Source organism: Spirosoma fluviale (assembly GCF_900230225.1).
In the GTDB taxonomy this organism is placed as follows: Bacteria; Bacteroidota; Bacteroidia; order Cytophagales; family Spirosomataceae; genus Spirosoma; species Spirosoma fluviale.
On record NZ_OCNH01000007.1, the window covers coordinates 288,358 to 346,028 of the forward strand.

A 57,671-nucleotide genomic window follows, 5' to 3' on the forward strand; every position below is an offset into this window, starting at 1 on the left:
CAACATCATGCCGCTCAACTCAACATGATTTTACGTCAAAAGCTGGATCAGTCTCCGGGCTGGGTGTTTCGGGCTGACAAAAGCTGATCGACCTTCAAAAATCGTATGTTACGTATCGTAGTTGTAATATATTGAAACAAACAGTATACTTATACGCCCTGTTTAAGACGACTTTACGGGAACATATCCTCGTCTCGGAAAGGAGCGTTTTGTAGAACGATTAGCGTCAATAACTATCACCCTAGTTTGTCGTATATCAACAAGCACTAACCGTAGCTAGTGCCTAAGTAAAAGTCTCTTTCTCTTTTTAGCCAGTAGCTGGTGCAAGGCCGGTTCGACCGCTAACGCATGACCACACCCGAAACTGACCATGACTCGATCATGCTCGTCTAAGGCCTGATCCAATTTAATCAATAAAAGACTATCCCTGATCATTTTTGACCGCCGACCAACCTCACAGAAATGACAGTCCCCACCATTGATATAGTCAAACTTCTCGATGTCATGGGTTAGGGCCAGCACAAATGGCCGGTTCATGTACTGCTGATAAAGCGCTTTGAAGTAAGCCAAGGACTGCTCACCAGCCGATAAGGGAAAATGATGGCTGACAAACGAGCGAACCACATCATTAAAATAAGGCTCGAAGGGTTGCTCTTGATTAGCTACCGTTAAGTAAGGCACAACAATGCGCTCCATGACGTAGTAGAGATACAGTTCCTGCCTGGGATAGTACTTTAGGGCTACGGCAAATTCTAAGCTGTCGGGCGTATCCCCATTGAGTAGTGGAATGTTGGTCTGATCCGATAAATACTTCATGCAGCCGGTTTCGCCGGCTTCAAAGGCTGCTTTCATTAAGCTGGGGTAATGGAGACTTGGCTTAACTTGTCCGCCTTCATTAAAGGCAATTTGTGGTTTTAGCTGAGCAAACAGCTTTTGAAGGATCCTAACTTGGCGATCAGTCGAATCCCGAGTGTGATTGCACCCCACAAAAACCAGGTGTTTGGCTTGGTTGGCTAGCTCGATCACATAAGGCGTCCGGACGTGTGGCAACCTCTGGCCAACGTCTACATAGTCCAGGGTGCGAAACTGACGGATTTTGCTCTTGGTGGCCTGTTTGGATCGGCACCCACTAGCCAATAGGCCAATCAAGATAAGTGGTAGCAGTACTTTAAGGATCATTTTCAAGGCTGTTACATGAGTGCCCTTTTGTAAAGTAATGCAAATTGTCAGACAAAAATAGCCTTATGTTTTCCCGCCGTCTGACAACTTAGGGGCTTAGGAAGCCGAAAATTCTTCAAGCAAACCAGAGAAGCGGTAGTTCAAATAACACCCGTTTACGAAGCAGATATATGATAACTATCTGTCTCGTGCGGGAGGGCTTTGTGAGAGTTGAATGGTTACCTTTTGTTGACCGGCTAGTTAAGGCATTGAGATTCTTCAACCTTATATCCTTAATTTTGGCATTGTCTAAAGCCGTATTTAATCTGGTGTTTCCTAGTTTGATTATTCCATACGCCCTCATACAACACGCTGACGTTTAAAAGAACAAAAATTCATAACAGCCGTTCCGCGCACGGCCAATTTCAAAACAACCAAATGCGATTCCTCTCATTAGCCATAACACTGGCTTTCTCTTTGACTTCAGCTTACGGACAGACTAACCCAGATAGACTTAAAATTGAACACTTGATTGGCGATTTTTATGTCTATACGACCTATAACACCTACGAGGGGGACAAAACACCAGCGCATGGTATGTACCTAGTCTCTAATGACGGAGTTGCTTTGTTTGATACCCCTTGGGATACGACCCAGTTTCAGCCCTTGCTAGACAGTATCAAAACCAGGCACCATAAAAACGTGGTTATGTGCATTGCCACCCATTGGCATGGCGACCGAACCGAAGGACTTGAATACTATAAGCAACAAGGCATCAAGACATATACCACTTCTCGAACGGATGAGTTAAGTAAAAAGAACAACAAAAAGCGGGCTGAATTCTTACTGAATAAAGACACCACGTTTACGTTGGGGCAATACTCCTTTGAAACCTTTTATCCGGGCGAAGGCCATACGCTTGACAATATAGTAGTATGGTTTAGTCAGGAAAAAATTCTTTACGGTGGTTGTTTGATAAAAGGGGCCGATGCGGAGAATTTGGGATACTTAGGTGACGCCAATGAAGCCGAATATGAGACAACGCTAAAGCGAGTCAGCGAAAAGTGTCCCCATCCCAAGTTTATCCTAGTTTCCCATCATGACTGGAGGAATCTGAATTCGTTAAAAAACTCAATAAAATTGGCTAAGCGACTGCGAGCAAAAAAAACACGAGCCATGGGCTTCTCCATGTTTAATGGCCGAAGTAAATCGCTTTAGTAAAATCAGCGCATCCCAGAAGTTCGACCCCGGTAAGTGTGCTGAGTGAACGCTGTCAATAGTATTCTCTTTGAGTGTATGAGCCTTTAGCGACAGGCTGCGAACACAGTATTCCTTGCACAGCTCTGGGACCCGTCTCGTTAAACGCCCGACTTATAGATACTCCCTCGTCTCAGTCGGAAGCGAATTGTGAGACAATGATATTTACTATCTGTCAAGCGCCGTCAGTCCCATTCGATTAGTAATTCATTCGGCTTGCTCGTAGGTAAGAAATAGAGGTACTTAGTTGGAACAATAGCTTCTATAGGGACTATTAGCGGATGCGTTGTTACTTTAGCCAATAGGTATTCTATTATTTGTTAAGCAATCACGCAGAATTAATCTTGATTATGTTCCGATTGGCTACTTCCGAGAAGTCAATCTTGTATTCCTGACCAAATCCACGAATGATAGCAAAGATAGCTTTCTTCAGGTAGGCCCACGATTTGTAGTCCGCCTTCTTCAGCCAACGATACTTGAGCGACTTCCAGACCAATTCAATCAGATTTAAATGGGGACTGTAAGCTGGCAGGAAAAATAAGTAAACGTCCTTTTCTTCCCAGCCAGATTGCTGTCCGTATACAGCCTGACAGCGATGAATCGGCCCGTTGTCCAACACAATCACGACCGGTTTAGCATGAGCTTTGGTAACAAAATCGGCTAAGCAGTCCACTACGAACGCGCCCGTCAAGGCCTTTTCGCTGTGGTATACAGTAAGCTGATTATCCAAACTCAGTAGCCCCAGCAGATTAATGCGTTTGGTCGCAATGCGAGCCGGTAAGCCAAGGCGGTGGCCTTTCTTCTGCCAGCCGTAGGGCACATAGGTCGGACCGCCGATGCGGTTGCATCGTCAGTCCTGTTTCATCGGCGAAATAGAGTTCGATCAGTCCACATACCCACAGCGTGAGCAGGATTTGCCACCGCTGGAAGCCGTCAGCGTAAGCTAAGGGATCCTGAAAAGGCTTGGTGGTCCGCCGAAGTCGGTGCCAAGCGTAATCGTTTTTTTTAGAAACCGCTTGACTGTATCTCGACTCATGGATTGGCCCAACGCTTTTTCCAACTCAGTCTTGATGCGTCCAGCATCTTGATAATTAGCGGCTACCGCTTGTGTCAAGGCTTGTTGATGAGCGGTATTGGTTAAGCTCAAGATTGCTCTACGCCCTTGCCCTTTCTGACGCATCAAGCCTACTAAACCTTGCTGTTGCCAGTTAGTGAGCCAACGGCTGACGCTTATCTGGCAGACCTCCAACTCAGCGGCAATGGTTTTGACAGACCAACCTCTATGGCTCCAAAGCAGCGCCTGGCAAGATCGGCGGAACTCATGTTTAGGATGGTACTTGATGCCCTCTCGTAGCGTGAGTTGTTCAGCATCAGTTAGTTCGATACAGCGTTTACGGCCCATACCGAAAGATAATGACTAAACTTAAATTTGCGTGATTGCTTACAATCAATTACTTACATTATATGGTTCCCTTAAACTTAGCCGGCGAATACCCAAAATAGTCTTGAAATACCTTTGCGAAATACGATTGGGAATTGTAGCCCACCTTGTAAGCTACCTGCGCTACGTTCAACTCACCCTCTTTCAGCAACTCAGCGGCTCGTTCCAAGCGAACCCGATGTATGAAGCGATTAGGGCTGAGATTCGTTAAGGCAGTTAATTTGCGATGAAGCTGAGTGCGGCTCATACCTGCCTGACTTGCCAGCCACTCTACATCCAGTGTTTCCAGCTCGATATTGTCTAGAATTGCCTGATGCACGCGACTCAGAAAACGCGCTTCGCGGTCCGATTCTGGTGTAGGGGCCGACACAGTCAGAACAGGCTGGGCCATAAATTGCTTCTGCAAGTTTTGGCGTGTACGCAGCCCGTTGTTGATCCTCAGCTCCAACTCAATTAAACTAAAGGGTTTGCCGAGATAATCATCTGCCCCAGCCTGTAAACCTTTCAGTCGGCTTTCGGGGGAGGAACGAGCCGTTAGCAGAATTACCGGTATGTGGCTGGTTCGCTCGTTTGACTTTAACCGTTCGACTAGTTCGTAACCGTCCATTTCGGGCATCATCACGTCACTTACAATCAAATCGGGCACTTCGGCCAAGGCTTGCTCAAGGCCCTGACAACCGTTTGGGGCCGAAAGCAGCCAATACTGAACCGACAGAAAATCTATCAACTGCGTCCGCAGGTCTTTATTGTCTTCTACTACTAGCACGAGCGGTTTATCAACGGAAAAGTTTCGCTGAATCGAAGACGGACTAACCGCAATGGACCGAATGGGCATTTTCATTATAGGGTGTCGTTGTGGCAGTGCTGGTTTAGACGGCCACGGCTCAATTGTGCTTTGAGGTATCAAAGGCAATTCTATGGTGAGAACGCTACCCCCGCCAACCTCGCTTTCGACCGCCACACTGCCGCCAAGCCAGTCGGTCAGTTCCCGGACTAAGGCCAACCCGATACCCGTGCCGGAATAAGCTCGTGTCGAACCTTCGTCTACCTGATAAAAACGCTCGAAGATTCGGGCCAATTGGTCCTTGGGGATGCCGATACCCGTGTCGGCCACCCGTATTGTGAAACGGTCAGTTCTGCTAATAAAACCCGTTACACACACGCTGCCCCCGGCGGGCGTAAACTTCAGAGCGTTGGCTAGCAGATTGTACGTAATTTTCTCCCATTTGTCACCGTCAAAACTGTACAATATGTCGCCCGATTGACCGGACGCTGAAGTTACCATCTGCTCATCCGAGTTAAAGGTCAAATCAATTTTGCTTTGCCTGGCTAATCCCCCAAACTGCGCTACAACCTCACGAATGAACGCCACTGGATCACCTAGTTGAGTGGAAGACTCAAGCTTACCTGCGTCCAAACGCGTAATGTCGAGTGCTTCAGTAATGAGCCGGAGAAGCTGATGCGCATGGCGTTGAATGATATCAGTCTGTTGTTGTTGTAGTTCAGTCAATGTGGTCTTAGCTAACTGCTCGTGAGCGTTCAGGATGATCGTTAAGGGCGTTCGAAAATCATGGGTGACATTGGCAAAATACTGGCTCTTTACGGTGTCAATATCATGCAAGCTAGCCGCTTCTAATACCTTACGAGCCAGTTCCTTCCGAAGCCTACACTGCCGATTCAAGCTCATTACTGTCCAGAGGCATATACTGAACAAAGCACATAGAGCCAATATTAGATACCAAGTTGTTTTCCAGAATTTTGGATCTACCTGAATCAATATATTAATCATCTGCGACTCCCAGCTGTCCTGCCGTTTCGGGGACGGAAGTATGGATTGTTGGGCCTGGATAGAGCCTATATAACATTCACCAAGCAGGCAAGTGAATAGAAGCAACCGTATTACCAGATTCATAAGGCCATTAGGAGCGAGGACTCGAAAGTACTTAACTGTAAAACTCTACTAAAATGGTATAATTCTAACCAAGATGGTCTAATTGTGATAGACTTTATAGGGCCTAATGATGGATTTTTGATACGTAAATGGACAAGCTTTTCTAGTGCATTATCTACTATCCAATCATAACCTCCCTCCTCTTATGCTCATCGTTCGTTCGTTCAGTACCCTCTTTTGGGTACTGTTTTCACTGGCTGCATTGGCCAATCCTTTTCTAAACCGGCTCGAAAAAGCGACGCCCGCTAACCGGATCATTATCGTACTGAATCAATTTGACACCTGCTCGGTCCTAACCCAAAACCGGGCCAACGCATTTAATATGCTGACTCTGGTAGTTTCAATGGGACGAAAGACTGGCGATGACCGGTTGGTTCGTTACTGCCGTTTTGTGAAAGATACCTATGACAAGCACGGTACTCTCAGTAATATTGAAAAAGCCGCCATGTTTTTAACCGTTGGTCGGCGGGCCGAAGAGGCAAATGATGAGCAGATTGCCGCCGTTTGCCGCCATTTTGCTGGTGAGTACTACTTTTTAAATAATGATTATGGCAGGGCATTTGAGCATCTGCTGGCGGCTAACAAGACATTACGCAGTATGGGCATCGGGCAAGTCCCCGAACTGAGTCGGTATCTCTTCGAGCTGGCGTACAACTACTACCATGTAGGCGACTACGAAACGGCAATCCAACTGCTTCACGAGTCGGCCCGATATCCGGCCTACAATCCTAATCTGGCCATCCAGACCCAAAACACACTCGGTATGGCCTATACCCAACTTAGCAAGGTTAAGGGCCTTAAATACACCGAAAAGGCAGAATACTTTTATCGCAAAGCCCGGCAAACAGCCGCTATGTACGGCGATTCACTTTGGATTGGCCTGGCCTCCGGTAATCTGGCCCACCTGTATATGCAGCAACGAAACTGGAAAGCTGCCCTGGCGGCTCTTCAACTGGACTATACGCTGGGTATGAAGTTTGGCGATAAGCGAATTCTGCCCAATCAAACGGCCGTGAACATGGCCGCCGTATATGCCAGCCGTCATCAGTGGGATAGCTGCGTCTATTTCCTGGGGCAGTCCATGAAGCTTTACCGGCGTAACCTGACCAGCACCGACTTCACCTCGTTTGGTCATACACTGCGCGATGAATATTACCTCAAAGCATACTATGATGTGGCGCGTCAGTATTACAGAGCCAGGGGTAATTTACCTAGGGCGTATGCGTATTTTGACAGCCTGACCATTCTCACAGACCGGATTAGTAAACGCCAAAATTCCCGGCAGGTCTGGTTAGCCGAGCAGACATCACTAATTCAGAAACACCAGTCGGAAGTAAGGGTCATCGAAGCGGAGAAAAATACGCAGCAACTACTGTTCTGGAGCATTGGGGTTGGCCTGGTGCTGGTATCCGGTCTGTTTTTTCTGCTATACAGGTCCAGCAAACTCCGCCACCGGCAGGAAACGATTATAAATATTGAACAGGAACGTTCGCTGCGGTTGCAGAAACGAATTGTTGAGGACGAACTACAGCAGGCGAAAGCAGATCTGGAGGTATTTGTTCTTAATCTGCACGAGAAAAACGCCCTTATTGACACCATAACAGCCGAACTGGAAAGCCTCTCCCAGCTTCAGCGGAGAAGCCATGAACAGCAGCAGATTGCAGAAGCCCAGCAGAACCTGCTCGATTCCAGCCTGCTCACCAACGACGACTGGGACGAGTTCAGACGGCGATTTGAGCGGGTGCATCCTCATTTTCTGCGGCAGTTGAAAATCCAGTTTGCCGACATCAGTCCTGCCGAAGAGCGCCTGCTGGTCTTGTTGAAGCTCGGCATCAACACCCGCCAGATGAGCCGGATGCTCGGCATCTCGCCTGACTCGATCCGTAAAACCAAATACCGGATGCGCAAAAAACTGGGTGCTGATAGTTCGTCCTATCTAATTGACTTGTTAGCCGAAAATTTTCCTGAGCCATCTCACTCATAATCAAGATATTATATTTTGTCTATGCGTTTGTCCATGGCTTGTCCATGCGTTTGTCCATGCCCAAAATTAGCTAAACCACAGGCCATCAGGCTTCCTTTGTCTCGTCCAAACGGCATTCCTGTTCACGTCAGCATACGCCCAAAAACAACTCGTACGGGTTGCTTACGCTGGGATTGATATAAGCAGGAACCGGATGAACAGCTACATAAAACTTACTCTAACCATTAAACAGCCATGGTAAAAAGAAAAACTAAAGACAAAACAAAAAGAGCTGGTTTCCCGGATTTCTCTTACGGTGAAGCCTCATTCGGCACAAATCGAGGCATATCGATGGGTGGGGGTGGCTTTGGTAAAAAGACGTATACGTTCGAGCCCGATCCGCATGATGACCCTTGGTATAACAATGGGAATCAGGGCGAATTTTATTGGCAGGCTGCCCAGGCCATTATAGACGGGGCGCTCGGGAGTGGGGAGTGGCCAAAAAAAGGACAGGTAGTCGTCAATAAAACTACCTACACGCTTGGCTCCCGGTAAATCATCGCCACTAACGAAGGCCAATTTGTTCTTTCTCCTCACTTAAACCTATACATCTTATGAAAGCATATGCAATGGTTGGTAAGTATATAGAAAATTTTAACACGCTGGTGGTGGCCAATCAACTCCGGGCCGCTACGGATAATTTCGCTCAGTTACCTTGGGACCACTCCGTTATTGAAATCCCGTCTGGAAATGCGTTGTTCTTATACGGTGGGCGGACCGCTTTGTTGAATGCGTTAGCACCTTTAGGAGATGGCCCAATACTTAGAGTGAATAGAAGAGCCGCCAATTGGGCATCGATAAAGATGGCTCTATTTCGGGCGGAGCGGAAAGTAGCAGGGGGGACGAAAATTAAACAACTACTTATGTTGGCTCCAGTGCCAAATGGTGTCCCGCAGGGATTACAACAAAAACTGGTACCAATCGGCGGAAGTAACACGATTGATTACATTCATTTAGTTGACCTCAAGTCTGTCATCGCGAATTTATAGCCCCAATCGGGCCTAATTACAGCTATTGCTGATTTGTTAAAAACTATACCGATGGAATTGGTTCGATCAGAATCCAGCCAGTGATATACCGGCAAGCAACTCAGCACCAGCAGAATGGGCCCGTGAAGACTATACTCCAAAGTTTAGTTGATCCTAACATATTAATCTTCTTGACCCCAACCTTACCCTCATGACAGTTTCATCAAAATACACATCCGAAACAAATCCCTTAGGCACTCAGAAGCTTCAACGAACCTATCTGATAGCTGCCGATAACATCGTAATCGAGCAGTTATACGCCAATATCATTCTGCAGCAACCCAGCCTTGACGTGTCAAAACTGAGTTCGGGGCTGGCTACGTCGATTAGTACGTTTCAGGACAGGATGAAGAGAAATGCAAATTTTGTCCTCACGAAGGTCGTTCCTGACTTCATTACAGTCCTGGGCGATGTTTCCAACTTCAGTAAACTGACCGACGCGAGCCTGTCAACTGGTCTTGACTATATCCAGAATGCCTATCAGGATACTGATTCGGCAAACGCAGGCACAAGCATTGCATCGAATCTAGCGAACAAGGCTGGTGAGATAGGTATCCACGTAAACACCCTGAATGATGATTATGCGGTTGCTAATCAGACTATCAACCAGTATGTCGACGGCTATAAAACCAGCATTTCGGAAGCGATAGCCCTGCTTGGTGATTCAGCGAAACAGGCATCAACGGAAATAGACGAGCTTCAGGCGGCAATCACAAAGAACATAAAAGACATTGTGGAAGGCGGAGACGAAGTGGGGGGAGCGATCACAAACCTGACTACCGGCATTCTGACCCAATTTACTGGTGCGGGCAATGACCCCAAACCAAAATCTGCTACAGACGGTGCTGATAAGGAAGAGGATGACGAGGACGAAGATGAGGAAGAAGACGAGGACGAAGATGACGAAGATGCAGATGAGAAGGGTAAGGATAAAGTAGACGATAAACTGGCTAAGGTGCCGGCAACGACCAAGCCCGGTACGGCCCCCGACGTAGACTTTGCGGTACAGGCTATAAAGGCCAGTAAGGAGGGAATGGCCAAAGCCAGTGAAGCGGCACATTTGCTTACGATCAATAACCAGAATTTGGAGGCTGCTTACCAGAAAATGGCCAAAGAAAACGCACTGATGGCCATTGCCAAAGTCATGCAGGTTCAAAATCAATTGTTTCTGGATGGTTTGGCAAACCTGTCGGCAGACGCCACCGCCCTCAAGACCGAATGGGCCGCCGTCGAGTCAGCTTATGCCGATTTCGGCCAGCAGATTGGCAGCGTAAAAGAACAATCGGAAGCTGCTGACCTACGCAGTGGAGCAGTAGCTGCCAGGGCGTTGTGGAATGCGTTGCGCGATCAGTTAAGCTACGTAAACAACTCTTTGTCCGGCCTGGCCTAATCATTTTCTCCAATAAGCCAAGTTTAGTACTGTTCAATACTAATCGATCTATCACAACTTAAATTGTTCAATCATCATGGAAAATGTAGCAACTACCGGAGCCGTACAAGGCTTGGACAATGCATCAAAAGGTTATTCATCACAAGGGTTAATTGTGCAGGGTTATTGCAATAGTGTACTGCAACAGGCTTCGGTTAATCTGCATAGTACACCAAAACTGAAAACATTAGAAACGGGAATAAATGATGGGCTTGTTATTGCAAAAGGGCATGCAGATGATTATCTGGCGAACATTCAGCCCCTTATCCTTGATAGTGTAGCCGATATGAGTAACTACTTTAAGGTTTACAATTCGATTGCTACGGTACTCGCTAAAAATACGAACGAAGATGCCTGGATACGGTCGTTGAACCAGATGAAAGACCAGTCTACTCAATATGAAACCAACGCTAAGTCGATTGTCAATAAACTGATCGTACTGAATTCAAATCTGGGTGTTGACTCGTCTGCTTTTGCCCGAATGGTTAGCGACCTGAACGTGGCCGCAGATGGAGATGATGGCATATTAAAGTCCATAGACGGCCAGTTAGGTACACTGCAGGGGCAAATAGATGGTTGCATAGCCGGAATGGCACTAAGCGGACTGGCTGTCATAGGCGGTGCTATTATGATCGGGATCGGTGCCATTAGCGAAATTTTTACGGGTGGTGCAGCTACTGCCCTGATTCTTGGGGGTGTAGCCGTTGTTGCAGCAGGCGTAGGGGGTGAAGCGGGGTCGGCTATTACGTTCCAGACACTGAATAACCAGAAAAACGACCTGTTGGTGCAACAGTCTTCCCTAAGTAATGAAGTGAAGCTGGCTTTGGGCCTGAGTATCGGTTATAATGGAATTAATTCGCAAGCCAGAGCGGCCATGTCCGCAGCTACCCAGATGAGCAATGCATGGGGCTTACTAAAGGGTGAACTCGGCAACTTGGTTTCTAACCTGGAAGACGGCATAACGAGTACGGATATTATGCGGGAAATTTTTCTGACGGCGGCCAATTTAACCATTCCAGACGTGAAACGTGGCATCGACAATATTAACTCCCAAATGTCGGGGACCCAAGTTCTTATAGCTCCTCAGGGCCAACGCATTGGCGACTTCGCCGTGAGTCTGGCCAACGGATACAAGCTGGCAGCTTAACGATTCCCGGTTGTGTTCCACCGATTCAGGGGAGTTTAATAACTCTGAATCGGTGGAACACAACCGGTCAATAACTTATCGATTATGACCTCAGCATTACTCTCTACTACTCTTTCGCCATGTCCCTACCTTATACTTACTCAGCGGAGTTAGGCTATCAGGCTCCCGATATTGAACCCATTCCCACCCCGCCGTTTATCCCGGTTCCTATGTTCGGGACCGGATTGCTCAGCCGGGCTATTCAGAATCTGCAGGGATCGATTCAGGAGTTACTCAAGCTGACGGGACTGCCTGTTGAGGCTCACAATAAACGGAGTTCTATGCTTCCTGTATTAGCGAATGAACTCCTGAAAATTACCGCGATTCAACCCGTTGTCAGCCAATTTGTGGTCGATGCCATGCCCGGTCTTCAGCAGGCCCAGGCAAATCTGGAGGCAAACACGAATCTGGACCAGGTAGTAGCCGCAATTTCCCGAGTTGGTACATTGGCAGGTGCGTTGAAGCAAGGCGTAGATGACTTAAGTTCCGATATTAATGCTACCCATACTCAGATCATTGATCTAATAACCAGCCTGGCACCCCTGAAAAAGCAGATTCAAAATCAACAAATCCATCTTCAGGGAGAATTGGAAGCTGAAGAAAATAAACTCAAAAATCCATGGATCGTTCCAAGCTATTGGCTAGTGGAAGAAATAAGAAACCAAATCCGCTTTATGGAAGCCTATTCTGTTTCTCTAAAAGAAAGTGAGCGCTCCCTGACCTCAATGGTTGCTGATTTTTCAGGCGTGATTAATCAAATAAGCTATGTGAGCAACGCCGTTCACATTGTTGCCAGCGAGGATGCGCACGTAATTGATGATCTGAAAAATACCCAAGGCGATCAATTGATCGCGAGAATATACCTGATGACGACCATCAGCCAACTGCAAACACTGGAAACCGACGCTTCCTGAAACTACCAGAACGGACTTGACCGTAATCCTGTAGAACAATTCACATCGCCAGAACAGCTTAACGCAAAATCAATAAATTTTATATCCTTTAAGCACTAAAAACATGGCAGATCTCCCAAAAAAGAACCAGGAAGACGTATTAGAAGCAGCCAGATCTGGCTCTAAGGTTAGTTACCCAGCCTATCAGCACTATATGGACAATTTGAACGCAACGTATTGCACCAAGACAAAAGTCAAAAGTCATGCTGTTGGCGCTGCCTGGGTTAAGTCCTGTTTAGCGGCTCATCCGGGAACAAGCTGCAATGGCAAACCATGGCTCAGCAACAAACAGGATGGTACTATATGGTAAAAATGAAATAAATCAGCCCAACACTCATAGCCGCCTGAAAACCCTACCAACCCGTTGTCTACCATGCCTTTAGAACATAGTCAATCAACATCAAACGCCGAGCGCCCGGCTACAAGCAGGCGCTCGGCGCTGCTGATTGGTAGTCTACCTTTTGCCAGTGAAGAGGAGTGCATGAAACTTGCCCTCAATGCGCTGGGACCATCGCTGTTTAGCCTTCCCGATGGCGAGATCGGCGAGAAAACGCCCGCCTTCCCGAAAGGCAACCGCATTGCCTGGGTGGTATACGCCATCGAAAAACTGACGCAGGATACCGAGAGCTGGCAGGTTGTGAAACAACCCCAACGGAGCAAAGTCGACGGTATGGCCATTAACTATGACAGTTTTCAGAAACTGAAACCCCGCCATTCGCCTGCTGATATGCCAAAGCACGTGCGGCTTGGCTATGACGATTTTTTCCGGCGTAGTTACCCCATCTTTCAGCGCATGCGTAGTGAGCATGGGCTGCCCGGGCTGAAATTTCAGATGGGCGTTCCAACTGGTTTTGCGATGGGCTTTGCTTTTTCCAGCCCCATTACATGGCTGCGCTACACCTACGCTTTCAATACGGTGATTGCCCGCGAAGTAAACGCAGCATTAGCTGAAGCAGGAGATGATTTGATCATACAAATCGAGGTGCCGCCCGAACTCTACGCTGCCTACAAACTTCCCGCCCCGCTTATGGGTCTGGCTCTGCTCCCAATTCTGAACCTGTTGAACAAGATTGTGCCCGGTGCGCAGATCGGGATGCACCTGTGCCTGGGTGATTTTCACAACGAAGCACTCGTACACCCCAAAACACTGGGTAAGATGGTAGCCTTCTCGAACGCTCTGGCCCAGGCGTGGCCTCAGCAACACAAGTTGGCTTACGTTCATTATCCATTTGCGGAAGGCTGTATTGCCCCACCAAGCGACAGCCGATATTACGCTCCCTTAGCAGCCATTCAGTTACCGCGTGCAACCCGCTTTGTGGCTGGCTTTGTTCATGAAAAGCGTACGCTGGCTGAAAACCGGCACATTCTGGACAGCATCGAAACCGCTCATGGGCAGGCTGTGGACATCGCCTGCTCGTGCGGACTTGGTCGTCGGTCGCCAGAAACGGCTATCGAACTTCTATCGCTAATAGCGCGGCTGACAGATACTTAGATCTTTGTCGCTGTCTTCTCAGCTTATAGTAGTGTCAGTTCATTACAACCAATTCCAAGGATCGTATGCCATTGGTTATAGTTGACAATCATTAAATATCTACGCGTATGCTACGAATAGTAGTTGACAGTTATTAAAATATGCCGTCTAACTAAATGCCCTTTTTAAGTGACGGTCGCCAAACTTCTACTATTTGCGTTAGATCTGGCTATGGCCTATCTCAAATTGTTATCTCACAAATCAACATATAGTTTTCATGTGGTATACCTGAGTTTATGAGGCTAGTTTTTCTCCCAAACAATGAATTCACGGTTGTATAATCAAACGTTACATTGACCTATTGGAGATTTTGCGAAAAAACTTTCTTATCATAACTCTTTGACGCTCTTTTCTACTAAACTTTATTATTGAGGTGAATAATGGCTGACTACCTTCACTACACACCCGCCGGTGATTTTCGGTATTCCGACGGAGTCTTTTGCGTGTGTTGCTTGAAAAACGTGGTGAAATAAGCGGGTGAGCTGAAGCCGGTTTCGTAGGCGATTTCGGCCATTGTTTTGGTACTTTCAGCCAATAGTCGCCGGGCTTTTTTCAGACGTATTTCGGCCACGTAATCAATTACGTTCATATCCAGCAAGGCTTGCACTTTCCGGTAAAGTTGCACCCGCGACAGGCCCATATCACGACTCAACTTCTCGACCCCAAAGTCCGGATCAGTCAGATTTTGCTCGATCAGCCCGGTCAGCTCATTCAGGAATTTCTTATCCTGCCGGTTACCAGCACCCGCTTGCGACAGGAAATCGGAGGCATACCGGCGCTGCCATTTTTCGCGGTTGGCCAGTGTAGTTCGGAGCACTTCGAGCAGATAGGTGGTGTTGAATGGCTTGGTAATGTACGCATCGGCTCCGGCGCGGGTGCCTTCAATACGCTGCTCCATCTGCCCTTTGGCCGTTAGCAACACCACCGGAATGTGGGAGGTCCGCAGATCGGCTTTTACCCGCTGCGTGAGTTGCATACCGTCCATACCCGGCAGCATAATATCGCTGATGATCAGGTCGGGAATAACGTCGATGGCCCGTTCCCAGCCTTTTTCGCCCGTACTCTCCGCAATAATATCGAACTCGTGGCCCAATCGGGTAGTCAGAAACGTCCGGATGTCGTCGTTATCTTCAACGACCAGCAGTGTACCCAACTGTTTTTTTATCGGGTCAGGCGGGGCGGCAACGTCCTCTTCATCTATATCGACCAGAAAGCGCGGAGAAATGGCTATTCCTTCTTTCAAGGCATTTCGAAAGCCCGACCGGTCTATTTCCTCTTCGGACAAATGGGCATTTCCCAGAGGCAGCAGAATGGTAAAAGTCGTCCCTTTATTCTTTTCCGACTGCACCGTGATTTCGCCCTGGTGCAGCTGAATAAACTCCATCGACAGCGCCAGTCCCAACCCTTTCGAGAGGTTGAACGGCCGCGTTCCACTGAAGAAAAGGTCAAAGGCATGCGCCTGCTCATCGGGCGTCATACCTTCGCCATTATCCTCCACCTGAATACATACCTGCGTATCCTGTACGTCGAGCCGAATGTGAATCAGGCCCCCTCTCGGTGTGTATTTGAATGCGTTGGAGAGCAGATTCACAATCACCTTATCCAGCTTTTCGTCATCGAACCAGACCAGCAAACTGGGTTTCGACGGGATAAACTGAAGGTCGATCCGTTGTTTCTCAGCCTTACGTCTAAAGTCCACGACAATATCCTCAATGAAAGCCACCAAATCCTGTTCTGATGTACGGAGCCGTTGCTTACCCGCATCGGTTTTACGCAGGTCGAGCATCTGGTCAATCAAGCGCAACAGTCGGTAGGCGTTTTTCTGGATGAGCGCGAGGTTAGATTTCAGGTCGTGGGTACTAACGGTTTTCTTCGTCAGCAGATCTTCCGTTGGTGTCAGGATAAGGCTCAGGGGCGTGTTAAATTCATGCGAGATGTAGGAATAGAACCGTAGCTTTTCTTCCGTTGCCAGCCGGGCCTGCTGCGAAACAGCCTCTATTTTATCTTTCTGTTGCCGAATTTCTTCATTTTGGTTCTCCAGCGTTCGGTACGCTGCCTGCTTCGACCGAAAGAGATACAGTGCCCAGGCTCCCAGCAACATAACCACAAGCAGACTGGCCAGCGTAATATATAACGTGTTTTTCTGGGACGCGTACGTTTGCGTTAGCGCGTCAATGCGCTGGCTTTGCTTTTCAATATCAGCCTGTTGCGCCAGTAGTTTGTCGCTCTGCGCCTTCAACGCCCGAATATTCGACCCATCTATCTGAATGGAGTTGAGTATCTGCTCCCGTTTCACCGATTTTCCAGCCAGAATCCGTGTAGCTGTTTCAATGGCTTCCTCCCCGCCCGTCGGGTACAAAAAACTGGCTTTCAGTATGCCGTCCGTTATCGCCTGCATACCCGCATTTGGACCGGGCAGGGCGTCGATGCCAACAAAATCCAGGTTTTGCTGAAGTCCGTTTTGCATGCAGACCGCATACGCTCCAAGGGCCATCACATCATTATGGGCAAATACCAAATCGGCCTCCTTCAGGGTACTCAGTTCCGCAGCCACTACCCGACGTACCGTATCGCGCTCCCACTGCCCATTCAGCTCTTTCACCACCCGTATGCCCGGATATTTGGCTAACTCTTCGTGAAGCCCCCGGTGCCGCTCCTGAGCGGGCGATGAACTGGGCAGTCCCCACACCTCAACGACCCGTCCTTTCCCTCTCAGGTGATTGCCAATAAAAACACCGGCTAACCGGCCAATTTCGACGTTATCGCCACCGATGTAGGCGTTATAGGATTCAGTTTCAATTTTCCGATCAAGCAGAATTACCGGAATACCCCGCTTAAAAACGTCTTCGATAACTTTGGCAAAGGGAGCTACTTCGTTGGGCGAAACGATCAGCAGGTCGATGCCCCGATCGATCAGCGTGTTTATCTGGCTGATTTGCCGGGCTGTGCTGTTACCGGCGTCTTCGTAGAGGAGCGTGCAATTAGGGTGAAACGTGAGCTCACGCTTCATATCGCTGAGCATGGTTTTGCGCCATTCGTCGGCCCCGGTGCATTGCGAGAAACCAATTCGGTAGGTTTTCGTCTTCGTTTCCGATTGACAACTTCCCAGCAGGCACCATCCTACGAAAAGAAGTAGCCCGTTAAAGGCCTTTTTTCTTAAAGTAGACTTTGCAAGAGAAAAAGTCATGTCTGTTTTCGGGCAACGACCCCTGTAATTCATGAAAGACGAAGATATTTCGGCACTGTTCAAAGATAATGTATAAGGAACGGCATACAAAGACCGTCCTTATCAGTAATGAACACGCAGACCATCAAATAATCCCCACCCCTGGAGCGCCATTGCATGATTTACCTCTTTCTTATCCGTAAAACGAAAATGAGTCATCCCGAATGTAAACAGACCAGCCAAAGACGCTGCGTTTACATTCGGGACGACTCATGTCTGATAAACAGACGCTCTTGACCTACTTATACGTTAACAACGTGGTTGCCTGGCAGGCTTTATCGGTTTTAAACCGAACCCAACGGGCCTGGAAATCCTTCGGAAAAATATAGTCGACCGTTTTTCCGGGGGCGACCGTAAACGATTTATAGGTCATCCAGACGCCTGTACCCACCGGATCGGCCTCAATCGTGATGGTTACTGGTTGCGTAGCGCTGTGCGACAGTTGCAGCGTACGACGGTCGTAAAAACCAATCAGATACGGGTCAGACGCTTCATTAGCCTTAACCGACGTATTTTTCCAGGGGCCACCGTGGCCGGTTGGTTTGCCCAGTTTCCAGAGATCGTCTATGGCCCCCGCCCAAACGGCCGCCTTTTTATCATCCGAGACAATGATATGCTCATTTTTCGCGGCCGTTTTCAGGTCGATGCCCGTCATTACAAGCAGCCCCCGATACGATGCGTAATCGTTAATGCGCAACGTATGCGAGGCAACCGGCCGCATTTTGGCATAGCCGTCGGCATTCTCGGCGGGCAATTCATAGAACGTACCGTGGCAATTGAGCAGGTCGCGCTCGGTAGCTACTTCCCGGCAGACTCGCAATGCGGCCTGATTGGTCAATGAGGTGTAGCTGTCGCTGCCAAGGGGCAACCGCCAGCGCCGTCCTTTGTCGTCGACGATCAGCACGCTCGACTCCTCGATAGTCACGACTTTCTCCGGAATGGCGAACTTGTTTTTGATCACCTGCACAACACCGGCGTCGTCTTTCCGAATAAGCTGCATGTTGGCGTTCAGTTCATAATAGCCAACGTCCGATGCTTGTCCGCCTTTATAGTCCAATGCAGCCATGCCCAACGCCCGGCGATTGTTGCCCAGTCCGTACATCAACCCACCCGAGGTGTTGGCGGTTGCCACCGGGCTAAGTCCGGTAAACAGGTTACCGGCGGTCGTGCTGCGCGTGTCGTTAGCCGAATATGAGAAGTGGGCGGAAAGATTGGCTGCCTTATTCGATTTCACCCGAATCCACTCGCCGGGCGTAGTGGTGGCAAACGCTATATTTGCGGATTGGCGCCCCCCAACGGTTACCGTTTGTAAGGGTGTCCAGGTGCTTTTCCCGGCTTTGTCAACCTCAAAACTAACCTGTACGCTTTGGTCACCGTTGTTTTGCACCCAGGCCGAGCGATTGGCCCAACCAGCAAACAGAAACGGCTCGGAGGGTTCGTTAGCTTTCACGGCTTCATTCAGCCAGACGGACCCCTCGGCTGTGTTTGGCCCCAGTTCATCGGGAAGGTTCAGGGAAGTGAACCACAGGTTGGAGTTCGACTGGCCGGGGCCTTCGAGGTTTCCCTTCACTTTCCGTTTGTTCAGAAACTCTTTCTGAGCTGAGTCGTCACAGCCAAACACCAGTCTATCGTTCCAGCGGGCGTAGTCGCCAATTACTTTCAGGTAGGCAGAACGCGGTCTGATACCGGCCGTGTTTGCCGCCGTAAACCCACCGGGAAACCGCCAGAACATCCCGTGCATGGTCATCAGATAATCGGGCTGCGCCGTTGTACCCACATCGCGGATGCGGGGCCATTCGGTGTTCCAGCCGTGGGCACCGTCGTAGGAGTGACTGGCTTTGGGCAGGCGAAAAAAGTGCCAGCCCGTGGCTTTGTCGCGCACACCCAGCAGCACCGATTTATGATCCCAGCCCGTGGCCCAGATGGCGTCAGTAGCCGCGTTTTTGTTGCCGTAAATGCCACCGGGGCCAGTCACTTCAACGAATTGATTCCGGCGGACTACTTTCCAGTCTTTCCCGTTCCATTCGGAAAGTGAACCCGCATCGACGTCGAATTGAGCCAGTGCTTTGGCACCCGGTTCGCCGTTATTGGAATAGACCATCACCCCTTGCCCCGAATACGCGCCTTTCCCGTGCGCTCCCGGCAATAAAATGTTTTCCAGATTATTCGATTCGTCCGTCTCTTTCTTCCGTTTAACGTTGCCATCTTCATAGAGCATGGTTGGCGTCAGGCTGTTTACGTCCACATCATAGAAGCCCTCTTCCATGGTTGCGTAGTAGATCTTTCCCTTTGGATCGGTCAGGTGGCGGGCGTTACCGGTGTGCCGACCCGGCATCCTACTGTAAGGAATGACTCGCACATGCGCCTTGCTGTCAATGGCGTACGGCCCAATGAAAAGCTGGTTGCTTTCGGGGTGAATCATCCGGTTGGCGGGGGTGCCACCAATGCTTTCCGACCGGACGATCTGCTTCAGATCGGGCGTTATTTCGTAGAGTTTATCCGACGAGCCAAACGGCAAATGCGGACCGTAGGTAACTACCCAGAGCTTACCCGCCCAGGGCACAACGGCACCGGTTCCGCATTCGCCTTCGTTGTTATACATGGCGAGCTGCGGGTAAATGCCGCTGTACGATGGCATTTTTTTTGACTGGGCGACGGCTACATTACTGTGTGTCAGTAGCCATGCAACAAGGCAGGCCGAAAAAAAATACGTTTTCATTGACTAAATAATAAGTTGAGAATTAAGCGATTACATATCCGAATCTACTACCAGCCCGGACTCTGGGTTAGTTTGGGATTGGCCTGAATTTCTTCCAGCGGAATGGGATAATACCGGTGTTTATCCTGTGGCGTTCGGGTTGGATACACATCATTAACGGCTTTGGGGATAACGGTCATGAAAGTGTTGGTCCGCGTCAGGTCGAACCAGCGGTCGGCTTCGGCGAATAGTTCCCACGAGCGTTCCTGTAGCACGGCCGCCAGAAAGGCGTCTTTCCCCAGTCCCGCTGTGAGATCGCTCAGCCCGGCCCGTTTCCGAACGGCGTTGATGTACCCATAGGCCGCAGGTGTTGCCCCATTCTGACGTGCTTCGGCTTCGGCAGCGACCAGATACACATCGGCCAGCCGGATAATGGGGAAATTGCAGTTGTTGGCTTCTCCGATGGAGTTCGGGTCGCGGTATTTCCGAATCAAAACACCTTTGGGGGTAACAGGTGTAATGTCTTTCTGCGGAACAATTTTGCCGGCTACATCGCGGTAAGTGGTATCCAGCAACTGCCGCCGTTTGTCGGTCGGCGAAAAAGAATTGAAGAACGACTGATAGGCAAACCACGAGCCAAACGACACTTTGGCGTAATCGGGTCCCGAGCTGTTGCGAGGCCCGGCAATGCCCATCACCGTCAACCAGCGACTGGGCGTTACCCGGTCGGCTTCCACGGCCCACATGTTTTCGATTCGGGCCACATCTTCTTTGTCCACATCGAACACATCCAGTACGTTCGGCATCAGCGCGTATTTGCCCGAATTAATGGTCGCTTGTGCCTGTTGCAAGGCTTTGTTCCAGTCTTCGTTATACAGCGCGACTTTGGCGTATAATCCCTGAATGGCTTCTTTGGATGGACGGCCCTTGACCAGACTGGCCGAGTACGACGGCAATCCGGCAATGGCCTGATCCAAATCGCTGTAAATCTGCTTGTAGATGTCGGCCCTGGGACTTTTGGCAACGAGTGCTTCAACTTCGCTGGTGCTGGGCTTGATTTTCACCGGAATCTCGTTGAACGTTTTGGTCAGCGTCCAGTGGTACAACGCCCGCAGCGCGTAGGCTTCGGCCACGATTTCGGTCCGTCGCTGCACATCCATCTGGATGGCCGGGACTTTATCAATGACCCAGTTGGCGTTTTCGATGCCCTTGTAACTAAACCGCCAGACGCCCTGCGGCCCCTCCGTTTCGTGCCGACCCGAGTTTCGCTGCGCCGTAAAATACGGATCGTAGGAAAATAGCGTGATCGTGTTTCGGCCTACAACGGCCCGTGGATAAGCCTGATCGGCAGCAAAATCCGAAACGGCTACGAGCGGAAACCCGTACAGATTGATCAGCGACCCGGCCGCCGAGGCAATGCCCGCTTCTGCATCAGATGCCGTTTTGTAGAAGTTCGTTGTAAAAATGGAAGAATACACCGATTCGTCCAGTTTGCTGCATGAAATCGTCAGGCCCGACAACGCCAGCAACAGCAGAATATGTTTTTTCATGAGTTTTGAGAAGTTATCGGTCAATTAAATCACATAAATCCCGGTCAGAAAGTGATCTGTAAGCCACCCAGGTAAGACCGGGCAATGGGATAGGTACCGTTATCGATAAACTGGGTCGTGGCATTGCCGAAGTTGTTCACTTCTGGGTCGAAACCCGTGTACTTCGTGAAGGTCAGCGCATTATTGGCACTGACGTATAGCCGAATCTGGCTAATGCCTTTGATTTTGGGGAAGGTGTAGCCCAGCGAAACATTCTTCAGCCGAATAAAGGAAGCATCCTCCACGTAGCGGTCGGAAATAGGCAACCGCCCCCCCTGAAATCCGCTGGAGTACTCATTATTCGGGTTCGTTGGCGACCAGCGATCGGCCATACCGGCCAGCACATTCTGTTGCCCAAGTGCCGTTTCGAAGGTATAGCGGAACAGGTTCATGAGTTTGTTGCCCTGCACTCCCTGTACAAACAGGTTCAGGTCGAAGCCCTGGTAACGGAAGGACGACGAGAAACCAAACGTGTATTTCGGCTGGGAGTTGCCCACAATGAGCTGATCGGCGGCCGTAATGGTGCCGTCGCCGTTGATGTCTTTCACTTTATGGCCACCCAGGCGTCCGTCGTAGCCCGGCAAGATGGTTTCGCCGGATTGACTGATGCCGTCGAAGATGTACGTCCGGTACAGGCCCATGGGATAGCCGACCTTCAAGAGCGCGAAGGCCGAGCGGGGCAGCTCGTCCAGAATACCGTCCAGTGACAGCACTTCGTTTTTGTTGAACGTAATATTCGCCGATGCATCCCACTGAAACCCGCGTCCACTGCCCGGTATAATCCGGCCATTGACGGCCAGTTCGACGCCACTATTCTGGATCGAACCGAAGTTTCCGGTTAGCGCCGTATAACCCGACGACATGGGCAATACTTTCTGAAACAGCAGGTTATCGGTGCGTTTCTTGTAATAATCGGCGACCAGCGACAGGCGGTTATTGAACAGGCTAATATCGACACCAACATCGACCTGCGTCGAGCGTTCCCATTGCAAATCAGGGTTGGGAATGGCGATGGGGTTAATGCCGGTAACGGGGTTGTGGTTGTAATTGTAGTTCAGACCCGACGTGCTAACCGTAGCCAGCGATTGGTACGGGTCAATAGCACCGGCGTTACCCGTTATACCCCAGCTTCCGCGTAGTTTCAAATCGGAAATGAACGAAGCCGACTTCATGAACGGCTCTTCGACAATTCGCCAGGCACCCGCCACCGCCGGAAAAAAGCCATATTTGTTATTCTCCCCGAATTTGCTGGAGCCATCGGCGCGGGCCGTCAAATCCAGGAAATACTTATCCTTGTAGCCGTAATTTATCCGTCCCAGATAGGAATCCAGCCGCGATTTGCTCTTGTCGCTGCCAATACGCTGGTTGACAGCCAGGCCAACCGAGTTATTCTGCGTTATGTCGTTCGGAAAATTTGACGCGGTCTGCGTATAGCCCTGATTGACATTGGCCTGCGTGGCCAGAACGGCCGTAGCAGTTAAGGTGTGATGAGCGGCCAGACGAGTCCGGTACGTAAAAATACTTTCGTGCAGGAGCGTCCGCCCGTAGGAACTTACGTTCGAGGCACTCCCCCCACCCGACGCCAGCTGCGACTGGCTCAACAGCGATAAGGGCGAGTAAAACTCCGACAAGGTGTTGCCCAGATCGACGTTAAAACTTGGCCGATACGTAAATCCTTTAAACAGGGCGAAGTCGATGTACACATTGGCCAGAATCCGCTGGCTCGTCTGCCGGTTTATAGGCGTAATGAAGTTCAGCGGGTTTGTTACTTCCTGATACTGCCCATTCATCTGGTCCTGAAACGGATATATACTCCCATCGGCCCGGTAGGGTGTTAGCGTCGGCGGTGCGGCTACGGCAGCCCCGAGCACCCCCGCCCTACTGCTGGTCACGTCGGAGCCGGTGCCACCCACACTTACCCCGTTGTTGATGGAATAGCCGTAGTACAGACTGGTGCCGATTTTCACCCGGTCGTTCAGGCGATGGTCGACGTTGGACCGGAATGAATACCGCGTGAAGTTGGAGTTTTTAATGATCCCGTCCTGATTGAAGTAGTTCAGAGAAAGGGCCAGTTGCGTTTTCTGATTTCCACCCGTTACGGAAAGCTGGTGGCTCTGGATCGCGGCTTTTCGAAAGATCAGATCCTGCCAGTTAGTGCCTTCGCCCAGGCTGGCCGGGTTCGCGTAGATCGCGCGTTTGTAGACGTCGTTTTCGAGTTGGGCAAACTGAGGTGCATTCAGCACATTCAGGGTTTTATTGACCTGCTGCACCCCGCCATAGCCATCGTAACTAACCCGCGTAGCCCCATCCTTCCCGCGTTTGGTCGTGATCAGCACCACGCCATTGGCTGCCCTTGCGCCATAAATAGCCGTCGACGAGGCATCCTTGAGCACTTCGATGGACTCAATGTCATTCGGGTTGATTTGGGAGAGCGGGCTCACATCGGTAATGCCGCCGGAGTTCGCAATCTGAATACCGTCGATGACGTAGAGCGGTTCCGAGCTGCCGTTAATGGAGTTTGTTCCCCGAATCCGAACGCTGACATTGCCACCCGGTGCCCCGGAATTCTGCGTAATCTGAACCCCGGCCACCCGTGCCTGCAAGCCCTGCGCTACGTTGGCAACGGGCGTTTGCAACAGATCGGCCGCTTTAACGGAAGCGATGGCCCCCGTTGTTTCAATTTTTCGCTGTGTTCCATACCCCACGACAATAACTTCTTCCAGCGCTTTGGTATCGGGAAGAAGTTGAACCGTGATGGTTGTCCGACTGCCAACGGCGATCTCCTGTGGTAAATAACCAACAAAACTCACCACCAGCGTAGCGGCATTGTCGGGAACAGCCAGTTGAAACGTACCTTTCGTGTCTGTAACCGCTCCGCGTTGCCGACCCGTTGGATCGGTACCTTTAAGGAGGACACTCACGCCGGGGAGGACTACGCCTTTTTCGTCGGTGATGGTGCCCGTAATGATGCGATCATCAAGAGAAAGCGGATTGGTTTGTATCGGTTTGCCGATCGTGCCAACGCCAGAAAGATGGGTTGGTATTGGGCCGGAATCCAGTCTGCCCAAGTGCCAGCCCTGCGACAATTGAGGAGACAATAATCCTAAAAAAACGACGCAGTACAGTAAACGTTTTTGTCGCATAATATTTAGATATTTATAGTTTTTGAGTCGGCTAGCCTGTAAATGAGCTTCAGACGAATACGAGTATACAAAGGTAATTTTGTATTATACGAAGAAAAAGAGTAGACTTGTCCATTTCGTTAATCGAAATTATGGATAAGACAACGTTCTGATTAACAGAATCTTAACATTCATGATTACAGAAAATGGACAACCCGGAAAAGTAGAAGCCTTTGCGTTTCTGGAGGTTTGTTGTCGTAAGGTGAGCGAAGCATATGGCAAACCTGACCGGGATAGGTGGACCAACAGCGATTACGTCAGCCTGAGTCATATACTCTACAGGCAAACGCACGTGCGTATTAGCCCGAACACCCTGAAGCGCATCTTCGGCAAGATTAAAACCGATGTACGGTATTATCCTCAGAAAGCCACTCGGGATGCGCTGTCTGTTTACATCGGCTATCCGGACTGGGATCACTTCGTCAACATACAGGAATGGGAAGCCCGACAAACCCTGCGCCCACCAACGGAGTTCATCAGACAGGAAAACCTGCCAGAGCCACCCGTTTATAACAGACCGGCCTCCAGTACTCCCCAAAAAAGTACGGATCGCCACTGGCTTCGACCAATCCTGGCCAGTGGGGGTATTCTTTTACTTATAACTGGTCTTCTTTTTGTTTGGCAGCACCGGAATGGGCAGGAGTCAGCCCGGCTCATCTGCCGCAATCCGTTGGGTGAAAACCCGCACTCGGCGGTGTTTCAACTCAAACGACCAGTGTCTAATGCCGACCAATCCGGCAACTATACGATCCTTTTCGGCGATGGCAAACGGGAAAACCTCAACGCAAACGACAGCCTTTACACGCACTATTACGAACGGCCGGGCCGCTATTTTGCCATACTCCAGCAAAATGGCGTGAACGTCGACACGGCTACCATTTATTTACGGACCACCGCCTGGACAGTTACCGCCAACATGATGCATGATTCAAGTCGGGTTTACCCAATCGAGATCAAAGATTTGTTTACGGGTGGGCAACGAAGCGTTAACACTCAGGAAGCAGCCAGAGCTGGTATCGATACGAATCGGACTTTTTTTATGGAGTTCATCAACAGCCACCCCACCCCGATTAACGGCGACAATTTTGAGCTAACAACCCATGTAACGTCCTCTCCCGACCGGGCGGGTGTTCGCTGCTCGCAGGTAGGCATTATGGTCTGGGGCGAGTCGTCGCAACATGCTTTTGAAGTCATGAAATCCGGCTGTGCGCACTGGATGCAACTACAGAATTCCGAAATTCAGAAAAATGGGCAGCGGGATGATTTAACCTTTCTGGCCGCTGATCTTCGGGCGGGAGGTATGTTAACCCTGAAGGTCATTGACAGGCATGCGGCCATCTTCATCAATAATCGCAGGGTTTACGAAACAACCTACACTAAGCCGCTTAAAACTATATACGGCGTTAAAATCCGGTTTTCGGGTATTGGAACGGTACACTCGTTCACGTTGAAAGACTTAAAAACCGGTGCTCTTTTTGACGGAAATTTTTAATACGCTTATTCAGAACTCTCCCTATCTTGCCATCCCTCAAAGGATAACTCCTACACGAATTTATGCAACAAAAAATACGTCGCGAAGATGCGCTTGAGTATCACGCCAAAGGCCGACCCGGTAAGCTCGAAGTTATTCCAACGAAAGATTATAGTACGCAGGCCGACTTGTCGCTGGCCTATTCGCCCGGTGTGGCGGAACCTTGCTTAGCCATTGCCGAAAATCGCGAAGACGTTTATAAATACACCGCCAAAGGGAATCTGGTTGCCGTTATCAGCAACGGAACAGCCGTGCTCGGTCTGGGCGATATTGGCCCGGAAGCCAGCAAGCCCGTCATGGAAGGGAAAGGGCTGCTGTTCAAGATTTACGCGGATATCGACGTGTTTGATATTGAACTCGACACCAAAGACGTCGATGAGTTTGTCCGGATGGTCAAAATTCTGCAGCCTACCTTCGGCGGTGTCAACCTGGAAGATATTAAAGCGCCGGAGTGCTTCGAGATTGAGGAAAGGCTGAAAGCCGAACTGAATATTCCGATCATGCACGACGACCAACATGGCACGGCCATTATCTCGGCGGCTGCTTTGCTGAACGCGCTCGAAATCGTTGGCAAGACCATTCAGGACGCAAAAATTCTTATAAACGGCGCGGGCGCATCGGCCATTTCGTGTACCAAGTTGTACGTATCGCTCGGCGCCAATGTCGAAAATATCGTTATGTGCGACAGTAAGGGCGTTATCCGGGCCGACCGCACCGACCTCGACGAGCGTAAACGTCTGTTCGCCACCTCCCGCGATTTACACACGCTGGAAGAAGCCTTTGTTGGGGCTGATGTATTCGTCGGCTTGTCCAAAGGCAACACCGTGAGTCAGGACATGGTACGATCCATGACCAATGACCCAATTGTTTTCGCCATGGCCAACCCAACCCCTGAGATCAGTTATGAAGAAGCCATTGCCGCCCGCCCCGACATCATCATGGCTACCGGCCGGTCCGATTATCCCAACCAGGTAAACAACGTACTCGGGTTTCCGTACATTTTCCGGGGGGCACTCGATGTTCGCGCCACGGAAATTAACGAAGCTATGAAACTGGCGGCCGTTCATTCTCTGGCCGAAATGGCCCGAAGACCCGTTCCGGATCTGGTCAATATGGCCTACGGAACCGACAATCTGATGTTCGGTCGGCATTACATTATCCCCAAACCCGTCGACCCGCGCCTATTGGAAACGGTGGCTCCGGCGGTGGCGAAAGCAGCCATGGAGTCGGGCGTTGCCAAACAGCCCATCACCGACTGGGAAGCCTACGAAAGTCAGTTGGCGCGTCGATTGGGGCAGGACACCCGTATCTCGCGGGTTATCAATAACAAAGCCCGAACCAATCCGAAACGGGTTGTTTTTGCCGATGCCGAAAACCTGAAAGTATTGAAGGCTGCCCAACAGGTAAAAGACGAAGGAATAGCGGTACCGATTCTGCTTGGCGAAACGGCCATGATTCAGGGCATGATCAGTCAGAACAACCTGGATTTGGCCGATGTTGCCATTATTGATCCCCGTTCGTCAGAGCAGCATGAGCTTGTTGAACAGTTTGGCGATTTATTTTACCAAAAGCGCTACCGGAAAGGGGTGAGTGCTGCCGAAGCCCGGAAACGGATGCTTTCCCGTAACTACTTCGGCGCGATGATGGTCGAAACCGGGCAGGCAGATGCGCTGATATCGGGCCTGACGCAAAACTACCCGGATACCATTCGGCCGGCATTACAGGTAATCGGCAAAGAATCGGGTGTTCAGAAAGTGGCGGGTATGTACATTTTGCTCACCAATCGGGGGCCTTTGTTTTTCTCCGACACCACGGTGAACGTAAATCCCACGGCCAACGATATTGTCGAAATCACCGAATTGACGGCCCGCGCGGTGGAGCGTTTCAACATAAAGCCCCGTATCGCGCTGGTAACGTATTCGAACTTCGGCAGCGCCAAAGGGGAAGATGCCGATAAGATGCAACAGGCCACCGAAATCCTGCAAGCTAAACATCCAGATATGGTTATTGACGGATCGATGCAGGCGCACTTAGCCTTTAATGTGGACTTACTTCGGCAGAATTACCCCCTTAGCAAACTGGTAGACGAAGGGGCCAACACGCTTATTTTCCCGAATCTCTCGGCGGCTAACATTGCCTATAACCTGATGCGGGAAGCCGCCGGGCCTCGTTCGGTAGGTTTCGATGCCATCGGCCCGATTCTGTTAGGTATGCGGAAGCCTGTCTACGTGTTGCAACTGGGCTCATCTGAGCGGGAGATCGTGAATATGGTTGCTATTGCCGTTGTCGAAGCGCAGGGTTTGGGTTAGAAATTGGTTATTCGTTAATCGTTGATGGTTATACTTGAAACCATTCCAAAAAGCAGGTCGCTACCGGATGGCTTAAACGTCTTACCTCTAGTACATTATAGACGTGAACTATTTTTGGTATCAATTTTGAATTGCCGGGGTACGCGCAAGCTGCCCATTCGCAAATCAGTTATTTGTATATTCTTTCTGTGCCTGGTGGCTACTTAACCTATATAAGGCTTGCCATTTGGATTTGATACATAACTAATGTGAACTCGGAATTCACAATGGCCCTAATGGGAAAACCCACAACGTCCGATCCCGAATTCACATTAGTTATTTCTAAGGATTTGTCTTCGATTTTTGGTGATTGGCCCGTCTGTGGGTCATTTTACGGGCATCTGAATTAACGTCGAGCTATTAGCCCCCAACTGGGTGGTTGGTAGCTGCCCGTTCCATTTGGAAATCCATTGCTGCTGAATCAGCATTGGTGTCAGCGTTTTTTGCTTTAATTCATTGGCACGAGCTTCGGCCTCGGCTTCAATCACTTTAGCGCGGGCAATCCCGTTCGCTTTTGTGACGGCAATTTCAGCCGATGCCTTCTCGGAAGCAATCTGATTGTTCAACCGCAGGGCATTCTGAACCGCCGTATTCTTGGCGTCAATCATGGCTTGCAAGGATTCTGGCGGCATAAGGCCGGAGGTTATGTTTTCGAAAGAAAAACCGTCATCGCCCAATGCCTTTCTGAGCTTTGCCTCCACCTGTTCTTCAAAACCCGCCCGGTTGTTGACCAGAGAGTCGGGACTAAACGAGTTGGCTACATCCCGGTAGGAGTTATAGACAATGGTTCTTAAGATGTTGTTTTCAATGTCTGGTAACTCCTTTCGGTATTTCCGGTAGACGTTAGCCCCCTGCCCTTTAACCAGGTGATAGTTCAGTGTGGGGTCGATTTTAAAGAGTGTACCGCCTTTGGCACTAACCTGAAACGGATCAAAGTCTTTAGTTTGGGTAAAGGTGGGGTATTGTTCAATGAAGGAGGTTAAGGGATTATAGAAAATCCAGCCCGTTACGTTTTCGATGTCCGATGCTCCTCTGTCGGAACCAATTTTACTGACCTTAATGCCTTCGTGCGAAGCATCGACAGTCGTACAGGAATTGACTAAAAACAAGCCGGCCAGCAGGAGTACGGCACCCCAGATGATAAGTCGCATTTTACTCATTTTTTGAAGGGATTTTTGGTGAACAGTTTACTTTGAATGGAAAGCCAGAAATAGAGCGTAATGACCAGACCGGCCACCCCCAGCAGATAATCGCTGCGTTGGTTGAGTAGCCAGTAAACACCATTGACACACAGAACGCTAAACAACACAAAGCAAAAGTACTGGAGAGCTTTGGTAAGGGTCATAGCAATCGTTTTTTTTGTAAAGAAACAGGTTCTGCGAGCGTCTAAGGTAACTAATTTTATGAATGGCTATAGGACTATTAGATGCCTGCCTTTAGTTATTTTAATGGAGATAGTGGTCAAGCGAATGACAACGCTGCGGCAAGCTAAACGGCATATGGTTTCCCTACTGTGTAATCCGAACGATTAACAGCGCATAAAAGAAGGATAGACGAGATACGAAGCAAGACTAGTATCAATCTTCAGATAACTCATCACTCAATACCGAATATACAGAGAGCAAAGTGAGGGAGAGTAGTGGTATAGCCCCACATTCTAACCCGATGGCTTGAAATTTCAAGCTATGACCTCACACTGTTTATCGTCTCGTTAAGGCTGTTCGGCGGGAGTCGAGCTTAAGAAAGATGAACAGCAGGATGGAAAACGACCAGAGCGAGGAACCGCCATAACTGAAGAACGGCAGGGGAATACCAATAACGGGCATCAGCCCGATTGTCATGCCAACGTTTATCATGACGTGAAAGAATATAATCCCGGCAACGCAGTAACCATACACCCTCGCAAATTTTGTCCGTTGCTTTTCGGCCAGAATAACGATCCGCGAGACTAACCCAATGAAGAGGGCAATGACGACCAGCGCACCAATAAAACCGTGTTCTTCGCCGATGGTACAAAAGATGAAATCGGTGCTTTGTTCCGGTACGAAGTCAAATTTGGTTTGTGTCCCTTCCAGAAAACCCTTACCCTGAAGTCGCCCCGAACCAATAGCGATTTTGGCCTGCGTTACGTTCCAGCCAACGCCCAGCGGATCAATTTTGGGGTCAACGAGTACTTTTATCCGGTTACGCTGGTGTTTTTGCAGCACGTTGTTGACAAAGAAATCGACGCCGGTAACGTAGCCGATCATCACAATTCCCACCAGGCCAATTGCCAGCGAATTTGCCATTGTGCGGTTGTAGCGGGGCATCAACATAATAATCAGCCCTAACAACGCTCCGATACCAATAAAGATATAGAGCTTGGGAAAAACCAGCGCCAGCACAAACAGAGCGGCCGCCGTTATTCCCACCGCAGGAATCCAGCTTGGCAGCCCTTCCCGATACAGCATAATCGTAAACGACGCAAAAACGAGCGTTGAGCCGGTTTCATTAGACGCCAGTATTAAAAGGCAGGGAAGAACAATAATACCCCCAATGTACATCAAGTCTTTCTGTTTGGTCAGGTTGCTACCCGGCACATCCAGGTATTTAGCCAGCGCCAGCGCCGTGGCAACCTTGGCAAATTCGGCTGGCTGAATAGAAACCGAACCAAATTTAAACCACGACCTCGATCCGTTGATATTCGTTCCGGCAAAGAGAACCAGAATCAAAACCAGAATCATAAAGCCATAGAATACAAAGGCAAAGGTGTCGAAAAACGTGTGGTTGACAACCAGAATACAGATAACCAGGATTACCGTTGTGCCAATCCACATCATCTGCTTCCCGGCATTGGTCGTCATATCGAACAGGCTGGTATGATCTTCCGGACTATAAACGGCAGCATAGACATTCAGCCAGCCCATTGCTACGCATCCAAAATAGAGCAGGAGCGTGAGCCAGTCAATGTTTTGTGAAAATGGGTCGTTGTTACGGGCCAAAGCAATGTATGATATAGGATGTAGTATGTAGGATATATGGTATCTTATGTATGACTATAGCGGCTTGGCATATATCATACATCAGACAGCGTACATCCTTTAATTTCCGCTTATAACAGCTGCTACGACCGGCTTCGTTTTCGTATCGGTCATCAGGGGTTTGGGTGCCGGTGCTGCCTTCTGCGGAACGGTATCCTTTTTAGGAGCTGCCGGGGCAGGCTTTTTATAGCCGGGAAGTCCATTAACTGGCGGCAGATAGTTTGATGCCAATACCTGTTCTTCGAGCTTTTTGGCTTCTGTCTTCCGCTTCAAATAGCGTTCAGCTACCAGAGCGGCTACAGATGCAGCGGCTTTGCCTCCCCAGCCAGCGTTCTCCACAAATACGGCCACCGCAATTTTAGGGTCATTCATGGGGGCAAATCCAATGAAGATAGAGTGATCGAATTTATGGCCGAACTTATTATTCTGCGATGTACCCGTCTTACCGCACAAGTCGATACCTGCGATGTTGGCCAGGGGCGTTACGGTACCATGTGCCACAGCTCCCCGCATTCCGTCGATGACCGGCAGGTAGTATTTATAGTCGATGCCGGTTTCGTGCCGTTCGCGGTATTCGGCGGAGAGACCAACGCCTGGCTTACCAAATCCTTTGATGTAATGCGGAGTAATATACCAACCCCGGTTTGCGATGGTGGCCGCTAAATTAGCCAGCTTTAGCGGGCTGATCAGCAATTCACCTTCGCCAATACTCAGCGAATAAACGTTCGAGAACTTCCAGCGCAACGCCCCCCGGTAGGCCTTATCATAGTACTCGGGTGTTGGCAGGTTTCCTTTGAGTTCACTGGGCAGATCGATACCCAGTTTACTGCCCATACCAAATTTCTCGGCCATATCATGCCATTGTTTCAAACCGATGGCCGACGCCTTAAACGTATTATTCTCCCCGTTGAAGTAAAGAAATTTACGAAATACGTAATAAAAATAAGGGTTACAGGAATTCTGAACGGCCCCACGCAGGCTGTTTCCCCCCCGGCAGTGGCAGCGCATTGGTGAGCCCGCGTGCCCATAGACCGTATTCGGAAAGAGTGACCCCTGCTGTTGCGCAATCAACGCCTGAATTAGCTTGAACGTAGAGCCCGGTCGGTAACTGGCCATGACGGGCCGATTAATTAGTGGCTTATAGGGGTTTTTTATTAAGGCCCGGTAATTTTTCGAGAAAAAACGGCTCGATAACAGATTCGGATCATAGGTGGGAGCCGAGACAGACACCAGAATTTCGCCCGTTGCGGGTTCAATGGCCAACACGGCGCCTACTTTGTTCTGCATCAGGCTATCGGCGTATCGCTGCACCTCTACGTCAATGCCCGTGATTAGGTTTTGCCCGGCAACGGCCAGCGTATCGAATGCCCCATTTTTCCAGGATCCTTTATTCACTCCGCGCACATTCTGCATCATGAACTTTACGCCCCGCTTACCGCGCAACTGCTCTTCGTACTGTTCCTCCAGTCCGTTGTGGCCAATGTAATCCCCCTGTCGGTAGTAGAGAATATCCTGGTTTTCGAGCTGCTTTTTGCTGATTTCGCTTACGTACCCCAGTGCATTCGATAGCGTATGTGCCGGATAAGTGCGCATGGAACTAATTACCGGCTCAAAGCCCCGATAGTCGACCAACGCATCCTGAATCCGGGCAAAATCCTCTTTGGAAAGCTGTCGCAGGAAAAGGGAGGGCTTCACGGGCGAGTAGTTTTTCGCCAGCCCCATGATACTGTCAAAGTCAGAAACACTGATATTCATCATCCGGCAGAAGGCGGATGTATCGGGAATACGAACCTGCTTTGGTGTGACGTACAGATCGTAAACGGGGGTATTATAAACGATAAGGTGGTTGTTTCTGTCGTAGATCTGCCCACGATACGGTATCTCGACCACTCGCTTAATGGAGTTCTTCGATGCCCCCAGCGAATAGGTGTCGTCCAACACCTGTAGATAAAACAATCGGGCCAGATACGTTAATCCAACCAGGCAAAAAATACCAATGATGACCCACTTTCGATTCTCTAACATGAGAATATTTTCCTTTCAATCAAGCTATGTACTCTCTACAAAGTTAGTCTAAATAATGATGAATGATAAGCCATGATTTATGAATAATAAGCGTGTTGCATTCGTTTGTCACTCGTAATCAGGCTACATCATTCATCATTCCTACTTTATCGTCAAAAATCACCATCCTTTCGCCATAGTCCGCAACCGGCAGAGGTACATATCGGAGGTGATGTAGAGTGTGGACCCATCATCACCCCAGGCACAGTTTGCCGTAGCAACGCCAACTTTAATAAAACCCAGTGTTTCGCCGGTTGCCGAGAGAACCAGTACTCCGCCCCCACCCGTTACCCACAGATTACCGGCGCGGTCGACTTTCATCCCATCGAAGCCGCCCTCCAGACCTAGTTTTTTCATGCCCGCAGCACCAAACACCTCCCGTCCTTTTCCCACCGAGCCATCGGTTTGCAGCGGATAGGCCATTACCAGTGGCCGAAGGGGGTCGGATTGGGCCACATAGAGTGTTTTCTCATCCGGCGACAGCGCTATTCCGTTCGGACGGGTAAGGTCGCCCACAACGATGGATACCGCACCGGGTACGCCAGCCCGTTCGGGAGCAATGCGGTACACGCCCCACCCATCCGTTTCTTTTCCCGGATCGTTTTCTTTTTTAGGCATTCCATACGGTGGATCGGTAAAATAATAGCTGCCGTTGGAATGGGCGACCACATCATTCGGACTATTGAATCGTTTGCCGCTAAAATTGTCGGCCAATGTTCGCTTGCCGCCACTCCCGTTCAGTGGCATGGCCGTTACACGCCGGTCGCCATGCTCGCAGGCAATAAGCCGCCCCTGCCGGTCGATGGTTAGCCCGTTAGAGCCGGGTTCATCACTGTACGGTCCCACACCGGTATAGCCGGATGGCTTTAAGAACGGCGTCACCCCTTCTTTTTCCGTCCATTTAAAAATCGTGTTTTTTGGAACATCCGAAAAGAGCAGAAACCCCTGGTCTTTGACCCAGATCGGCCCTTCGGTCCAGACGAAACCATTGGCCAGCACCTCAACTTTGGCTTCGGTGGGAATCAACTTATCCAGACGCGGGTCGACCCGCACAATCTGGCCAATCGTTGGAAAAGACGTAGGCTGCGCCAGGAGCGGGAAAAATGAAGCGCTTAATAAGCCCGTCAATAGAATAGAGTTTAGGTTCATGCGTTTTTCAGGAATAAGTCTTAAGGCTACGACGATTTTTAACAGGTCGCAAGATGAGAAAGTGGATTGAGTTCTCTTTTTAATTATACTTACAACTTCGCTTACATTCAAGTGGGTTTCTACTCCCCAATCTGTTTTTGTTATGAACGATAAAAAACGAGTGGCTTCGTCGACCGATCAGGAAAATAAATCCCGGCGGTCGTTTCTGAAGACCCTTGGCCTTGCCGGCACGGCTGCCGCAGCTGCGCCAGCCGCATTGGCGGAAACCACTGCCTCTACGGGCATTCCGCAGTACTTGAATCTGGTACGCAGTCACTCCAGCACAGCTGCCAACGACAAAGTGCGCATTGCCCTCATCGGCACGGGCGGTATGGGTATTGGCGACACCCAGACGGCGCTCATGGTCGATGGCGTTGAGATGGTAGCGGCCTGCGACTTATACGATGGCCGGTTGCGCCGGGCTAAAGAGTTGTGGGGTGACAGCCTTCCGGTAACCAAAGACTACCGCGAAATTCTGGAACGCAAAGATATTGACGCCGTCATTAACGCAACTACCGACCACTGGCACGAGAAAATATCGTCGGATGCCATGCGCAAAGGCAAGCACGTCTACTGCGAGAAGCCGATGGTGCAGAAAGTAGAGGACGGCCACACCCTGATCAAGGTATCGAAAGAAACCGGCAAAGTGTTCCAGGTGGGTAGCCAGTTTGCCAGTTCGCTGCTTATTGCCAAAGCCCGCGAACTTCTGAAAGCTGGTGATATTGGCGAACTCGTCTTTGCTGAGGCCATCTACGACCGCCATAGTGCTATGGGTGCCTGGCAATATTCTGTTCCACCCGATGCATCGCCCCAAACCGTTGACTGGGATACGTACCTGGGCAGCGCGCCCAAACGCCCCTGGGATCCACTCCGTTTTTTCCGGTGGCGCAACTACCAGGACTATGGCACCGGCATTGCGGGTGATCTCTACGTTCACCTTTTGACCTCGCTGCATTGCATTACGGGATCAAAAGGGCCAAACAAGGTCTATTCGAGTGGGGGCACCCGTTACTGGAAAGACGGTCGCGATGTACCGGATATTCAGTTGAGTATCTACGACTACGGCAAAACAGCCGAACATCCCGAATTTAACCTGACTACCCGTTCCAACTTTGTCGACGGTGGGGGTGGTAACTACCTCGTTCGGCTGGTAGGAACGGAAGGTGATTTGTCGCTGGGCTTCGACTCGTTGACCGTTCACCGGAACAAGTTCCCCAAGGCACCGGGCATGTCGATCGACAACTTTCCGAAAGATCAGAAAGAATTGTACATACAGGAGTATAACAAACTTTATCCGTCCCGGCCTGAACTGGAAGGACCAAAGGAGTTTAAGTACTCGTTTCCGAAAGATTACAAGGGCGACCGTTACGAACACTTTGTCAATTTCTTCAGCTCTGTTCGCTCCAAAACACCGAACATTGAGGATGCAACATTCGGACTGCGCGCCTGTGGACCTACGCAGTGCGGAAATATGAGCTTTGCTCAGAAAAAAGCCATTAGCTGGGACCCCATCAATATGAAAATTCTGGGTGCCGTATAAGGTAAAGCTTTTTGTTGAGCACCTAAGTCGCCTATAAAAACGGCAGGGCTCTATCCAGAGTCCTGCCGTTTTTATGTTTAAAGCTGTTAAGAATCAATTGCTCCTCACCTGCTAATTGAATCCATGAGGAGGGGAAGGATTCGTTTCCAAGTCAGTATTTGTTAATAACGCTGGATCAATTGGTATTGCTGGCTCTAATTGACCTGCGCCTGTAGTTAGTAAAAATATACTATAATTAATCCGTTCGCCAATCCGCTTAGGCACAAAAACAAGGCTGGTTTTCCCGGGAATACCTTTAATTTTCTTGGCTAACTCCTGCACATCCTTCTTTAGAAGAACCTGATCACATACATACGTATTGGGTCCTATAGTAGCAGTAGTACTGCCTATGGGAGTTAATTTCATTGTTGGATTGGCACCATACGCGACCGAACCAGAACTCCCCTTTTTAACTACCCATCCATTTAACGTAATTACTGAATCACCAAAAAAGTATTCAAAAACAAAATCAGAATTACGATAAGCTATTAATGAGTCGCTGGAAACGATTAATGATTCCAGCGTTATGGTAGGAATTTTACTCTTTGCTCCAACAGTTTGACTGTTGGCATTCGTACTGGTGGAGTCCGTTTTATCTGATGTAGTCTGACCGGATTGACAAGCCGCAAACCCAAAGGAAACCAGTAAACAGAAAACGAATAATTTGATAGTTGTAGTTAGGATCATTTTGATGGGATTAAGTTTATATGAATGAGTACGACAGCAAATCAGCTGACTTTCTAAAAGGTAGGTTTTTATTTTTGGACTAACAACTTACCCGTTGACTATCAAAAGATTGTTTAATACGATGAAAAGTTTATTCTATTTACTTCATCGTGTATATAGATAAAATAATTGACCTAAAATAGGTACATTCAACCTGATTATATACTTACTTTTTCACGGAATTTGTATATTTAACGATCACACTTTAGTCCTTAAAATCCACATATAAACTATACTTTATATGTCTAAACTACTTGAGTCACCATGTTTCAGCTAATCCTCGATTGGTCGGAGATGTGGGCATTGATAATTCCCCTGGTTACTTATTATTTTCATCGTCATCAGCCCGGTTATTTTAGGGTAATTTTAGTTTACCTCTGGATAGCATTTATTCTTAATTCAGCAGGAGATTTAATTGGCGATTTCAAACGGTATTTACCCGACTGGATGCAGAGTAATCTCATTTTATATGCTATTCACTCAATTTCCAGGTTTGTTTGTTTTGCCTATTTTTTCTTCCTGATAAAGCAGTCTCATTTTTTACGATTAAGACGAGTTCTTCCTTTTTTATACCTTCTTTTTGTTATCGCGAACTATATTTTTTTGGAGGATTACCTGGATCAAAATCACTTAAGTGGAAATCTGTTTACTATTGAGGCTTACTTTTTACTCATCTACTGTTTGCTATACTACTTATCCGAACTACGGGATGAAGTAAAAAGCTTTGGGGATGATCAAACCTTCTGGATAGTTACAGGACTCAGTATTTATGTTGTCATTAATTTTTTCATTTTTCTGTTTTACGTCCCTTTAATCAGCGAGAATGCCAGCCTTGCTGAAAAAATGTGGAGTATTCATAATGTAGCCTATATTATTCTTTGTCTATCCATAACCAAAGCTATGTATGTACCAGTTCGACCTATCTATTGAGTCCCGCATAATCGTTGGCATCTCAGCCATGGTTTTGCTATTCACCGGCTTCCTGATATCCTTCATCACGTCGCAACGAAAAAAAATCCAGCACCACAAAGAACTGGAACTACTGCATGAGCAACAACAGCAACTATTGGTAGAACAAAATAACCAACTGGAGCAACGGGTTAAGGACAGAACGGCCGAACTAAGGCAGCAAAAAGAAGCATTGCAAGTTTCCCTTGCTGACCTCAAGACAACACAAATGCAATTGATCCAAAAGGAGAAACTTGCTTCATTAGGCGAGTTGACGGCTGGTATCGCCCATGAAATTCAAAACCCGCTCAACTTCGTAAAAAACTTTTCGGAAATATCCGTCGAGCTCATCGAAGAATTAAAACAAGAAGTCAGAGAAGGTAACGATGTCAATACCCTTGAGCTTGCTGAAACACTCTCGCAAAATCTGGAGAAAATCGGCTCACACAGCAATAGGGCCAGCCGCATTGTGAAAGGTATGCTCGAACACTCCCGGTTAAGTTCCGGCGAACGACGACCAACCGACCTCAACGCGTTACTTGATGAGTATATGCGATTGGCTTACCACGGTTTACGGGCTAAAGACAAAGAATTTAATTGTGAGTTAGTCACCAGCCTTGATCCCCAACTAGTCAAATTGACTATTATCCCTCAGGATATTGGCCGTGTGTTGTTAAACCTATTGAACAACGCTTTTTACGCCGTTCGGGAAAAGAAGAAGTACGCAAACTCTACCTACAAACCTACTGTCACGGCGAGTACTAACCAAATCGGCAACAAGGTTGAAATCCGAATACTCGACAACGGTATTGGTATACCGGATTCTATAAAGGCCAAGATATTTCAGCCTTTTTTTACTACCAAACCCACCGGTGAGGGAACAGGCCTTGGCCTGTCGCTTAGCTATGACATTATCACTAAAAGCCATAATGGAGGACTGGAGATGGAAACCAAAGCAGGTGAATTTACTGGCTTCGTTATTACGCTACCCATTTCTTAACCCTGGCGAAAAAGGAATTGCTACCTTATCAGTTGCTCATTTCTGGCTCTCTAAACCGTACAGACGTTACGCATTACGGACACCTTCTACTCCACTCGTACGCGCCCATTACCAACGCCCGGCATTCCTGAGCGTGTAAGGCCCTCGGCCCGAACCCGCAGGTCCGTTTTAGCATCAGACGTAAAGAACGAAACGGTTGCTTTGCCGTCCTGACCCGTTTGGATCATAGGCACCCAGAACAGGGTTGTCCGGTAATCCGGACGAGCGTGTTCCGGCTTTTTAACGTCATAACGGGGTGCATAAAATTCTTTCACAGGTGCATAACCCGGTAGTTTGGCAATGAGCGTTCCGGGTGTTACATCATTCGAAAAATCGTAATCCGGCTTCCCTCGCTTTGTGAGGATTGAAATAACGCCCCCCCCAGCCCGAGACCCATAGATTGCCGCCGATGCGCCTTTCAGCACATCAACCCGATCAATGTCCTGCACGGATACGCCCATAACGCCCTGTAAGTCCATTGGCATACCATCGAGTACGAACAAAGGCTCTACCGGTCCGTTAAAATTAGCCGCCCCCCTAATCTGCACCCGGGCGGTGAATCCGTTGCCAATGACCTGCACGCCCGCAATTTGCCCCTGAATAACATCCAGAAACGTTAACCGGCCAGACGTATTCACCTGGTCAAATTTGACACTGGCATCCGGGGTGCCATAAATAACGCGGGAGTCCAGTTCTTTGTATTTTTTGGCCTTTACGGTCACCGCATTCAATAATACTTCGCCATTGCGTCGGATTTGCCGTTCAATTTCCTGATACTCTCTGGTCCGCCGGATAAACTCAGCCAGTTCGTCGCTTTTAAATTCCAGCGGGTTGTAAGGTACTTTAAGTACGGTTACGGCTGGTAACAGCAGCTGATCGAGCGTAATAACCAGATTCCGGTTCGCGCTCCCTTTCAAGCCCTGAATCATGACCGTTGTGGTGTCGGTAAAATCGAGATCATACGCAGCGTAGTTACCGGCCTCATCGGTATCGCCAATCAGAATATCGCGCGTACTATCCCGTCTGGCCAACATAAACGTAAGTTTTACCTTGCCGCCAATATCTTTCTGATTTGGTCGAACCACCCGGCCCGTTAGTGATAAGCCGCCCTCCAGTGGGTATTTGTTGGACGGTATAGTTCCGGATAGCACATCTGCCCAGGCAAACTGTCGCCAGCCCTGGGTCATCATCAGTATATCCAGTTTCAGCCATCGGTCTGGGTTGGCAGGTTTGAAATAATAATCGGGCTGTTCGATCGTACCGGTTAAATCAGATGCCAGCAATAGATACGACCGGATTGTGGCTGCGTTAGAGTCGACTTCGGGCGCTAGCCGGGCGTCCACAACGGCCAATGATAAATTAGCGGGTTGTGGTTTACCCAGTGCGTCGGTCGTTGTAACGGTCAGATTAACCTGCTCACGGTTTCGGTAGGCGGGTTTATCCGTGACTAAAGAAACGTTGATTTGGTCGTCCCGGTGAATGAAAACAAGACGCTCACAAACGGGAGTATTGGTTTCATCAAACACTGTCAGTTGGGTTATCCCTTCAGGAAACTGAGCACGCGGCAAGCGCACCATAGCTATTTTTTTTGCAAATGGAATCCTGGCTGTCTGATAAACCTGCCCTCTTGTCTGCGCCACTAATGTTAGTCTGGCGGTTGTATCGGTACCCGTTTTATTGTGCATGATATACACCAGCACATTTTCTTTGTTTGTCAGGTTTTCGACCTGCATACTTACCCCCCGCTCCAGGGCAGCGGGAATGGGGTATGCCGCCAGATTCCCATCAGAAAGTGGTATGTAAGCCGTATATGTTTGAGCGGGTTCTGGCTTAACCATAAAGAAGCCCATGCCTAAATGCGAACTGGCAAAGCCCGCAACGGTATCTTTTCGGGCATCCAGTACAAAGCCCTTCACAGCCACTCCCATGCCCGACGCATTAATGGCTTTAAAGGCTACCCGGCCTGCTAAGCCTACGAGCAAATGCCCGCCCTCGGGTAAAAACTGCACGTCAGGGCGATTATCTGCCTGAGCGTTCGTCGCCCGTTTACCACCATCGTCAGGACGCAGAATGGTCAGTGTTTTAGTGAAAAAGTACTCATCCGGGTAGTTCCGCATAAAATTTGTGTAGGCGCGGAGCTGATAAGTTCCTGCTGCCAATGAATCAGGCAGCGTAAGTTGGCCGGGGGCATAGCTATTAGTTGCCCGCAACTGGGCTCGTAACCGAACACGCCGAGCCATAGGATCAACCAAATCGACGTACAATACCCGGCTTATTGTGTCTGCTTCGTGCGAGCTTCCGTTAACAAGGTAGCCTTTCAACCATATCGTTTCACCGGTCAGGTAGGCGTCCCGGTCGGTATGAATATAAACTTTCTCCGTGGGCCGCTGCTGGTTAAAAAGACGAAACTGGTCTAGCAAACGTTTAATGAAATCATCATTGTCGATACGAAACGAAAAGAATAACGTCACTGCCGGGAGTACACACAACGCGGCTAATCGATAAAGAACTGAACGCATAGAAAAGATTTTAAACAGTAGTATCTCCCTTTGTTTCTGTAGTAACTAATTTAGCAAAAACCTCCCCCTTGACCTATGACCTTACCTCCTCAAAAAACAGCACTTGTTTTAGGCGCTACAGGCCTGATTGGCAACTTACTAACACATCAACTCGTTAATTCACAAGCCTATTCTCAAATCAAAGTGCTGGTACGTAAACCATTAACCTGGCAACATCCTCACTTACAGGAAATTCATTTCGAATTTGACCATCCGAACGGATTAATCATACAAGCCGACGATATTTTTTGCTGTTTAGGCACAACCATGAAAAAGGCGGGATCGAAAGAAGCGTTTCAAAAAGTAGATTATCAATATCCAATGACAATTGCCCGCATGGGTCTTACGAATGGTGCTAAACAGTTTGCGATTGTCACATCAATGGGGGCCGACACTGAATCTTCTTTTTTTTATAACCGCGTGAAAGGTGAAGTTGAACGGGATCTGGCCAGCCTGAATTATCCAACCTTGCTTATTTACCGACCTTCGCTCCTCCTCGGCAACCGCGCCGAACTTGGGGGAGACAACCGGCTGGGCGAACGGCTGGCTGAAGGAGCCATGCGCTTATTGAAACCATTGGTCCCAGCTAAATACCAGGCTGTTGAAGCTAACAAAGTTGCCACTGCCATGCTTACGACAACCCAACGGGGACTGACCGGCAAAACCGTTTTTGAGTCGGATGCATTACAAGCCTTTTAAACAGGTCATTGTCTTTTCATCGTGCCTGCGTCACCCGGCTGAAACTCAATCGTCATGCTATCCGGTTGAGGCTTGCCCATTGTCTGTCTCTTTACCAATGCCGAGCCGCCCGTCAACTGCCACTTGCCGTACAGCTGCTCATTGAGGGTCAGTGATTTCTGACAACTCAACATCAGGCCTACTAAGCCTACCACTATCAAAGACCTCATAGCGTTTTTTGTATAAGACCTCGTTCTGCACTAATAGGTTGTAAGTCGATGGGAGTTTGAACTGAAATCATTTTCATAGCAACCTTTATACTACAAGTCGGCCAGATCTGTCTGTAATAATTGGCTGGCGATTTTTTTCAGTTGTTGCTCCGATCCCTGCAGATGAAACGTCGTATGCCGGTGCTGTTGCGTACCTCCGGGCCTTAACTGAGCCGCTGGCGATGATGATTCCAATTCATAAAACTGCCCCATTTGAGGTTGTCCCGGTTTCATAGGCCCATCGTTATAAGCGTTGACGACATCGCCCGAGAAGGGTTCCTTCTGCTGCTCCCAGGCCGAGTTCACGTACTGCCTGTTATTCGGATCAAAATCGTACGTAACGAGCGTTAAGGTCTGAGTGGCGGGGTCATAGCTGCCGACCCATTTCGTAGCCCGCGCAGGCGACACACCAATTTTACTCCGGTAATTGGCATCGGCCCTGAAAAGAGCAGCCGTCTTACCAATCCGCAGACGCTCGGCGGGTACTTTACCAAAATATGAATCATTGATGGGTTGCCCTTCGCCCTGCCGAAATGGGACGATAATAGTGGCTTTCGGAGACGCATTCATCATGCCCAGAATCCAGATCGATGGCATTCCGGTTTGCGTCGTCCAGGCTTGTATGCCTTTGTTAGTGATCCTGTTTTCCGATTGAATGCCCACCGCCTTCAGCGAATCGGTTGCGATACCCAACTGCGTAGTAATTTCAGCGTTGGTCAGTAACCGAACAGTACGTTGGATGCCCAGGTCAAATCGGGTTCCGGCGTAATTTATCAGGGCTACATCGCGGGTAAAGCTGACTGATGTCTGGCTACTTTCCGTACGGGTAAACGGCTCCGAGTCAATAGCTGCGGGAGTTTGCCAGTGGGTAGCGTCGAAAGGATCTCCCGGCTTGAAATAAAGCGCAAACTGACCGCCTTCGGGACCTAGCCAAAAGCGGTCCTCACCCCCAAACGCATTCATGTGCAAAAGCAATTTGCCCGACCTGATCAAGTCGTAATTGATCCAGCCATAACTCGACTGTCCATCGGCACTGCTCGTCATCACACGCCCCTGATAAGCTGGACAAACCAGTGCGTGGGCCTCTCCATTCTGTAATTCGACTAAATCGGGATGGTGCTGTTTTAAAAACTGCCGGTCTTTGGCGAATGTCGATGAGTCAGATTGAGTTTCCAATGCGGTGTTACTGGTTTGGGCTTCGCTGGTTTCCGTTTTTCGACCTGAACAGGCCAGAATGGAGCCTAACAATGCAAACGCGATGATTTTATGCATAAACGGTAAGGAGCAAGCCTAAAAATGACGAACTTGAGAACACTATCATAGTCTGACAGACTACACCGCTATAAATCAACGTGCCTATTCAATCTACTTTCCCGAACGGCCTTACGATCCGGCCAGCTACGCAAATAGACGAGTCCACCATCTACAATTTTCTGTGTATACTGGAAGAAGCAACACTCGACCGGGCGTCTTTCACCGCCATTTTCCAGCAAAATACAGCTAATCCACTCGTTCATTATCTGGTGGCCGAACTACAGGAAAAAGTGGTTGGTTTCGTCAGTTGCCATGTTCAGTATTTACTTCATCATACGGGAAAGGTTGGCGAAATACAGGAATTGTTTGTCCGTCCTGAGTTCCGAAATCAGCGCATTGGAAAGCAGTTGATAACCGCTTTGATTGACCTGGCGATCAACGAAAACTTCGTCAATCTGGAGGTAACGACTAATCAGAAACGCGCCGACACCATCCGGTTTTACGAGCGCGAAACCTTCATCCGAACGCATGTTAAATTAGTTAAACCCTTACAATCCTGATGCGATTATTATCTTTTTGCTTTCTCTTTGTCATTTATTCACTTATCACCAACGGCCAATCGCCCCTAAAACGGGATGTCGCTCTCGAACGCAAACTTCAAGCTGCACTGAGTGGTTTTCAGGGAGATGCTGGTGTTTATGTCCATAATCTAAAGACAGGAAAAACAGTAGCCATCAATGCTGATACCTTATTCCCAACGGCCAGTACAATCAAAATCCCGATCCAATGCGGTCTTTTTGACAAAATCCACAAAGGCGAATTGACCTACGGACAAACCCTGATTTACAAAGACTCTCTTCACTATGACGATGGAATTGTTGGTTCGTTGAAAGATGGGGCCAAAATTCCGTTGAGTGAGGTTGTCATGCTGATGGAAACCGTCAGCGATAATACCGCTAGTTTATGGTGCCAGGCGCTGGCGGGCGGAGGCACTGACATCAACTCCTGGCTGGAGGCCAATGGTTTTCACCAGACTCGTGTCAACTCACGCACACCAGGTAGGAAAGCGGACCAAACCCGCTACGGTTGGGGGCAAACCACGCCCCGCGAAATGGCCGAACTGATGACGTACATCCGTCAGGGACGTGCCGTAAGTGCCGATGCCAGTGAGGAAATGTACCGGAACCTGGGCCGGCAGTATTGGGACAACGACGGACTGTCGCAGGTGCCACCGGAGGTGAAAACGGCCTGTAAGAATGGAGCCGTCAATCAATCCCGCTCCGAAGTTGTGCTGGTCCACGCACCACATGGCGAGTACGTGTATTGCGTTATGACCAAGAATCAGAAAGATGAGAGTTGGGAACGATCGAATGAAGGCTTTGCGCTTTTACGGAACGTAGCGGCTTTATTGTGGCAGCATTTCGAGCCTAAGTCAAGCTGGAAACCAACAGCGGGCTACGAAAAGTGGTGGTAACAAAAAAGCCGCTTCCCAAAACAGGAAGCGGCTTTTTCATAGTAATTATTAGTGAGCGAGCGCGGGTTTCCACCCGCCTTACACTAGTTCAGGAACTTCAACCGAATGTCGTTCAACTGGCTGCGAATCGAGCCGTCAACCTGACGGTCGCCTAAACGCAGAACAAAACCACCAATCAGTTTAGAATCCAGCTTTTCTTCCAGTTCAACCGATTTGCAGCCCGTCGTCTTCGTAACCATTGCTTTGAATGTGTCACGCTGGGTGGCGGTCAGCGGAACGGTTGTAATGACCGTAGCCCGCCCAACACCTTTCAGTTGATCGTACTGGCTGATAAACTGCTCTGCAATGGCATCCATGATGCCTTCGCGGTTCTTTCGGCCAATGATCTCGAAGAAAGCCATCGTCATCGGATTAACCCGATTGCCAAAGGCGGCTTTGATAACGGCACTTTTCTTTTCTGCCCGGACAATAGGGTTTTTGAGCATCAACATCAGCGGCCGACTTTGGTCCACTGTGTTTTTGAACAACTGCATGTCCTTATACATCGTCTCGGTCAGGCCTTGCTCCTGCGCCAGATCTAACAGCGATTTGGCATAGCGAGCGGCAACAGTAGCGACTGCCATAATCGAATTAGTTTAAGCGTGAATTAGAGACCAGGTCCGTTACTAACTTTTCCTGAGATGCTTTATCGCTAAGCTCCTTACGAAGCACTTTCTCAGCAATATCGAGCGAAAGCGTAACAACTTCTTTTTTCATCTGGGCAACCAGTGCCACGCGTTCGTTCTGCATCGACTCACGAGCCTGCTCCAGAATGCGCTGCCCTTCAGCAGATGCTTTTTCCCGTGTTTCGGCCAGCATTTTGTCGGCTGTTTCTTTAGCACCACGCAGGATGGCTTCGCGCTCCGAACGTGCCTGAGCCAATAACTTTTCGTTGTCGGCTTTCAATGCGGTCATCTCAAGCCGTGTTTTTTCAGCCAGATCGAGCGCACTTTGAATGTTGTTTTCCCGTTCGTTCAGGCTCTCGGTAATGGGTTTCCAGGCGAACGCACGAAGGATGAGGAACAGGCCGAGGAAAACCACTACCTGCCAGAATAATAAACCAAGATCGGGTGTGAGCAAATCCATGGATTTACGACCGCGTGAGCGGTTGATTTCGAGTTTTGATGTATAAGTTTATTGGTACGTCAACAAATCGGAATTGGTCAATCGTACAGCGGAATTCAGCTCAATCTTTTGTTAGAGGACCTCCGCCCATCGGCAACCCCAAACGGGCGGAGGTTTCTCTTAAATTGGGCGAGCAGGGATGCCGGTGCCTAATGCAACCAGCCTGCTCAAACTCAGATGACGGCTACGTCGCGCTGGCTTAGGCAGTAGCGACGAGCAGACAAATAACGGCTGCAAACAGAGCTACGGCCTCGATCAGGGCCGCGATGATCAGCATGGCAGTCTGGATACGACCAGCCGCTTCTGGCTGACGGGCAATACCTTCCATAGCACTACCACCAATTTTACCGATACCAAGACCAGCACCAATAGCGGCTAAACCAGCGCCGATAGCAGCACCCATAACCGAAACACTACCAGTAGCTTCTAACAGCAGAGCAAACAACATTGCGAACATAAACTTCAAACGTATTTATTAGTGAAACAAAAGATTGCAATTGAAAATCAATCACCCGAATCAATCGGGCAATGGTCGAATTAACCTAATTCCGACGTCGTGCCTTCGTAACCGATGCCGTGGTCGGCATCGTGATGCTCTTCCACCGCACTGCCGATGTACATCGCCGTCAGCAGGGTGAAGATGAACGCCTGAAGGAACGCTACCAGCAGTTCGATCAGGTTCAAAAACAGGGTAAAGAACAATACGACCGGGCTGATCGCAATACTCGTTCCCATACCACCCATGTTGTTGGCCATGAAAATAAGGCCGAGCAAGCTCAGGATGATGATGTGACCAGCGGTGATGTTGGCGAATAGTCGAATCATGAGCGACAGAGGCTTCATGAAAACGCCCACAATTTCAACCGGAATCATAATGGGCAACAACGCAACCGGAACGCCTGTTGGTTTGAGGATGTGCAGCCAGTAATGCTTATTTCCGCTGAATGTTACGATCAGGAAGGTAATAACAGCCAGCACCAGTGTCACAGTAATATTACCCGTTAGGTTAGCCGCACCCGGCAATAGACCCAGCAGGTTGTTAACCAGGATAAAGAAGAACAGGGTCAGTAGGTAAGGCAGAAACTTCGTGTATTTAGGACCGATGCTTGGCTTGGCAATTTCGTCCCGAACAAACAGGATGATCGGTTCCAGAAACGACTGGAGTCCGCTGGGAGCCTTGCCTTTGTTTTTTGCATAGCCCCGGCTCACCGCCGAAAACACCAGCAACAAAATAACGGCGCTCAACAACAACGAGGCTACGTTTTTGGTGATGGAGAAGTTGTAGATTTTGGCCTCGTGGTCAACTTCACCCGTTTCGTTGACACGGTGAATTTTAGCGTGCTCGCTCTTGTAGCCGTTATAAGTGGCTCCGTGGGCTAAGTTTGACGAGGAGAAGACTTCCAGACCGCGATCTTTAGAATATAGAATGACGGGTAATGGCAGTGTAACACCGTGGGCAAACTCCCAACCGTAATCATCTTTAATGTGGTGCATAATCATGCCACCGACATCAAATTTTCCTTTGGTGGCTTTTGCTTCACCTGCATGATTGGCATGGGCTTCACCTTCGTGGCCATGCTCCTGTGCCTGAGCACCTACTAACGAGCTCACAATGAGAGCCGTTGCTAACAAAATTCTATTAATAGCCGAACGCAACATATGATGTGACAAATCGTTTTTACGAATCGCGTCGCAAGTTACGAGTCATCGTCCAAATCTCAAAGCCTGTATAACATATATATAGTACAAGAAAGTCCAAAACGAAGGTTCGGCGCTGTTCGACGTGCCGGAACAGAAAGAAACCAATAAAGGCCAGTCCAAGAATAAGACGGGCTACGGTTGCGGCCATAAAAAGAGGTATGAACCGCTCCCGATTATCCTGTAAACCAGACTCTACCAGCCGATTTGTCAGGAATGATACACATAAAAAGAAAATAAGAATGATCTTCCAGTTTGGGTGTAGCCAGGGGGTGACAGAATATCGTTCGGCTATGAAAAATGCAATTGCCAGAATGGCTGTGAATAAAATTATTTTGATCATAGCGGGCCCTTGGCTTGTTAATTGAAGGCTATTTAAATCAGACACGGTGTTCTACCTTTTTGTCAATTGCCGGATAAACAGGTAGAGTGATGCGCCGATTGCCGTTAGCGATAATATGATTGTCCACATTGGCCGACGATTATTCTGCCAGGCATCGAGTTTCATACCCGCCCAAACGCCCAGTCCAATAGTACCCAGCATCTGAAACGCAATACCACTGAATTGTACAAACGAGGTTGTTTTTTCAGTAACGTTTTTAATCGGCGGATTGCCCCGAACCGGGTTCTCCGTGTCGTTCCGTTCAGGCTGGTCGGGGTCGTTTTCCATAGAATTAGGGCGTTTCGTGTTATATGCCGTGCAAAATTCGTTAATTTGGGCTAAGGTTCCATATTACCAAACCATCTGGAAACGTTTTAATACGAGTGACCACGTGTTATTTTTCGAATGTCCCGTTATTCAGGTATCCAACTAATTTTTCTCTTTACGGTCTTTGCTTCACTGACCGGTGGTCTGGTGTCGTGCTCCCAGTACAGCACCAAACCGGTAAGTAAAGGGTATCATAACCTTACGGCTCATTTTAATGCCTATGTCATTGCCCGCGATCAGATCAATCAGGCAGAACAAATACTCTTTAAAACCCGTCAGGAAAACTACAACCAGCTGCTGCCTATTCTGCTGCCGGTCGATTCCATGCTTGCCCAGCCTCTAGAGCCGCAACTGGACGACGCCATCAAGAAAGCCTCAATCATTCCCGAACGCCACCAGAACAGCAAATGGCTCGATAACGCCTATATTCTTATCGGGCGCGCCCGCCTGATCAAACAGGATTTGCCCAACGCCATTGAAGTGTTTAAGTATGTCAATACAAAAGGCACCAATGAAAACGATAAACATACAGCTCTGGTTGGGTTGATGCGGGCGTATGTCGAAGCAAGTGACTATACCAATGCGCTCAACGTAGCCGAGTACCTGCGCAACCAGCCTCTCAATAAAAACAATACTCGTGACTTCTACCTCACGAAAGCTTATTTGCACGAGCGGCAGGGCGAATACCTCACAGCTGCCGGGATTCTGGACGCTACGTTTCCGGTTTTGCCAAACGGTGAATCGACAGCCCGACTTCATCTGATAGCTGGTCAGTTATATGATTTAGTCGGCCAGCCCGCGAAAGCCGTTGAGCATTACAAAAAGGTATTGGCCTCGCGACCAACTTACGATCAATCGTTCTACGCTAATCTGTTCGCCATTCAAAGCAATGGCTTGACCGGTGATCAGAAGCGAATGGCTCAGTCGACTGAAACATTCGAGGAAATGCTTAATGATCGGAAGAACGCCGACCTGAAAGACAAAATCTATTTCACGATGGGGCTTCTTGAAGCGCGCAGCGGTCGAATCGACAAAGCCATTTCGTATTATAGCCGGTCGATTCAGGCAGCGGGCTCCAACACAAATCAGGTTCCTTATACCTATTTAGAAATCGGAAAGCTGTATTTCGAGAAGAAAGCCGATTACGAACATGCCAAAGTATATTACGATAGTGCCCTGGCATTAATCCCCCAACAATCGGCAGAGTATGCCGCTTTGTTCAATCGTAAAAAGACCCTCGATGAGTTTGTTCAATACCAGACGACCATCCGCACCGACGATAGTTTGCTGACACTGGCCAAGATGGACCCGGCTGCGCTCGATAATGTGCTGGAGAAAACCATTTCACAACGCGAAAAAGAAGACAAAGCCCAGGCGGCTCTCGCGCAGCAAATTATCGAAAAGGCTACATCAGGCAATATCAGTTCAGTACCGGGTGCCACGAACTCTAATTTGCCCCCCGCCGAACGATGGGTTCTTTACAATCCTGTCGCTTTAAGTCAGGGACGTCAGGAATTTTCGGTGCAATGGGGAAACCGCCCTCTGGAAGATAACTGGCGACGAAGCAATAAAGAAGCGTCCGAGGCCGTAGCTGCGGTCAACAGTCCCCTAAATGGTGCATCACCAGCTAATTCAATTAACCCTGACCCAACCGTACAGCCTGCCACGGCGGGTGGTATACCCGTCAATCTGGCTGGTCCTAACACGAGTCGAAAAGGCCAAAAGGATGCTATGATGGCTACCATTCCCTTCACAAAAGAAGCACAGACAGCCGCTAACCAGCGTATTGAGAATGCTCTTTACCGACTTGGCAAGCTGTATAAATTTGAGCTTAATCAGCCAGCCAACGCCATTCCAACCTTTGAAAAATTGCTGACCCGGTACCCAAACACACTCCAGAAGCCGGAAGTGTATTATTTACTCTACCTTTCCAATGAGCAGATTGGTAAAGCATCTCCCTGGAAAGAAAAACTGCTGTCCGAATACCCAAACACGTCTTATGCCCGTCTAACGGGTAAACTGGCAGCTCAGACAACAGACTCCGAAGCGCAGGCCCAAAAAACCTATACAACTATTTATGACCTGTATAAAGCGAATAATAACGCAGAAGCACTTGCCCGTGCCGATGCAGCCATGTCCGGCTTTGCCGGGAGCCAGCTAGAAGACAAATTAGCGTTGCTGCGGGTTATATTAGTCGGAAAAGTGAAACCCATTGACGACTACAAACAGGCGCTGGCTGAGTTCATTCGTGATTACCCAGCCAGTCAATTGGTGCCTTATGTAAAAGATATGCAAACGGCGGCTAACTCACCAACGGCAAAGAAATAACTCATTACCAGCTTCTTAATAAAGGGCGTTGTCGCTTGCTGAAGCTCCTCAATTATCAACACCATTAAACACTAACACTTATTACATGTTTGATTTTGCTCCTGGTCCCTACCGGAAGATAATCCGAAACCTCTGGCGATTCTCATTACTCGGTATTGTCCTGCTGATCTTATACATTGCTGCTGTCAGCTATAACTTTCTGTGGCTATTTGGGGGCATGCCCAGCCTGAAAGCCCTGGAAAACCCAAAAAGTGAAGAAGCCTCCGAAGTGTATACCGCCGACAATCAGTTGCTCGGCAAGTACTACGTCGAAAACCGGACACCTATTGAGATTTCTCAGGTGTCGCCCAACGTAACATCGGCCCTTTTGGCGACAGAAGATGCTCGCTTCGTTAAACACTCGGGTATTGATCCCCGCTCTTTATTCAGGGCTGTAGGTGGCTTTCTTACGTTTAAAAATGCGTCAAGTTCAGGTGGAGGTAGCACGCTCACCCAGCAAACGGCCAAAAACCTCTTTGATACCCGCCGGGAAGAATTACGCGGTGCATTGGGCCATATTCCTATTATCAGCCTGATTATAGCCAAAACAAAAGAGTGGATTCTGGCCGTCCGTCTTGAGCGAAACTATACCAAGCAGGAGGTCATGATGATGTACCTCAACACCGTGTCGTTCGGTAATAACACATACGGCATCAAAACAGCGGCTAAAACCTACTTCAGCAAAGAACCCTGGAATCTTACGGTCGAAGAAGCGGCCTTGCTGGTGGGTATGCTCAAAAATCCGACGTTTTACAATCCACGCTTATTTGAAGAACGGACAAGAGAGCGACGGAACGTGGTGTTGAGCCAGATGAAGAAGTATAAGTTTCTGACTGAAGAGCAGTTCATCGCCTACAAGAACAAGCCACTAAAACTTGACTTCAGTGTCGAGAATCAAAATACAGGGATGGCCGCTTACTTCAGATCGGTTATCCGGGATGACATCAAACGCTGGATTCGTCAGTACAATGAAGAAAACCCCGGTGCCGAACTTGACCTCTACACCAGCGGGCTGAAAATTTATACGACCATCGACTCCCGGATGCAGGCCTATGCCGAGGAAGCCGTTATGAACAATATGCGCGACCAGCAGAAGAAGTTCTATGAGCACTGGCGCGGTCGGAACCCCTGGGTACAGAAAGACCCGAGAACCAAAAAATACGTCGAAATTCCAGGCTTTATCGAATCCGTAGCCCGTCGAACAACCCGGTACAAGCAATTAAAAACTGCTTTCGGCGATGACGAGAAAGCCATATGGGCAGAGATGCGTAAGCCCATAAAAATGAAGGTTTTCGTATACGGAAACCGGCGCAATGACAAAGATACAACCATGAGTCCGCTGGACTCGATCCGGTATTATAAACGGCTGCTCAACACCGGATTCATGTCGATGGACCCCCGTTACGGCTATGTAAAGGCGTGGGTTGGCGGAATAAACTTCAAATACATGAAATTTGACCACGTGCGTCAGAGCCGACGCCAGCCGGGGTCAACCTTCAAACCATTTGTGTATTTAACAGCCCTGGATCAGGGCTTTGTAACACCCTGTAGTCATATTGTTGATCAGCCAACGGTATTCGCCCATGGAGAGGATAACAATAATGGGCCACCGTGGATGCCCAAGAACTCCACAGGCCGTTACAGTGGTCAAAATTTATCATTGCGTGAAGCCCTCGGGCAGTCAATCAACACCGTTAGTGCTCAGTTGATCAAAAAAACACGGTCGGCTGCCGTTGTTAAATATGCCCATGATATGGGTATCGAAAGCAAAGACTTGCGGGAGGACCCTACCCTTTGTCTTGGCACAAGTGATGTATCAGTCTACGAGATGGTAGCAGCTTACTGCGCATTTGCTAATGGAGGCACCCGCGTTCGACCAATGATACTTATCCGCATTACCGACAAAAATGGTAATGTGCTTAAAAACTTCACGCCCGATGCCAAGCAGGTCATTAGTGCCCAACGCGCTTACGAAATGCTCCACCTGATGCGTGGAGCCGTGGAAGATCCCAACGGCACGGCCCAGCGGTTGCGCACCCAATATAAACTGCTGGACGGTGGCAATGAAATTGCCGCTAAAACCGGAACAACCTCTAACTATTCCGATGCCTGGTTTATGGGTATGACCCAGCACCTCGTATCGGGCCTCTGGGTGGGTGGCGACGACCGGCCGATTCACTTTAGAACGATTGAATTAGGACAAGGTGGCCGACAGGCGATGCCTGCCTGGGCCATGTACATGCAGAGAATCTACAATGACCCAACCCTTACCCAATACCGCCCAGAGCCGTTCCGGAAGCCGAATAACTTCAAGATTGACTGTGGCGGTTATCACATAGATTCTTCCCAGCGGTATACACCGCCTAAAGTAGTACCGGAAGATGAAGATGAAATACTCCAGTAGACTTATCAGGCCAGCACAAGCTGGCCTTTTTTAGTCATGCTCACCCAGCAACCTTTAGGCCCCGAAGCTTGTTTTGTAGTACGCTCAAACGGTTTATAGTTTTAATTACTCGTCCCAATAATACAATAAATCCGCCTACCAGGAAGGTTGGCACTACGGTATGCCTGAATTCGATTATAAGCAAGAATTAGCCAAAGTGCCACACGAACCGGGCGTCTATCGGTATTTTGACGCAACGGGCGAGGTAATTTATGTTGGCAAGGCTAAAGACCTGAAAAACCGGGTTAGTAGCTACTTCACCAACTCAAAAGGACACGACCGTAAAACGTTACGACTGGTAAGCCAGATTCGCAAGATTGAATTCACCATTGTCCACACCGAATTTGATGCACTATTGCTGGAAAATCAGCTTATAAAGCGATACCAGCCCAAGTTCAATATTCTACTCCGCGACGATAAAACTTATCCGTTCGTTTGTGTTACAAACGAACATTTTCCCCGTGTAGTAACTACCCGCCGGATTGACCGCAAACTGGGTACGTTTTATGGACCCTTTGCCAATCTAAAGCCCATGTACACGGTGCTGGACATGTTTAGCCAGCTCTTTACAATCCGTACCTGTAACTATAACCTCGCCCCCGAAAACATAGAAGCGGGGAAATATAAGGTTTGTCTGGAATATCATATTGGCAACTGCAAAGGCCCATGCGAAGGCAAGCAGGCCGAAGAGGACTATAACTCAGATATTGAGCAAGTTCATCATATTCTGAAAGGCAATTTAAAACCTGCCCAGGAATACTTTAAGAACCAGATGGTCGAAGCCGCCGGAAATCTGGCCTTCGAACAGGCACAGAAGTACAAAGAGAAAATGGATGTACTGCAACGGTTTCAAAGCAAATCGACCGTTGTCAATCCGAAAATCGCGGATGCAGACGTCTTCACCATTGCCTCGGATGAATCGGCCGCGTACATAAACTTTATGAAGGTGGTTAACGGCACCATCGTTCAGACACATACCGTAGAAATTAAAAAGAAGCTCGACGAAACTGACCAGGATCTGCTGGTGATGATGATCATCGAGTTTCGGGATCAGTACGGCAGCCAGGCAAAGGAAATTATATCGAACATCCCGCTCGATATTGATCTGAAAGCCGAGGTGACCGTTCCGCAGATTGGCGATAAAAAGAAACTGCTGGACATGTCGCTTAAAAACGTGCTCTATTTCCGGCGCGAACGGCAAGAACGGGCAGCCGCTGAAGCAACGGCCAGTGCCAGTAAAAAAGATCGTGTGTTAATTCGGTTAAAGCAGGATTTACAGTTAAAAACATTACCTAACCGCATTGAATGCTTCGATAACTCAAATATTCAGGGCACCAATCCAGTGTCGGCAATGGTATGCTTTATTGGCGGAAAACCAGCGAATAAAGAATATCGGCATTTTTCCATTAAAACGGTCATCGGTCCCAACGACTTCGCCAGTATGTATGAGGTAGTTACCCGTCGTTATACACGCGTATTAACAGAAGATACCGGCCTGCCTGACCTGATTGTTATTGACGGCGGTAAAGGCCAGCTAAGTGCCGCCTGCGACGCGCTGAAAGACCTCGATCTATATGGAAAAGTACCGATTATCGGCATTGCTAAACGGCTTGAGGAGATTTATTTTCCGGAAGATAATTTACCGCTTTACATCGATAAAAAGTCGGAGTCACTCAAGCTCATCCAGCGCATACGTGACGAAGCCCACCGGTTCGCGATCACGTATCACCGGGATAAACGCAGCCGAAACAGCCTAATCAGCGAGCTGGAAAACGTAGAGGGAATTGGTAAGAAAACAGCGGCTAAACTGTTAAAGCATTTCAAAGGCGTAACCAAAATCCGGGAGGCAAGCTTTGATGAAGTGGCCGAAATAGTCGGTAAGGACCGCGCCGTGAAGCTAAAACAGTATTTCGACGCTATTGAGCAATAAGTAAAAAGAGGCTGGGAAGCCGCTCATGATAGACCCTAAAGCCAAAAGAGCGGCCTCTCAGCCGCTCTTTTTTTAATATTCCCAGAGGCTATGCTCTGCTTCCATAAGCTCATACTCAGTTTGGTATGATTTCAGCAAACCTTCGCGGTCACCATACATTCCTACTAAGTCTGTATCACCTGGGTTGGCTACTTTCGTGATGCGGCCGTAAAATAATCGCAGATCAAAGGCATCGGCTAAATTTTTGTGCTGAGCCTGGTTTTGCGGGTTGTACCAGATAAATTTCTTCGGATCGCTACGGAATAGCTTGTCGAGATCTTTGTATTTAAAGGTCGCGATTGGCTTTTCGTAACCAGCCTGGTTTTTGTCTGCAGGCAACAAGAGTGTTACTGTCTGAACGTCGTAATACAATCGCGAGCGTTTCCGGTCAAAAACCCAATCTTCCCGCACTTCAAGAATATTCAATTCTTTCGGGAAATACTCATCTCCGGAAAGCGTAGAGGCAGATGCTACTACAACCGAATCTTTCTTAGGCTCTACGACAGGAGCGGCTACTTTCGCTTTACCTTTTTTACCTTTTGCGTTTTTGGCTACTGCGGTTTTCTTCTTGGGTGCTCCCCAGCCGTCGTCTACAACGGCAGGTTCTGCGGCTTTCTTAGGTGTGCCCCAACCGTCGTCAGCCGGCTTTTTCTTGTCCTTTGCTGGAGCATCCCAACCATCGTTAGCACCAGCCGTCTTACCATCTTCGGTAAAACCAGCGGCTTTCTCTTCAGCAGACAAACCTCCTCCCGTATTCGGGATCAGCATGTTTTCGTGAAATTTCTCGATCGAGATTTTTGTCGTACACGAATCATTCGCGTAGGCATCAATCAGACCCGCTTTTACGGCATCGATCAGGTATTTAGAAATTTCGTTGTTTTTTGAGAACATTGACTGATTCTGTTTCTCCTTCAGGTCGATCCGACGCCAAAGGGTCTTCTTCATCATAATGTCATTCTCATTTATAGCGCGAACCGATAGCGCGTTTGTACCGTTACTTGCCTTTTCCTGAGCCAGGGCCTCCCCTCCTGCCAGCGCCAGCGTAGCTACGGCCAGCACACCAGCATATCTTATCGTTCTAAATTGTGTCATGGCTACTATTTGTTGTCAATTCAGTATGTTAACGGTCAGCAAACCGCTTTAGTGCATTAATACAGCGAAACCTGCTGAAGTAAGCTACCCATTGGCACATCGCTGATTTCACCCCTGAAGTTCTGCCGTTGTACGCCCTCAATCTGGATAACAAGACGGTCGCCGGGTTGTGCTTCAGCAGCTAACGAACCAATTGATCCTCCACCTGCACCTACGGTAACGAATGTTACGCGTTTTGTACCACGTACCAAGGAAACGGTGGCTCCGGTTGTACGGAACTTAGCATCATCCGGTGAGTAAGTTGCAAAACTCGGATCTGAGATGGCCTGAATACGCACGCTCCGTGCCGAAGAAACAGGAACACCACGAGGGTCACTGGCACGTGTGCCACCAACAAAAACTTCTATTGTTGGGCGAGGCACTTTGTTTACACGAAACCGTTCCGTGCCCAGCAAGCTTCCCGAGTTGCTGATGTTCAATGATACGTTTTGCAAACTAGGCACAACCGTGATCTTTCCTTTTTCACCCGACTGAACTACAGAAGCTCCATCGGCTGAGAAGCTTGGATTCCATAGAGCGCCCAACTGCGGGCTCTGAATGCTTAACTTGTTCGCACAGCCCAGGTACAACGGTGGCATGGTACCGGTCTCGATCTGATACGATGGCTTGGCGACGAAGTATTCAGCCGTCAGCGGGACAGTTTTCAGACCCGCTGCTGTCTGGTAAGCAATGGAGCCGGTGAGCGTACGACGGGCGAGGCCATTTTTGTCATAAGCACCACCCTGAGCCGTAAACTCAATAATACCCTGTCCATCCTGCATACGAACAGCCGCTCCGTTCAAGCTCATGCGAGGTTGGATACCTGACGAAGAAGCCGCCAGGAACATCTGTCCTTTGAACT

At 49.0% G+C, this 57,671-nt stretch carries 45 protein-coding genes (2 of these 45 only partly in view); 20 read left to right on the forward strand and 25 right to left on the reverse strand.

Annotated features, from left to right (window positions below; translation table 11 throughout):
- On the forward strand, positions 1-87 hold the final stretch of the coding sequence (locus CRO74_RS27795; RefSeq protein WP_097130954.1) for a DinB family protein. It extends 435 nt beyond the left edge of the window; 87 of the gene's 522 nt are visible here — the last part of the coding sequence; the start codon falls outside the window, past its left edge; it ends in the stop codon at positions 85-87.
- A 189-nt stretch (positions 88-276) separates the two neighbouring features.
- On the opposite strand, the gene CRO74_RS27800 is transcribed toward CRO74_RS27795, so the two are convergent.
- Positions 277-1,179, reverse strand: coding sequence for a hypothetical protein (locus CRO74_RS27800; RefSeq protein ID WP_097130956.1), 903 nt, complete (start codon positions 1,177-1,179; stop codon positions 277-279).
- Positions 1,180-1,596: 417 nt separating this feature from the next.
- Here CRO74_RS27800 and bla point away from each other — a divergent pair, with 417 nt between their 5' ends.
- The gene (gene bla, locus CRO74_RS27810) at positions 1,597-2,376 is read left to right on the forward strand and encodes a BlaB/IND/MUS family subclass B1 metallo-beta-lactamase (RefSeq protein WP_097130959.1); all 780 of its coding nucleotides are present in this window, start codon (positions 1,597-1,599) and stop codon (positions 2,374-2,376) included.
- A gap of 367 nt (positions 2,377-2,743) precedes the next feature.
- On the opposite strand, the gene CRO74_RS27815 is transcribed toward bla, so the two are convergent.
- The 3 genes from CRO74_RS27815 to CRO74_RS27825 all read right to left on the reverse strand — a co-directional run bounded on the left by CRO74_RS27815 (position 2,744) and on the right by CRO74_RS27825 (position 5,543).
- Positions 2,744-3,235: a transposase gene (locus CRO74_RS27815; RefSeq protein WP_179830324.1), complete on the reverse strand. Its 492-nt coding sequence runs from the start codon at positions 3,233-3,235 to the stop codon at positions 2,744-2,746.
- A 123-nt stretch (positions 3,236-3,358) separates the two neighbouring features.
- Positions 3,359-3,817 (reverse strand): helix-turn-helix domain-containing protein, encoded by a 459-nt coding sequence (locus tag CRO74_RS27820; RefSeq protein ID WP_097130963.1) that lies wholly within the window; start codon positions 3,815-3,817, stop codon positions 3,359-3,361.
- 58 nt (positions 3,818-3,875) lie between these two features.
- Positions 3,876-5,543: a hybrid sensor histidine kinase/response regulator transcription factor gene (locus CRO74_RS27825; protein WP_179830325.1), complete on the reverse strand. Its 1,668-nt coding sequence runs from the start codon at positions 5,541-5,543 to the stop codon at positions 3,876-3,878.
- A gap of 409 nt (positions 5,544-5,952) precedes the next feature.
- Between CRO74_RS27825 and CRO74_RS27830 the strand changes: the two genes are divergently transcribed.
- The 8 genes from CRO74_RS27830 (at position 5,953) to CRO74_RS27865 (ending at position 13,918) form a co-directional block, all read left to right on the forward strand.
- Positions 5,953-7,791 carry a tetratricopeptide repeat protein gene (locus CRO74_RS27830; protein WP_097130967.1) on the forward strand — a complete coding sequence of 613 codons (1,839 nt, stop codon included), beginning with the start codon at positions 5,953-5,955 and terminating at the stop codon, positions 7,789-7,791.
- Positions 7,792-8,025: 234 nt separating this feature from the next.
- On the forward strand, positions 8,026-8,325 hold the full coding sequence (locus CRO74_RS27835) for a hypothetical protein (RefSeq protein WP_097130969.1): 300 nt from the start codon (positions 8,026-8,028) through the stop codon (positions 8,323-8,325).
- A 59-nt stretch (positions 8,326-8,384) separates the two neighbouring features.
- Complete coding sequence (locus CRO74_RS27840; protein WP_097130971.1) at positions 8,385-8,819, forward strand: hypothetical protein; 435 nt, start codon at positions 8,385-8,387, stop codon at positions 8,817-8,819.
- Between the two features lie 190 nt (positions 8,820-9,009).
- Positions 9,010-10,248 carry an HBL/NHE enterotoxin family protein gene (locus CRO74_RS27845; protein ID WP_097130973.1) on the forward strand — a complete coding sequence of 413 codons (1,239 nt, stop codon included), beginning with the start codon at positions 9,010-9,012 and terminating at the stop codon, positions 10,246-10,248.
- 76 nt (positions 10,249-10,324) lie between these two features.
- The gene (locus CRO74_RS27850) at positions 10,325-11,434 is read left to right on the forward strand and encodes an HBL/NHE enterotoxin family protein (protein ID WP_097130975.1); all 1,110 of its coding nucleotides are present in this window, start codon (positions 10,325-10,327) and stop codon (positions 11,432-11,434) included.
- A 119-nt stretch (positions 11,435-11,553) separates the two neighbouring features.
- Complete coding sequence (locus CRO74_RS27855) at positions 11,554-12,387, forward strand: hypothetical protein (RefSeq protein ID WP_097130976.1); 834 nt, start codon at positions 11,554-11,556, stop codon at positions 12,385-12,387.
- A gap of 103 nt (positions 12,388-12,490) precedes the next feature.
- Positions 12,491-12,736 (forward strand): hypothetical protein, encoded by a 246-nt coding sequence (locus CRO74_RS27860; protein ID WP_097130978.1) that lies wholly within the window; start codon positions 12,491-12,493, stop codon positions 12,734-12,736.
- 63 nt (positions 12,737-12,799) lie between these two features.
- A complete protein-coding gene (locus CRO74_RS27865) occupies positions 12,800-13,918 on the forward strand; it encodes a hypothetical protein (RefSeq protein ID WP_144035990.1) in 1,119 nt (372 codons plus the stop codon).
- 436 nt (positions 13,919-14,354) lie between these two features.
- Here CRO74_RS27865 and CRO74_RS27870 read toward each other — a convergent pair whose 3' ends face one another.
- The 4 genes from CRO74_RS27870 to CRO74_RS27885 all read right to left on the reverse strand — a co-directional run bounded on the left by CRO74_RS27870 (position 14,355) and on the right by CRO74_RS27885 (position 24,613).
- Positions 14,355-17,144 carry a substrate-binding domain-containing protein gene (locus tag CRO74_RS27870; protein WP_245878007.1) on the reverse strand — a complete coding sequence of 930 codons (2,790 nt, stop codon included), beginning with the start codon at positions 17,142-17,144 and terminating at the stop codon, positions 14,355-14,357.
- Between the two features lie 277 nt (positions 17,145-17,421).
- On the reverse strand, positions 17,422-19,902 hold the full coding sequence (locus CRO74_RS27875; protein WP_097130981.1) for a hypothetical protein: 2,481 nt from the start codon (positions 19,900-19,902) through the stop codon (positions 17,422-17,424).
- 47 nt (positions 19,903-19,949) lie between these two features.
- Positions 19,950-21,431, reverse strand: a complete 1,482-nt coding sequence (locus tag CRO74_RS27880; protein WP_097130983.1) for a RagB/SusD family nutrient uptake outer membrane protein — start codon at positions 21,429-21,431, stop codon at positions 19,950-19,952.
- A gap of 44 nt (positions 21,432-21,475) precedes the next feature.
- The gene (locus CRO74_RS27885) at positions 21,476-24,613 is read right to left on the reverse strand and encodes a SusC/RagA family TonB-linked outer membrane protein (protein WP_097130985.1); all 3,138 of its coding nucleotides are present in this window, start codon (positions 24,611-24,613) and stop codon (positions 21,476-21,478) included.
- Positions 24,614-24,785: 172 nt separating this feature from the next.
- Between CRO74_RS27885 and CRO74_RS27890 the strand changes: the two genes are divergently transcribed.
- Positions 24,786-26,144, forward strand: coding sequence for a hypothetical protein (locus CRO74_RS27890; RefSeq protein WP_097130987.1), 1,359 nt, complete (start codon positions 24,786-24,788; stop codon positions 26,142-26,144).
- A 62-nt stretch (positions 26,145-26,206) separates the two neighbouring features.
- Complete coding sequence (locus CRO74_RS27895) at positions 26,207-28,492, forward strand: NADP-dependent malic enzyme (RefSeq protein ID WP_097130989.1); 2,286 nt, start codon at positions 26,207-26,209, stop codon at positions 28,490-28,492.
- A gap of 365 nt (positions 28,493-28,857) precedes the next feature.
- On the opposite strand, the gene CRO74_RS27900 is transcribed toward CRO74_RS27895, so the two are convergent.
- From CRO74_RS27900 to CRO74_RS27920, 5 genes are all read right to left on the reverse strand, one after another.
- Entirely contained in the window at positions 28,858-29,691 is an 834-nt protein-coding gene (locus tag CRO74_RS27900) for an SPFH domain-containing protein (RefSeq protein ID WP_097130991.1), read from the reverse strand.
- Positions 29,688-29,876 (reverse strand): hypothetical protein, encoded by a 189-nt coding sequence (locus tag CRO74_RS27905; protein ID WP_097130993.1) that lies wholly within the window; start codon positions 29,874-29,876, stop codon positions 29,688-29,690. Before CRO74_RS27905 ends, CRO74_RS27900 begins: the two co-directional genes overlap by 4 nt.
- 355 nt (positions 29,877-30,231) lie before the next feature.
- Positions 30,232-31,512, reverse strand: coding sequence for a rod shape-determining protein RodA (rodA, locus tag CRO74_RS27910; protein ID WP_097130995.1), 1,281 nt, complete (start codon positions 31,510-31,512; stop codon positions 30,232-30,234).
- Between the two features lie 99 nt (positions 31,513-31,611).
- Positions 31,612-33,576: a penicillin-binding transpeptidase domain-containing protein gene (locus tag CRO74_RS27915; protein ID WP_097130996.1), complete on the reverse strand. Its 1,965-nt coding sequence runs from the start codon at positions 33,574-33,576 to the stop codon at positions 31,612-31,614.
- A gap of 159 nt (positions 33,577-33,735) precedes the next feature.
- The gene (locus CRO74_RS27920; RefSeq protein WP_097130998.1) at positions 33,736-34,764 is read right to left on the reverse strand and encodes an SMP-30/gluconolactonase/LRE family protein; all 1,029 of its coding nucleotides are present in this window, start codon (positions 34,762-34,764) and stop codon (positions 33,736-33,738) included.
- Positions 34,765-34,906: 142 nt separating this feature from the next.
- On the opposite strand from CRO74_RS27920, the gene CRO74_RS27925 reads away from it, so the two are divergent.
- Entirely contained in the window at positions 34,907-36,343 is a 1,437-nt protein-coding gene (locus CRO74_RS27925) for a Gfo/Idh/MocA family protein (protein WP_097131000.1), read from the forward strand.
- A 111-nt stretch (positions 36,344-36,454) separates the two neighbouring features.
- Here CRO74_RS27925 and CRO74_RS27930 read toward each other — a convergent pair whose 3' ends face one another.
- Entirely contained in the window at positions 36,455-37,069 is a 615-nt protein-coding gene (locus tag CRO74_RS27930; RefSeq protein WP_097131001.1) for a hypothetical protein, read from the reverse strand.
- Positions 37,070-38,012: 943 nt separating this feature from the next.
- Between CRO74_RS27930 and CRO74_RS27940 the strand changes: the two genes are divergently transcribed.
- Positions 38,013-39,056 (forward strand): sensor histidine kinase, encoded by a 1,044-nt coding sequence (locus CRO74_RS27940; RefSeq protein ID WP_097131005.1) that lies wholly within the window; start codon positions 38,013-38,015, stop codon positions 39,054-39,056.
- Positions 39,057-39,142: 86 nt separating this feature from the next.
- Here CRO74_RS27940 and CRO74_RS27945 read toward each other — a convergent pair whose 3' ends face one another.
- On the reverse strand, positions 39,143-41,614 hold the full coding sequence (locus CRO74_RS27945) for a TonB-dependent receptor plug domain-containing protein (RefSeq protein ID WP_097131007.1): 2,472 nt from the start codon (positions 41,612-41,614) through the stop codon (positions 39,143-39,145).
- A 75-nt stretch (positions 41,615-41,689) separates the two neighbouring features.
- Between CRO74_RS27945 and CRO74_RS27950 the strand changes: the two genes are divergently transcribed.
- Positions 41,690-42,352 (forward strand): Rossmann-fold NAD(P)-binding domain-containing protein, encoded by a 663-nt coding sequence (locus CRO74_RS27950; RefSeq protein WP_097131009.1) that lies wholly within the window; start codon positions 41,690-41,692, stop codon positions 42,350-42,352.
- A gap of 5 nt (positions 42,353-42,357) precedes the next feature.
- On the opposite strand, the gene CRO74_RS27955 is transcribed toward CRO74_RS27950, so the two are convergent.
- Together CRO74_RS27955 and CRO74_RS27960 are read right to left on the reverse strand one after the other, a co-directional pair.
- Positions 42,358-42,561 (reverse strand): hypothetical protein, encoded by a 204-nt coding sequence (locus tag CRO74_RS27955; RefSeq protein ID WP_097131011.1) that lies wholly within the window; start codon positions 42,559-42,561, stop codon positions 42,358-42,360.
- Positions 42,562-42,651: 90 nt separating this feature from the next.
- Positions 42,652-43,872: a DUF6786 family protein gene (locus CRO74_RS27960; RefSeq protein WP_097131013.1), complete on the reverse strand. Its 1,221-nt coding sequence runs from the start codon at positions 43,870-43,872 to the stop codon at positions 42,652-42,654.
- Positions 43,873-43,952: 80 nt separating this feature from the next.
- Between CRO74_RS27960 and CRO74_RS27965 the strand changes: the two genes are divergently transcribed.
- Positions 43,953-44,414, forward strand: coding sequence for a GNAT family N-acetyltransferase (locus CRO74_RS27965; RefSeq protein WP_097131015.1), 462 nt, complete (start codon positions 43,953-43,955; stop codon positions 44,412-44,414).
- The gene (locus tag CRO74_RS27970; RefSeq protein ID WP_097131017.1) at positions 44,414-45,328 is read left to right on the forward strand and encodes a serine hydrolase; all 915 of its coding nucleotides are present in this window, start codon (positions 44,414-44,416) and stop codon (positions 45,326-45,328) included. Before CRO74_RS27965 ends, CRO74_RS27970 begins: the two co-directional genes overlap by 1 nt.
- Positions 45,329-45,411: 83 nt before the next feature.
- Here CRO74_RS27970 and atpH read toward each other — a convergent pair whose 3' ends face one another.
- The 6 genes from atpH to CRO74_RS28000 all read right to left on the reverse strand — a co-directional run bounded on the left by atpH (position 45,412) and on the right by CRO74_RS28000 (position 48,860).
- Positions 45,412-45,951 carry an ATP synthase F1 subunit delta gene (atpH, locus tag CRO74_RS27975; RefSeq protein ID WP_097131019.1) on the reverse strand — a complete coding sequence of 180 codons (540 nt, stop codon included), beginning with the start codon at positions 45,949-45,951 and terminating at the stop codon, positions 45,412-45,414.
- A gap of 7 nt (positions 45,952-45,958) precedes the next feature.
- A complete protein-coding gene (gene atpF / locus CRO74_RS27980; protein ID WP_097131021.1) occupies positions 45,959-46,453 on the reverse strand; it encodes a F0F1 ATP synthase subunit B in 495 nt (164 codons plus the stop codon).
- A 238-nt stretch (positions 46,454-46,691) separates the two neighbouring features.
- Positions 46,692-46,940, reverse strand: a complete 249-nt coding sequence (atpE, locus tag CRO74_RS27985) for an ATP synthase F0 subunit C (protein WP_041616292.1) — start codon at positions 46,938-46,940, stop codon at positions 46,692-46,694.
- A gap of 89 nt (positions 46,941-47,029) precedes the next feature.
- Positions 47,030-48,151 (reverse strand): F0F1 ATP synthase subunit A, encoded by a 1,122-nt coding sequence (gene atpB / locus CRO74_RS27990; RefSeq protein WP_097131023.1) that lies wholly within the window; start codon positions 48,149-48,151, stop codon positions 47,030-47,032.
- Between the two features lie 19 nt (positions 48,152-48,170).
- The gene (locus CRO74_RS27995; protein WP_097131025.1) at positions 48,171-48,533 is read right to left on the reverse strand and encodes a hypothetical protein; all 363 of its coding nucleotides are present in this window, start codon (positions 48,531-48,533) and stop codon (positions 48,171-48,173) included.
- A gap of 51 nt (positions 48,534-48,584) precedes the next feature.
- On the reverse strand, positions 48,585-48,860 hold the full coding sequence (locus CRO74_RS28000; protein WP_097131027.1) for an AtpZ/AtpI family protein: 276 nt from the start codon (positions 48,858-48,860) through the stop codon (positions 48,585-48,587).
- 117 nt (positions 48,861-48,977) lie between these two features.
- Between CRO74_RS28000 and porW the strand changes: the two genes are divergently transcribed.
- The 3 genes from porW (at position 48,978) to uvrC (ending at position 55,639) form a co-directional block, all read left to right on the forward strand.
- Positions 48,978-51,227 carry a type IX secretion system periplasmic lipoprotein PorW/SprE gene (gene porW / locus CRO74_RS28005; RefSeq protein WP_097131029.1) on the forward strand — a complete coding sequence of 750 codons (2,250 nt, stop codon included), beginning with the start codon at positions 48,978-48,980 and terminating at the stop codon, positions 51,225-51,227.
- Positions 51,228-51,312: 85 nt separating this feature from the next.
- Positions 51,313-53,670: a penicillin-binding protein 1A gene (locus CRO74_RS28010; RefSeq protein WP_097131031.1), complete on the forward strand. Its 2,358-nt coding sequence runs from the start codon at positions 51,313-51,315 to the stop codon at positions 53,668-53,670.
- A 160-nt stretch (positions 53,671-53,830) separates the two neighbouring features.
- The gene (gene uvrC, locus CRO74_RS28015) at positions 53,831-55,639 is read left to right on the forward strand and encodes an excinuclease ABC subunit UvrC (RefSeq protein ID WP_097131033.1); all 1,809 of its coding nucleotides are present in this window, start codon (positions 53,831-53,833) and stop codon (positions 55,637-55,639) included.
- A gap of 72 nt (positions 55,640-55,711) precedes the next feature.
- On the opposite strand, the gene porN is transcribed toward uvrC, so the two are convergent.
- Both porN and porM read right to left on the reverse strand, forming a co-directional pair.
- The gene (gene porN / locus CRO74_RS28020) at positions 55,712-56,770 is read right to left on the reverse strand and encodes a type IX secretion system ring subunit PorN/GldN (RefSeq protein ID WP_097131035.1); all 1,059 of its coding nucleotides are present in this window, start codon (positions 56,768-56,770) and stop codon (positions 55,712-55,714) included.
- 56 nt (positions 56,771-56,826) lie between these two features.
- Positions 56,827-57,671, reverse strand: partial view of a type IX secretion system motor protein PorM/GldM gene (gene porM, locus CRO74_RS28025; protein ID WP_097131037.1) — the 3' portion only. 742 nt of this gene lie beyond the right edge of the window; only the last 845 of its 1,587 coding nucleotides appear in the window; the start codon falls outside the window, past its right edge; it ends in the stop codon at positions 56,827-56,829.

Bases quoted from the DNA above. Each gene is read 5' to 3' on its own strand.
- CRO74_RS27800 (WP_097130956.1), bottom strand. From the start codon at position 1,179: ATGATCCTTAAAGTACTGCTACCACTTATCTTGATTGGCCTATTGGCT.
- bla (WP_097130959.1), top strand. From the start codon at position 1,597: ATGCGATTCCTCTCATTAGCCATAACACTGGCTTTCTCTTTGACTTCA.
- CRO74_RS27820 (WP_097130963.1), bottom strand. From the start codon at position 3,817: ATGGGCCGTAAACGCTGTATCGAACTAACTGATGCTGAACAACTCACG.
- CRO74_RS27825 (WP_179830325.1), bottom strand. From the start codon at position 5,543: ATGAGCTTGAATCGGCAGTGTAGGCTTCGGAAGGAACTGGCTCGTAAG.
- CRO74_RS27830 (WP_097130967.1), top strand. From the start codon at position 5,953: ATGCTCATCGTTCGTTCGTTCAGTACCCTCTTTTGGGTACTGTTTTCA.
- CRO74_RS27835 (WP_097130969.1), top strand. From the start codon at position 8,026: ATGGTAAAAAGAAAAACTAAAGACAAAACAAAAAGAGCTGGTTTCCCG.
- CRO74_RS27840 (WP_097130971.1), top strand. From the start codon at position 8,385: ATGAAAGCATATGCAATGGTTGGTAAGTATATAGAAAATTTTAACACG.
- CRO74_RS27845 (WP_097130973.1), top strand. From the start codon at position 9,010: ATGACAGTTTCATCAAAATACACATCCGAAACAAATCCCTTAGGCACT.
- CRO74_RS27850 (WP_097130975.1), top strand. From the start codon at position 10,325: ATGGAAAATGTAGCAACTACCGGAGCCGTACAAGGCTTGGACAATGCA.
- CRO74_RS27855 (WP_097130976.1), top strand. From the start codon at position 11,554: ATGTCCCTACCTTATACTTACTCAGCGGAGTTAGGCTATCAGGCTCCC.
- CRO74_RS27860 (WP_097130978.1), top strand. From the start codon at position 12,491: ATGGCAGATCTCCCAAAAAAGAACCAGGAAGACGTATTAGAAGCAGCC.
- CRO74_RS27865 (WP_144035990.1), top strand. From the start codon at position 12,800: ATGCCTTTAGAACATAGTCAATCAACATCAAACGCCGAGCGCCCGGCT.
- CRO74_RS27870 (WP_245878007.1), bottom strand. From the start codon at position 17,144: ATGACTTTTTCTCTTGCAAAGTCTACTTTAAGAAAAAAGGCCTTTAAC.
- CRO74_RS27875 (WP_097130981.1), bottom strand. From the start codon at position 19,902: ATGAAAACGTATTTTTTTTCGGCCTGCCTTGTTGCATGGCTACTGACA.
- CRO74_RS27880 (WP_097130983.1), bottom strand. From the start codon at position 21,431: ATGAAAAAACATATTCTGCTGTTGCTGGCGTTGTCGGGCCTGACGATT.
- CRO74_RS27885 (WP_097130985.1), bottom strand. From the start codon at position 24,613: ATGCGACAAAAACGTTTACTGTACTGCGTCGTTTTTTTAGGATTATTG.
- CRO74_RS27890 (WP_097130987.1), top strand. From the start codon at position 24,786: ATGATTACAGAAAATGGACAACCCGGAAAAGTAGAAGCCTTTGCGTTT.
- CRO74_RS27895 (WP_097130989.1), top strand. From the start codon at position 26,207: ATGCAACAAAAAATACGTCGCGAAGATGCGCTTGAGTATCACGCCAAA.
- CRO74_RS27900 (WP_097130991.1), bottom strand. From the start codon at position 29,691: ATGAGTAAAATGCGACTTATCATCTGGGGTGCCGTACTCCTGCTGGCC.
- CRO74_RS27905 (WP_097130993.1), bottom strand. From the start codon at position 29,876: ATGACCCTTACCAAAGCTCTCCAGTACTTTTGCTTTGTGTTGTTTAGC.
- CRO74_RS27915 (WP_097130996.1), bottom strand. From the start codon at position 33,576: ATGTTAGAGAATCGAAAGTGGGTCATCATTGGTATTTTTTGCCTGGTT.
- CRO74_RS27920 (WP_097130998.1), bottom strand. From the start codon at position 34,764: ATGAACCTAAACTCTATTCTATTGACGGGCTTATTAAGCGCTTCATTT.
- CRO74_RS27925 (WP_097131000.1), top strand. From the start codon at position 34,907: ATGAACGATAAAAAACGAGTGGCTTCGTCGACCGATCAGGAAAATAAA.
- CRO74_RS27930 (WP_097131001.1), bottom strand. From the start codon at position 37,069: ATGATCCTAACTACAACTATCAAATTATTCGTTTTCTGTTTACTGGTT.
- CRO74_RS27940 (WP_097131005.1), top strand. From the start codon at position 38,013: ATGTACCAGTTCGACCTATCTATTGAGTCCCGCATAATCGTTGGCATC.
- CRO74_RS27945 (WP_097131007.1), bottom strand. From the start codon at position 41,614: ATGCGTTCAGTTCTTTATCGATTAGCCGCGTTGTGTGTACTCCCGGCA.
- CRO74_RS27950 (WP_097131009.1), top strand. From the start codon at position 41,690: ATGACCTTACCTCCTCAAAAAACAGCACTTGTTTTAGGCGCTACAGGC.
- CRO74_RS27955 (WP_097131011.1), bottom strand. From the start codon at position 42,561: ATGAGGTCTTTGATAGTGGTAGGCTTAGTAGGCCTGATGTTGAGTTGT.
- CRO74_RS27960 (WP_097131013.1), bottom strand. From the start codon at position 43,872: ATGCATAAAATCATCGCGTTTGCATTGTTAGGCTCCATTCTGGCCTGT.
- CRO74_RS27970 (WP_097131017.1), top strand. From the start codon at position 44,414: ATGCGATTATTATCTTTTTGCTTTCTCTTTGTCATTTATTCACTTATC.
- atpH (WP_097131019.1), bottom strand. From the start codon at position 45,951: ATGGCAGTCGCTACTGTTGCCGCTCGCTATGCCAAATCGCTGTTAGAT.
- atpF (WP_097131021.1), bottom strand. From the start codon at position 46,453: ATGGATTTGCTCACACCCGATCTTGGTTTATTATTCTGGCAGGTAGTG.
- atpE (WP_041616292.1), bottom strand. From the start codon at position 46,940: ATGTTGTTTGCTCTGCTGTTAGAAGCTACTGGTAGTGTTTCGGTTATG.
- atpB (WP_097131023.1), bottom strand. From the start codon at position 48,151: ATGTTGCGTTCGGCTATTAATAGAATTTTGTTAGCAACGGCTCTCATT.
- CRO74_RS27995 (WP_097131025.1), bottom strand. From the start codon at position 48,533: ATGATCAAAATAATTTTATTCACAGCCATTCTGGCAATTGCATTTTTC.
- CRO74_RS28000 (WP_097131027.1), bottom strand. From the start codon at position 48,860: ATGGAAAACGACCCCGACCAGCCTGAACGGAACGACACGGAGAACCCG.
- porW (WP_097131029.1), top strand. From the start codon at position 48,978: ATGTCCCGTTATTCAGGTATCCAACTAATTTTTCTCTTTACGGTCTTT.
- CRO74_RS28010 (WP_097131031.1), top strand. From the start codon at position 51,313: ATGTTTGATTTTGCTCCTGGTCCCTACCGGAAGATAATCCGAAACCTC.
- uvrC (WP_097131033.1), top strand. From the start codon at position 53,831: ATGCCTGAATTCGATTATAAGCAAGAATTAGCCAAAGTGCCACACGAA.
- porN (WP_097131035.1), bottom strand. From the start codon at position 56,770: ATGACACAATTTAGAACGATAAGATATGCTGGTGTGCTGGCCGTAGCT.